General features: G+C 69.2%; 56 protein-coding genes (1 of these 56 cut by a window edge). 20 read left to right on the top strand and 36 right to left on the bottom strand.

Going from position 1 to position 54697, the window contains the following annotated elements; all coding sequences use genetic code 11:
- The 5 genes in view from ACFKCF_RS56510 to pstS are tightly spaced (at most 15 nt apart) and all read right to left on the bottom strand, a layout consistent with a single transcriptional unit that may run on beyond the window.
- On the bottom strand, positions 1 to 425 hold the 5' portion of the coding sequence (locus ACFKCF_RS56510) for a response regulator transcription factor (RefSeq protein WP_394505113.1). The gene continues 301 nt to the left of window position 1, outside the view; 425 of the gene's 726 nt are visible here — the first part of the coding sequence; it begins with the start codon at positions 423 to 425; its stop codon lies off the left edge, out of view.
- A complete protein-coding gene (gene pstB, locus ACFKCF_RS56505) occupies positions 425 to 1201 on the bottom strand; it encodes a phosphate ABC transporter ATP-binding protein PstB (RefSeq protein ID WP_394505111.1) in 777 nt (258 codons plus the stop codon). The genes ACFKCF_RS56510 and pstB overlap by 1 nt, the downstream gene beginning before the upstream one ends.
- Before the next feature lie 15 nt (positions 1202 to 1216).
- Complete coding sequence (gene pstA / locus ACFKCF_RS56500; RefSeq protein ID WP_394505109.1) at positions 1217 to 2092, bottom strand: phosphate ABC transporter permease PstA; 876 nt, start codon at positions 2090 to 2092, stop codon at positions 1217 to 1219.
- A complete protein-coding gene (gene pstC, locus ACFKCF_RS56495; RefSeq protein ID WP_394505108.1) occupies positions 2089 to 3069 on the bottom strand; it encodes a phosphate ABC transporter permease subunit PstC in 981 nt (326 codons plus the stop codon). The genes pstA and pstC overlap by 4 nt, the downstream gene beginning before the upstream one ends.
- Before the next feature lie 6 nt (positions 3070 to 3075).
- Positions 3076 to 4179, bottom strand: a complete 1104-nt coding sequence (gene pstS / locus ACFKCF_RS56490; RefSeq protein WP_394505106.1) for a phosphate ABC transporter substrate-binding protein PstS — start codon at positions 4177 to 4179, stop codon at positions 3076 to 3078.
- Positions 4180 to 4300: 121 nt separating this feature from the next.
- Between pstS and ACFKCF_RS56485 the strand changes: the two genes are divergently transcribed.
- Together ACFKCF_RS56485 and ACFKCF_RS56480 are read left to right on the top strand one after the other, a co-directional pair.
- On the top strand, positions 4301 to 4777 hold the full coding sequence (locus ACFKCF_RS56485; RefSeq protein WP_394505104.1) for a low molecular weight protein-tyrosine-phosphatase: 477 nt from the start codon (positions 4301 to 4303) through the stop codon (positions 4775 to 4777).
- Positions 4774 to 5559 (top strand): fructosamine kinase family protein, encoded by a 786-nt coding sequence (locus tag ACFKCF_RS56480; RefSeq protein WP_394505102.1) that lies wholly within the window; start codon positions 4774 to 4776, stop codon positions 5557 to 5559. The genes ACFKCF_RS56485 and ACFKCF_RS56480 overlap by 4 nt, the downstream gene beginning before the upstream one ends.
- Here the strand turns inward: ACFKCF_RS56480 and ACFKCF_RS56475 are convergent.
- Positions 5556 to 6416: a TetR/AcrR family transcriptional regulator gene (locus tag ACFKCF_RS56475; protein ID WP_394505100.1), complete on the bottom strand. Its 861-nt coding sequence runs from the start codon at positions 6414 to 6416 to the stop codon at positions 5556 to 5558. The two genes, ACFKCF_RS56480 and ACFKCF_RS56475, sit on opposite strands and share 4 nt — an antisense overlap.
- Positions 6417 to 6480: 64 nt before the next feature.
- On the opposite strand from ACFKCF_RS56475, the gene ACFKCF_RS56470 reads away from it, so the two are divergent.
- On the top strand, positions 6481 to 8178 hold the full coding sequence (locus ACFKCF_RS56470; protein ID WP_394505098.1) for a right-handed parallel beta-helix repeat-containing protein: 1698 nt from the start codon (positions 6481 to 6483) through the stop codon (positions 8176 to 8178).
- Here ACFKCF_RS56470 and hisN read toward each other — a convergent pair.
- From hisN to aroA, 3 genes are all read right to left on the bottom strand, one after another.
- Positions 8168 to 9001: a histidinol-phosphatase gene (gene hisN / locus ACFKCF_RS56465; protein ID WP_394505096.1), complete on the bottom strand. Its 834-nt coding sequence runs from the start codon at positions 8999 to 9001 to the stop codon at positions 8168 to 8170. The genes ACFKCF_RS56470 and hisN overlap by 11 nt on opposite strands.
- A 645-nt stretch (positions 9002 to 9646) precedes the next feature.
- Complete coding sequence (gene rsgA / locus ACFKCF_RS56460; protein ID WP_394505126.1) at positions 9647 to 10690, bottom strand: ribosome small subunit-dependent GTPase A; 1044 nt, start codon at positions 10688 to 10690, stop codon at positions 9647 to 9649.
- 247 nt (positions 10691 to 10937) lie between these two features.
- Entirely contained in the window at positions 10938 to 12233 is a 1296-nt protein-coding gene (aroA, locus tag ACFKCF_RS56455) for a 3-phosphoshikimate 1-carboxyvinyltransferase (RefSeq protein ID WP_394505094.1), read from the bottom strand.
- A gap of 182 nt (positions 12234 to 12415) precedes the next feature.
- Between aroA and ACFKCF_RS56450 the strand changes: the two genes are divergently transcribed.
- Positions 12416 to 13162 carry an SOS response-associated peptidase gene (locus tag ACFKCF_RS56450; protein WP_394505092.1) on the top strand — a complete coding sequence of 249 codons (747 nt, stop codon included), beginning with the start codon at positions 12416 to 12418 and terminating at the stop codon, positions 13160 to 13162.
- A gap of 154 nt (positions 13163 to 13316) precedes the next feature.
- Positions 13317 to 13649 (top strand): TraR/DksA C4-type zinc finger protein, encoded by a 333-nt coding sequence (locus ACFKCF_RS56445; RefSeq protein WP_185068375.1) that lies wholly within the window; start codon positions 13317 to 13319, stop codon positions 13647 to 13649.
- A 61-nt stretch (positions 13650 to 13710) separates the two neighbouring features.
- Here ACFKCF_RS56445 and ACFKCF_RS56440 read toward each other — a convergent pair whose 3' ends face one another.
- Complete coding sequence (locus ACFKCF_RS56440; RefSeq protein WP_394505090.1) at positions 13711 to 14451, bottom strand: class I SAM-dependent methyltransferase; 741 nt, start codon at positions 14449 to 14451, stop codon at positions 13711 to 13713.
- Between the two features lie 234 nt (positions 14452 to 14685).
- Between ACFKCF_RS56440 and ACFKCF_RS56435 the strand changes: the two genes are divergently transcribed.
- From ACFKCF_RS56435 to ACFKCF_RS56405, 7 genes are all read left to right on the top strand, one after another.
- Positions 14686 to 15291, top strand: a complete 606-nt coding sequence (locus tag ACFKCF_RS56435; protein WP_173526616.1) for a sigma-70 family RNA polymerase sigma factor — start codon at positions 14686 to 14688, stop codon at positions 15289 to 15291.
- Positions 15292 to 15326: 35 nt separating this feature from the next.
- Complete coding sequence (gene rsrA / locus ACFKCF_RS56430) at positions 15327 to 15554, top strand: mycothiol system anti-sigma-R factor (RefSeq protein WP_387580059.1); 228 nt, start codon at positions 15327 to 15329, stop codon at positions 15552 to 15554.
- Positions 15555 to 15563: 9 nt separating this feature from the next.
- Positions 15564 to 16505, top strand: coding sequence for an NAD-dependent epimerase/dehydratase family protein (locus tag ACFKCF_RS56425; RefSeq protein WP_394505089.1), 942 nt, complete (start codon positions 15564 to 15566; stop codon positions 16503 to 16505).
- Between the two features lie 225 nt (positions 16506 to 16730).
- Complete coding sequence (locus ACFKCF_RS56420; RefSeq protein ID WP_192787832.1) at positions 16731 to 18080, top strand: HD-GYP domain-containing protein; 1350 nt, start codon at positions 16731 to 16733, stop codon at positions 18078 to 18080.
- Positions 18077 to 19369 (top strand): HD-GYP domain-containing protein, encoded by a 1293-nt coding sequence (locus ACFKCF_RS56415; protein WP_394505087.1) that lies wholly within the window; start codon positions 18077 to 18079, stop codon positions 19367 to 19369. Before ACFKCF_RS56420 ends, ACFKCF_RS56415 begins: the two co-directional genes overlap by 4 nt.
- A 96-nt stretch (positions 19370 to 19465) precedes the next feature.
- Positions 19466 to 20821: an acetyl/propionyl/methylcrotonyl-CoA carboxylase subunit alpha gene (locus tag ACFKCF_RS56410; protein WP_394505085.1), complete on the top strand. Its 1356-nt coding sequence runs from the start codon at positions 19466 to 19468 to the stop codon at positions 20819 to 20821.
- A gap of 33 nt (positions 20822 to 20854) precedes the next feature.
- Positions 20855 to 21067 (top strand): biotin/lipoyl-binding carrier protein, encoded by a 213-nt coding sequence (locus ACFKCF_RS56405; protein ID WP_394505083.1) that lies wholly within the window; start codon positions 20855 to 20857, stop codon positions 21065 to 21067.
- Here the strand turns inward: ACFKCF_RS56405 and ACFKCF_RS56400 are convergent.
- Positions 21057 to 21446, bottom strand: a complete 390-nt coding sequence (locus tag ACFKCF_RS56400; RefSeq protein ID WP_394505081.1) for a thioesterase family protein — start codon at positions 21444 to 21446, stop codon at positions 21057 to 21059. The two genes, ACFKCF_RS56405 and ACFKCF_RS56400, sit on opposite strands and share 11 nt — an antisense overlap.
- A gap of 259 nt (positions 21447 to 21705) precedes the next feature.
- Here ACFKCF_RS56400 and ACFKCF_RS56395 point away from each other — a divergent pair, with 259 nt between their 5' ends.
- Positions 21706 to 23286, top strand: a complete 1581-nt coding sequence (locus ACFKCF_RS56395; protein WP_394505079.1) for a protein kinase — start codon at positions 21706 to 21708, stop codon at positions 23284 to 23286.
- A gap of 3 nt (positions 23287 to 23289) precedes the next feature.
- On the opposite strand, the gene ACFKCF_RS56390 is transcribed toward ACFKCF_RS56395, so the two are convergent.
- From ACFKCF_RS56390 to ACFKCF_RS56365, 6 genes are all read right to left on the bottom strand, one after another.
- On the bottom strand, positions 23290 to 24930 hold the full coding sequence (locus ACFKCF_RS56390; RefSeq protein ID WP_394505078.1) for an acetolactate synthase: 1641 nt from the start codon (positions 24928 to 24930) through the stop codon (positions 23290 to 23292).
- Between the two features lie 50 nt (positions 24931 to 24980).
- On the bottom strand, positions 24981 to 25760 hold the full coding sequence (locus ACFKCF_RS56385; protein ID WP_394505076.1) for a hypothetical protein: 780 nt from the start codon (positions 25758 to 25760) through the stop codon (positions 24981 to 24983).
- Entirely contained in the window at positions 25757 to 26413 is a 657-nt protein-coding gene (locus tag ACFKCF_RS56380) for a response regulator (RefSeq protein WP_394505075.1), read from the bottom strand. The genes ACFKCF_RS56385 and ACFKCF_RS56380 overlap by 4 nt, the downstream gene beginning before the upstream one ends.
- A complete protein-coding gene (locus ACFKCF_RS56375) occupies positions 26404 to 27567 on the bottom strand; it encodes a histidine kinase (protein ID WP_394505073.1) in 1164 nt (387 codons plus the stop codon). The genes ACFKCF_RS56380 and ACFKCF_RS56375 overlap by 10 nt, the downstream gene beginning before the upstream one ends.
- A gap of 77 nt (positions 27568 to 27644) precedes the next feature.
- On the bottom strand, positions 27645 to 28355 hold the full coding sequence (gene bioD / locus ACFKCF_RS56370) for a dethiobiotin synthase (protein WP_394505071.1): 711 nt from the start codon (positions 28353 to 28355) through the stop codon (positions 27645 to 27647).
- Positions 28356 to 28395: 40 nt separating this feature from the next.
- Complete coding sequence (locus ACFKCF_RS56365; protein WP_394505069.1) at positions 28396 to 28704, bottom strand: hypothetical protein; 309 nt, start codon at positions 28702 to 28704, stop codon at positions 28396 to 28398.
- A gap of 97 nt (positions 28705 to 28801) precedes the next feature.
- Between ACFKCF_RS56365 and ACFKCF_RS56360 the strand changes: the two genes are divergently transcribed.
- Positions 28802 to 29239, top strand: a complete 438-nt coding sequence (locus tag ACFKCF_RS56360) for a hypothetical protein (RefSeq protein ID WP_394505067.1) — start codon at positions 28802 to 28804, stop codon at positions 29237 to 29239.
- Between the two features lie 14 nt (positions 29240 to 29253).
- Here ACFKCF_RS56360 and ACFKCF_RS56355 read toward each other — a convergent pair whose 3' ends face one another.
- Both ACFKCF_RS56355 and ACFKCF_RS56350 read right to left on the bottom strand, forming a co-directional pair.
- The gene (locus ACFKCF_RS56355) at positions 29254 to 31395 is read right to left on the bottom strand and encodes a hypothetical protein (protein WP_394505066.1); all 2142 of its coding nucleotides are present in this window, start codon (positions 31393 to 31395) and stop codon (positions 29254 to 29256) included.
- 105 nt (positions 31396 to 31500) lie between these two features.
- Positions 31501 to 32220, bottom strand: coding sequence for a GntR family transcriptional regulator (locus tag ACFKCF_RS56350; RefSeq protein WP_394505064.1), 720 nt, complete (start codon positions 32218 to 32220; stop codon positions 31501 to 31503).
- Between the two features lie 481 nt (positions 32221 to 32701).
- On the opposite strand from ACFKCF_RS56350, the gene ACFKCF_RS56345 reads away from it, so the two are divergent.
- Entirely contained in the window at positions 32702 to 34171 is a 1470-nt protein-coding gene (locus ACFKCF_RS56345; RefSeq protein WP_394505062.1) for a histidine kinase N-terminal domain-containing protein, read from the top strand.
- 247 nt (positions 34172 to 34418) lie between these two features.
- Here the strand turns inward: ACFKCF_RS56345 and ACFKCF_RS56340 are convergent, their stop codons facing one another.
- Complete coding sequence (locus ACFKCF_RS56340) at positions 34419 to 34673, bottom strand: WhiB family transcriptional regulator (RefSeq protein ID WP_185068358.1); 255 nt, start codon at positions 34671 to 34673, stop codon at positions 34419 to 34421.
- Positions 34674 to 34943: 270 nt separating this feature from the next.
- Positions 34944 to 35900 carry a diacylglycerol/lipid kinase family protein gene (locus ACFKCF_RS56335; RefSeq protein WP_394505060.1) on the bottom strand — a complete coding sequence of 319 codons (957 nt, stop codon included), beginning with the start codon at positions 35898 to 35900 and terminating at the stop codon, positions 34944 to 34946.
- A gap of 88 nt (positions 35901 to 35988) precedes the next feature.
- On the opposite strand from ACFKCF_RS56335, the gene ACFKCF_RS56330 reads away from it, so the two are divergent.
- Positions 35989 to 36372: a hypothetical protein gene (locus ACFKCF_RS56330; protein WP_364754988.1), complete on the top strand. Its 384-nt coding sequence runs from the start codon at positions 35989 to 35991 to the stop codon at positions 36370 to 36372.
- Here ACFKCF_RS56330 and ACFKCF_RS56325 read toward each other — a convergent pair.
- From ACFKCF_RS56325 to sodN, 3 genes are all read right to left on the bottom strand, one after another.
- Positions 36369 to 37148: an RNA polymerase sigma factor SigF gene (locus tag ACFKCF_RS56325; protein ID WP_176573444.1), complete on the bottom strand. Its 780-nt coding sequence runs from the start codon at positions 37146 to 37148 to the stop codon at positions 36369 to 36371. The genes ACFKCF_RS56330 and ACFKCF_RS56325 overlap by 4 nt on opposite strands.
- A gap of 17 nt (positions 37149 to 37165) precedes the next feature.
- Positions 37166 to 37591 carry an anti-sigma factor gene (locus ACFKCF_RS56320; protein ID WP_127936220.1) on the bottom strand — a complete coding sequence of 142 codons (426 nt, stop codon included), beginning with the start codon at positions 37589 to 37591 and terminating at the stop codon, positions 37166 to 37168.
- A 127-nt stretch (positions 37592 to 37718) separates the two neighbouring features.
- Positions 37719 to 38120 (bottom strand): superoxide dismutase, Ni, encoded by a 402-nt coding sequence (sodN, locus tag ACFKCF_RS56315; protein WP_221519206.1) that lies wholly within the window; start codon positions 38118 to 38120, stop codon positions 37719 to 37721.
- A 257-nt stretch (positions 38121 to 38377) separates the two neighbouring features.
- Here sodN and tnpB point away from each other — a divergent pair, with 257 nt between their 5' ends.
- Both tnpB and ACFKCF_RS56305 read left to right on the top strand, forming a co-directional pair.
- Positions 38378 to 39763: an IS607 family element RNA-guided endonuclease TnpB gene (gene tnpB / locus ACFKCF_RS56310; protein WP_394505058.1), complete on the top strand. Its 1386-nt coding sequence runs from the start codon at positions 38378 to 38380 to the stop codon at positions 39761 to 39763.
- The gene (locus tag ACFKCF_RS56305) at positions 39757 to 40083 is read left to right on the top strand and encodes a S24 family peptidase (RefSeq protein ID WP_394505056.1); all 327 of its coding nucleotides are present in this window, start codon (positions 39757 to 39759) and stop codon (positions 40081 to 40083) included. Before tnpB ends, ACFKCF_RS56305 begins: the two co-directional genes overlap by 7 nt.
- Here ACFKCF_RS56305 and ACFKCF_RS56300 read toward each other — a convergent pair.
- From ACFKCF_RS56300 to ACFKCF_RS56285, 4 genes are all read right to left on the bottom strand, one after another.
- Entirely contained in the window at positions 40080 to 40505 is a 426-nt protein-coding gene (locus ACFKCF_RS56300; RefSeq protein ID WP_394505054.1) for a CGNR zinc finger domain-containing protein, read from the bottom strand. The genes ACFKCF_RS56305 and ACFKCF_RS56300 overlap by 4 nt on opposite strands.
- 185 nt (positions 40506 to 40690) lie before the next feature.
- Positions 40691 to 41434 carry an amino acid ABC transporter ATP-binding protein gene (locus ACFKCF_RS56295; RefSeq protein WP_394505052.1) on the bottom strand — a complete coding sequence of 248 codons (744 nt, stop codon included), beginning with the start codon at positions 41432 to 41434 and terminating at the stop codon, positions 40691 to 40693.
- Positions 41431 to 42258, bottom strand: a complete 828-nt coding sequence (locus ACFKCF_RS56290) for an amino acid ABC transporter permease (protein WP_394505050.1) — start codon at positions 42256 to 42258, stop codon at positions 41431 to 41433. The genes ACFKCF_RS56295 and ACFKCF_RS56290 overlap by 4 nt, the downstream gene beginning before the upstream one ends.
- A 3-nt stretch (positions 42259 to 42261) precedes the next feature.
- A complete protein-coding gene (locus ACFKCF_RS56285; RefSeq protein WP_394505048.1) occupies positions 42262 to 43119 on the bottom strand; it encodes an ABC transporter substrate-binding protein in 858 nt (285 codons plus the stop codon).
- A gap of 260 nt (positions 43120 to 43379) precedes the next feature.
- On the opposite strand from ACFKCF_RS56285, the gene ACFKCF_RS56280 reads away from it, so the two are divergent.
- Together ACFKCF_RS56280 and ACFKCF_RS56275 are read left to right on the top strand one after the other, a co-directional pair.
- The gene (locus ACFKCF_RS56280; RefSeq protein ID WP_394505046.1) at positions 43380 to 44594 is read left to right on the top strand and encodes an NADP-dependent malic enzyme; all 1215 of its coding nucleotides are present in this window, start codon (positions 43380 to 43382) and stop codon (positions 44592 to 44594) included.
- A 154-nt stretch (positions 44595 to 44748) separates the two neighbouring features.
- Entirely contained in the window at positions 44749 to 46107 is a 1359-nt protein-coding gene (locus tag ACFKCF_RS56275) for a hypothetical protein (RefSeq protein ID WP_394505045.1), read from the top strand.
- A gap of 51 nt (positions 46108 to 46158) precedes the next feature.
- Here ACFKCF_RS56275 and ACFKCF_RS56270 read toward each other — a convergent pair whose 3' ends face one another.
- From ACFKCF_RS56270 to ACFKCF_RS56235, 8 genes are all read right to left on the bottom strand, one after another.
- Positions 46159 to 47646 carry a hypothetical protein gene (locus tag ACFKCF_RS56270; RefSeq protein ID WP_394505043.1) on the bottom strand — a complete coding sequence of 496 codons (1488 nt, stop codon included), beginning with the start codon at positions 47644 to 47646 and terminating at the stop codon, positions 46159 to 46161.
- Between the two features lie 173 nt (positions 47647 to 47819).
- On the bottom strand, positions 47820 to 49355 hold the full coding sequence (locus ACFKCF_RS56265; RefSeq protein ID WP_394505041.1) for a hypothetical protein: 1536 nt from the start codon (positions 49353 to 49355) through the stop codon (positions 47820 to 47822).
- A 434-nt stretch (positions 49356 to 49789) separates the two neighbouring features.
- Complete coding sequence (locus ACFKCF_RS56260; protein ID WP_394505039.1) at positions 49790 to 51319, bottom strand: trypsin-like serine peptidase; 1530 nt, start codon at positions 51317 to 51319, stop codon at positions 49790 to 49792.
- A gap of 624 nt (positions 51320 to 51943) precedes the next feature.
- Positions 51944 to 52345: a transposase gene (locus tag ACFKCF_RS56255; RefSeq protein ID WP_394505037.1), complete on the bottom strand. Its 402-nt coding sequence runs from the start codon at positions 52343 to 52345 to the stop codon at positions 51944 to 51946.
- A 291-nt stretch (positions 52346 to 52636) separates the two neighbouring features.
- On the bottom strand, positions 52637 to 52783 hold the full coding sequence (locus ACFKCF_RS56250; protein ID WP_394505125.1) for a transposase: 147 nt from the start codon (positions 52781 to 52783) through the stop codon (positions 52637 to 52639).
- A gap of 286 nt (positions 52784 to 53069) precedes the next feature.
- A complete protein-coding gene (locus tag ACFKCF_RS56245) occupies positions 53070 to 53276 on the bottom strand; it encodes a transposase (protein WP_394505036.1) in 207 nt (68 codons plus the stop codon).
- A gap of 116 nt (positions 53277 to 53392) precedes the next feature.
- Positions 53393 to 53704, bottom strand: a complete 312-nt coding sequence (locus tag ACFKCF_RS56240; RefSeq protein WP_394505123.1) for a helix-turn-helix domain-containing protein — start codon at positions 53702 to 53704, stop codon at positions 53393 to 53395.
- A 452-nt stretch (positions 53705 to 54156) separates the two neighbouring features.
- Positions 54157 to 54697, bottom strand: a 541-nt coding sequence (locus ACFKCF_RS56235) for a transposase (protein ID WP_394505034.1), incomplete at its 5' end; no start/stop codon positions are given.

Genomic DNA, 54697 nt, shown 5'->3' with positions numbered 1-54697 from the left:
CCCACGGCGAGCACCTGGCGGGCTCCGGGGGAGGCCGCCTGGATGAACGGCAGCAGCTCCGCCACCCGGTAGGGCCTGGCCACGCAGGCGGCCGCGCCGGCGGTGAGCGCGCGTACCGCCTGCTCGGCGTGGCCCTCGCCGACGCCGAGCAGGACGGGTACGGCACGCGCCAGCCGTACGGCGCGGACGAACTCCACCGCGTCTATGACCGGCAGCGTGGCCGAGACGAGCACCACGTCAGGCTGCAGGGCTCCCGCCTGGAGCAGGCCCTGAGCCCCGTCGGGCGCGCCCGTGACGGACACGCCCTCCCGTTCGAGCGCCGTGGCGAGGTCTTCCACGACCGCGCCGTCGGGGTCGGCGATGAGCAGTACGGGCTTCGTCCGCGCGTCCCCGATCACCGTGGATGCCGCCTGCTGTTGGGTCATCAGCCGAAGCGCCCCGTGATGTAATCCTCTGTTGCCTTCTGGGACGGGTTGGTGAACATGCGGGACGTCTCGTCCATCTCGATCACCTTGCCGGGCTTGCCCTGCTCAGCGAGGTTGAAGAACGCGGTCCTGTCGCTGACCCGGGCGGCCTGCTGCATGTTGTGGGTGACGATGACGATCGTGTACTCGTCCTTGAGCTTGGCCATCAGGTCCTCGATGGCCAGCGTGGAGATCGGGTCGAGCGCCGAGCACGGCTCGTCCATCAGCAGGACCTGCGGCTTGACCGCGATGGCCCGGGCGATGCAGAGACGCTGCTGCTGACCGCCCGACAGGCCGGCGCCCGGCTTGTTCAGGCGGTCCTTGACCTCGTTCCAGAGGTTGGCGCCCTTGAGCGAATCCTCCACGATCCCGTCGAGCTGCGACTTGCTGACCCGGCCGTTGAGCTTGAGACCGGCGGCCACGTTCTCGTAGATCGACATCGTGGGGAACGGGTTGGGGCGCTGGAAGACCATGCCGATCATCCGGCGCACCGAGACGGGGGCGACGGTGGGGGCGTACAGGTCCTCGCCGTCGAGCAGGACCTTGCCGTCCACGCGGGCGCCCGGGATCACCTCGTGCATGCGGTTGAGCGTGCGCAGGAACGTGGACTTGCCGCACCCGGACGGGCCGATGAACGCGGTGATCGAACGGGGTTCGATGGTCATCGACACGTCCTCGATCGCCTTGTGCGACCCGTAGTACGCGTCGAGACCTGAGACCTGGATCTGCTTGGACATTGCGGCGGTAACCCCCTATCGGCCCCTGGCGGGCGCGCGCCACCAGGCGATCAGGCGCGCCACCAGGTTGAGCAGCATGACGATCAGGATGAGCGTGAGGGCGCCGGTCCACGCCCGGTCGATGGCGGTGTCGTTCGGACGGGCCGCCTGGTCGAACACGAAGAGCGGCAGGCCCATCTGCGGCCCGGTGAACGGATCGTTGTTGATGGAGTTGGTGAAGAACACCGTCATCAGCAGCGGGGCGGTCTCACCGGCGACGCGGGCCACGGCCAGCATGACGCCGGTGACGATGCCGGTGAACGCCGTCGGCAGCACGACCTTCATGATCGTGCGCCACTTGGCCACGCCCAGCGCGTACGAGGCTTCGCGCAGGTCGCCGGGCACCAGCCGGAGCATTTCCTCGGCCGATCTGACCACGGTCGGCATCATCAGGATCGACAGCGCGAGCGCGCCGGCCCAGCCGGAGAACTGGAAGCCCAGGACGAGGATCCAGAACGCGAAGACGAACAGACCGGAGACGACCGAGGGGATGCCGGTCATGACGTCCACGAAGAAGCTGATCGAGCGGCTCAGGCGGCCGCCGTTGCCGTACTCGACCAGGTAGATCGCGGTGAGCAGGCCGATGGGGACCGAGACGGCCGAGGCGAGCAGGACCTGCTCCAGGGTCCCGATGATCGCGTGGTAGGCGCCGCCGCCCGCGTCACGGGCGCCGATGCCGCGCATCGAGTGGGTCAGGAACTCGAGGTCGAAGCGGGCCAGGCCGTTGGAGATGACCAGCCAGAGCACCGAGATGAGCGGCACCACGGCCAGCCCGAACGCCAGGTAGACCAGGCCCTGGACGATCTTGTCCTTGACCCGGCGGCTGGTCGAGATGTGCTGGATTCCCGTCATGTGCCGGCCCTCGCGTACTCCTTACGGCGGTTGATGATCAGGCGCGCTCCCATGTTCACCAGCAGGGTGATGACGAACAGCACCAGACCGGAGGCGATCAGCGCCCCGCGGCCGATCTGGGTCGCCTCGCCGAAGCCGTTGGCGATGTTCGCCGCGATGCTGTTGGCGTGGGGCGTGAGGATCTCGAAAGTGATGTCGAAGGTCGCGGGGAAGATCAGCGCGACTGCGATGGTCTCGCCCATGGCGCGGCCGAGGCCGAGCATGGCGGCGCTGATGACGCCCGGGCGGCCGAACGGCAGCACGGCCATCCTGATCATCTCCCAGCGGGTGGCGCCGAGCGCCAGGGCCGCCTCCTCGTTCATCTTTGGCGCCTGGAGGAACACCTCACGCGAGATCGCCGCGATGATCGGCAGGATCATGATCGCCAGCACGATCGAGCCCGCGAGCATGGTCTTGCCGCCGATGGCGCCCTCGCCGGCGAACAGCGGGAACCAGCCGAAGGTCTCGTTGAGCCACTTGGACGGCTCTCGCATCAGCGGCACGAGGAACGCCAGGCCCCACAGGCCGTAGACCACACTGGGCACGGCGGCGAGCAGGTCGACCAGGTAGCCGAGCCCTGAGGCCAGGCGGCGGGGCGCGTAGTGGGAGATGAACAGCGCGACACCGACCGCGATCGGGGTGGCGATGATGAGCGCGAGAGTCGAGCTGAGCACGGTCCCGAACGCCAGGGCGGCGATGCCGAACACCTTCTGGCCGTTGGGGTCCCAGGTCAGCTCGGTGAAGAAGGACGCCTTGTTCGCCTGCAGGGCGGGGATCGCCTCGCTGATGAGGAACACGGCGATGGCCGCCATGATCGCCAGCAGGAGGACGCCCGCCGCCGTGGACAGGAAGCGGAAGGTGCCTTCACCATGGCTGCGCCGCGAGGCGGACCGGCTCATGGCCGGTCCGCCGTCACGGGTCTTCAGGTCGGTGGCCATCGGTGGCTAGGAGATCGCCTCGACAGCGGAGCGGACCTTGGTGAGCAGGTCGCCGGCCAGCGGGGCGTAGCCCAGCTCCTTCAGGGCCGCCTGACCCTCGTCACTGGCGGTGTAGGTGAGGAAGCCCTTGACCAGCTTCGACTCCTCCGCCGACAGGCCCTTCTCGCAGGTGATCTCGTACGTCACCAGGACGATCGGGTAGGCGCCCGGGGTCTTGGTGGCGTAGTCGATCGACAGGGCGAGGTCGTTGCCGGTGCCCTTGATCGTGGCGGTCTCGATGGTCTTGGCCGCGCTCTCGGGGGTGAGCTCGACGAACTCGTTGGCGCCGTTGGAGACCTTGGCCTTCTGCAGCGAGGAGTTCTCGGCGTAGGAGAGCTCGACGTAGCTGATCGCGCCCTCGGTGTCCTTCACGGAGGAGGCGATGCCGTCGGAGCCCTTCGCGCCCTGGCCCTTGGCCTCGGCGGGCCACGCCTTGGCGGGCTCGTAGGCCCAGCCGGCGGTGGCCTTGAGGAACTTGGTGAAGTTGTCGCTGGTGCCCGACTCGTCCGAGCGGTGGAAGGCCTGGATCGGGGTGGAGGGCAGCTTGGCGCTGGGGTTGTCGGCCTTGATGGCGGCGTCGTCCCACTTGGTGATCTTGCTGTCGAAGATGCCGCCGAGGGTCTTCGGCGACAGCTGCAGGCCCTCGACGCCGGGCAGGTTGTAGACCACCGCGATGGGGCCGGTCACCATCGGGATGTTGATGGCCTTGCCGGTCTTGCAGCGGGCGTCGGCCTGCGCGGGCTGGTCATCCTTCAACGCCGAGTCAGAGCCGGCGAAGGCCACCGTGCCCTGGATGAACGCCTGCACACCCGCGCCGGAGCCGCTGGGCTGGTAGTTGAGGGTGACACCGGGGTTCGTGGCCGTGAAGTTCTTCGTCCACTCGGTGATCGCGTTGGCCTGGGCCGAGGAGCCCGCGGCGTTGATCGTACCGCTCAGACCATTGTCATTGCCTGCGGCGGGCGCACTGGCGGACGTGGTGCTGCCCGCGGGGGCGTTGTTGTCTGTGCCGCACGCAGCGAGGGAGAGCGCGCCGACGACGGCTACGGCGGCGAGCCGGCCTGCATACTTCACGGTTGGGTTTCCTCCCACTTGGTCCTTAGTCGCCATGAAGCTATGCACCGAAAGTGACTTCAGCCCCCTGACAAGGGTGAACGTTCGGTGAACGGGCCCGGTCGCCCCCATGATGGGAGTTATGACTTATCGCGTATGCCTGGTGTGCATGGGCAACATCTGCCGATCCCCCATGGCGGAGGTGGTGCTCCGCCGGACGCTCGCCGAGCGCGGGCTGGGCGACCGCGTCACCGTGGAGAGTGCCGGAACCGGCGGCTGGCACGCCGGGGATCCCATGGACGAGCGGGCGCTGGCCATCCTCGGACAGCACGGCTACGACGGCTCGGCGCACCGGGCCCGGCAGTTCACCAAGGACTGGTTCGACCGCTACGACCTGGTGCTGGCCATGGACCGGGACAACCTTGCCAATCTGCGGCGGATCGCGCCGGTGGGGGTGGAGGTGCGGCTGTTCCGCTCATTCGATCCCGCGGCGGAGGAGGGGGCCGAGGTGCCCGATCCGTACTACGGGGGCCGGGAGGGGTTCGAGGAGGTGCTCGCGCTGGTCGAATCGGCCTCCGAGGGCCTGGCCAAGCACATCGCCGATGAGATCGCCAGATGAATCCGACGGCGGAGCTCGGCTCGTCGCACGGCTGGCGGCTGCTGCGGGGCGTGCTGGACGACGGGCGCGAGGTGTTCGCCAAGGCCGGGGCCGCCTCCGAGGTGTTCGCCTCGGAGGTGGCCGGGCTGCGGTGGCTGGGCGAGGCGACCGTGGTGCCCGAGGTGGTGGAGGTGGGGCCCGATCGGCTGGTGCTGTCCTGGGTACGGGAGGAGGCGCCCAGCGCGGCGGCGGCCGAGCGGTTCGGGCGTTCGCTGGCCCGGCTGCACCGGGCAGGGGCGGCTGACTTCGGCGCGCCGTGGCCGGGGTTCATCGCCGAGCTGCCGATGGACAACTCGCCCTGCTCGGCCTGGCCCGACTTCTACGCCTCCCGGCGGGTGCTGCCCTTCCTGCGGCAGGCGCGGCTGCCGTCTTCGGACGTGGCGCTGGTCGAGCGGGCCGTGGAGCGGTTCGCCGAGGTCGCGGGGCCTGCCGAGCCGCCGGCGCGGATCCACGGGGACCTGTGGAACGGGAACGTGCTGTGGTCGGGCGGTTCGGGCGTGCTGATCGACCCGGCGGCCCACGGCGGGCATCGGGAGACCGATCTGGCCATGCTGGCGCTGTTCGGGCTGCCGTACCTCGATCGGGTGCTGGGGGCGTACCGGGAGGAGTTTCCGCCGGCGGAGGGGTGGCGGGAGCGGGTGCCGCTGCACCAACTGCATCCGCTGCTCGTTCATGTGGTGCTGTTCGGCGGGCCCTATCGTGACGGGTTGATGAACGCGGTCCGGGCCGTGCTCGCGCTCTAGCCGTTTCTCGCCCCTTGGCCGCTCTTGCGCTTGCGGTAGGCGCGCTGCTGGCAGGCGCGGGAGCAGTAGACGCGGGGGCGGCCGGATGGCGCGGGCTCCAGCGGCGTGCCGCACTCCAGACATCCGGAGGTTTCATCACGCGTTTCGTCACGCTCCCGGATGAGGGCCTCGATGCCGTCGAGCTGGCGGCGCAGGCCGAACTCGAACGAGTCCTCCGGGTGGTCCCAGCCGCCCTCCTCCCAGAGGCGGGAGATGGTGGGGAAGCGGTCGAGGCGCTCGTAGAGGGCGTCGCGGCTGCCCCACCAGTCCTGCTCGGACACGCCGCTGCGGCGCTCCTCGCGCCGGGTCTCGACCAGGGCCAGGGCCTCGGCGTCCACGAACCGGCCCAGCATGCCCACGACGGCGATCACCTCGGACGGGGTGAGGCCGGTGCCGGTGAGGGTGCTCAGCATGTGGTCGTAGTGGGCGACGCCGTTGGGGCCGGGGAGGTGGCGGGAGCCGCGTACCTCGGCCAGCCACGGGTGCCGCTCGCGCAGCCGCCAGCCCTGCCTGGCCGCGGCCTCCAGCCGCACCCGCCACCCCTGCCCCGCCCCGGGCTCCTCGGGGGTGCTCGGCGGTTCGCCGTAGACCTCGTCGACCATCAGGTCCACGAGCTGGTCGCGGCCGGGGACGTGGCGGTAGAGGGACATGGTCGTGAAGCCGAGCCGGTCGGCGACCTTGCGCATCGACAGGCCCTCCAGGCCCTCCGCGTCGGCGATCTCGACGGCGGCCCGCACGATCCTGGCCGGGCTCAGGCCGGGTCTCGGCTCGCGATCCTGCTCCCGCCAGAGCAGTTCGACTTCGGGGTCGGTTGTCATGTCGCCTCCTCCTGTTTATGGTGTACTACTACGTGTACGGCATAAACAGCAAAGGCGGTCTTTGATGTTCCACTTCCATGTCGCGCCCTCCGGCGACGACTCGGGTCCCGGCTCGGCCGACCACCCGTTCGCCACCCTCGAACGCGCGCGCTCGGCGGCCCGCGAGGCGGCCGGCGGCGCCCTCGTACACCTCCGGGGCGGGACCCACGTGCTGGCGGAGCCGTTCTCGCTCGGCGAGGCCGACTCCGGGACGGTCTACCAGGCGTACGGCTACGGCACTCCCGAGCAGGAGGAGGCGGTGGTGAGCGGCGGCCGGCCGATCACGGGTTGGCAGGTGCGGGACGGCGTCTGGACGGCGGAGGTCGGCGACCTCGACACCCGCCAGCTCTACGTGGACGGCCGCCGGGCCGAGCGCGCCTGGATCCCCGGCCTGCCCGGCGACGCGCGGGCGACCGCCACCGGTTACGTCACGGACGAGCCGCTCGGGTGGCGGAGCCCGGGGGACGTCGAGTTCGTCCACCGGGGCGTCTACCCGTGGACCGAGGCGCGCTGCGGGGTGGCGTCGGTGTCCGGGGACACGGTGGTCACGATGGCGCAGCCGGCGTTCGGGTGGGCCGCCGAGCTGTACAACTCCGTCTGGGAGGGGCAGACGTCGAGCGGCCCGGGGCTGCCGACCAGGATCGAGAACGACCCGAGCTTCCTGCGCGAGCCCGGGACCTTCGTGCTCGACCGCTCGCGTCCCGGGCGTCACGTGCTGCTCTACCTGCCCCTGCCCGGGGAGGATCCCGCTCGTACGCGGGTGGTGGCGCCGGTCCTGGAGACGCTGGTGAGCGTGGCGGGGGCGCGGGACGTGACGTTCAAGGGACTGGTGTTCGCGGACGCGACGTGGCTGCGGCCGAGCCGTCCGGAGGGGTTCTTGCACTATCACGGGAACGGCTACTACGAGGGCGGCGGTGTCGAGACGGCGGTCCTCGGCGAGGGCGCTTCCGTGACGTATCCGACCGCGTCCGTGATGATTCCCGCGTGCGTGACGTTCGAGGACGCGGTCGGGGCGGAGGTCGAGGGCTGCCGGTTCACCCGGCTCGGGGCCACGGGGCTGGGAGTTTCCGGCGGCGCCGATGTCGTGGTGCGGACCTGCGACTTCGACACCCTGTCGGGTGGCGGCGTCGTGGTGTCCGGGACGCGGAACGCCTCTGTCGAGGACAACCGGGTTCACCACGTCGGGCTCGAATACAGCGGCTCACCGGGGATCGGCGTGACGGGCACGTACGGCTGCGTCGTCGCCAACAACGAGATCTCGGACGTCCCGCACTGCGGCATCACCGTCGGGCCCGGGGAGGGCACGCAGGTCCTGCGCAACCTCACCGTGGACACCATGCGGACGCTCGCCGACGGGGGCGGCATCTACCTGGCGGGGGCGCAGGGCGACTCGCCTGACACCCAGGCCCTGGTGCAGGGGAACGTCATCAAGGACACGCGGACGCCGTACAACTTCGGGCTCTACACCGACTACGGGGCCTCGTGGGTGACGGTCGAGGGGAACGTCGTCATGCGGGCCGACAGCACCGCCATCCTGGAGGTCGGGCCGCCGCTGGAGAACGTGGTCTACCGGGGCAACTTCTGGGACGCCGACCCGATCGGCCACGACAACCCGCCGAGCGGGGTCCGCTACGAGGACAACGTGACGATCAAGGACGGCCCCGCGCTGGACGCCGCCACCGCCGCCATCCAGTCCCGGGCGGGACTGCTGGTCAGGAGATGACAGAGGTGCCGTTGAGGCGGTCGATCACCTCGGTGTGCAGGATGCCGTTCGTGCAGACCAGGCTGCCGCCCTCCAGGCCCTTCACGCCGGAGACGTCGGTCCACTTGCCGCCGGCCTCCTCGACGATCACGGTGAGCGCCGCCATGTCCCACGGCGACAGCTCGGGCTCGGCCGACAGGTCCACCGATCCCTCGGCGACCATCATGTGCGACCAGAAGTCCCCGTACGCCCGGGTGCGCCAGCAGGCTCGGCCGAGGTCGAGGAAGTTGTCGAGCTTGCCCGTCTTCTCCCATCCGCCGAAGCTGGAGTACGAGAACGACGCGTCCTCCAGGGTCGACACGGAGGACACCTGCATCCGGGACGCCTTGGTCAGGCTCTTGCCGGTCCACGCGCCGCCCTCCGTCGCCGCCCACCACCGGCGGCCGAGCGCGGGGGCCGACACGAGGCCGACGACGACCCTGCCGTACTCCATGAGCGCGATCAGGGTCGCCCAGACAGGGACGCCGCGCACGTAGTTCTTCGTGCCGTCGATGGGGTCGATGATCCACGAACGGGCGCCCCAGCCGGTCTTCCCGAACTCCTCGCCCACCACGGCGTCGCGGGGCCTGGCGCGGCGCAGCGTACCCCGGATGGCCTCCTCCACGGCGCGGTCGGCATCGCTGACCGGCGTCAGATCGGGCTTGGTGTCGACCTTGAGGTCGACTGCCTTGAAACGCCGCATGGTCAGGTCATCGGCGGCGTCCGCCATGACGTGCGCCAGACGGAGATCATCGTTGTAACCCTGCACGGTCGCCCACGCTACCGTGTCCGCCATACCGAACATCAGTCACCAACGCCCCTTTTCTGGTAACGGTGTCCATCCCGCGCGTGTCGCCACCACTCCGGCCGGCGGAGCGGCAGCGATGGCGCGGCGCGCCGGGAAGGTGGGGCGGTAGCGACGGCGCGGCGCGCCGGGACGGTGGGGCGGTAGCGACGGCGCGGCGCGCCGGATGGGCGGGGCAGTGGCGCCAGTGCGGTGCGTCGGGCGGTGCGCCGGTGCCGTGCGTCGGGCGGTCAAGCGGTGCGTCGGGCGGTGCGCCGGACGGTCAGGCGGTGCGTCGGACGGGGCGCCGGACGGGGCGTCGGACGGGGGCGGTGGCACGGTGCGGGGTGGCGCGCTCTCGGTGAACGGCGAGGCCGGTGGCGACGGCAGCGCCTCCCTTCGCTCGCCGACCGCACCGCACCGCGTCCCGCCCAGGGCGCCTCACCTGGCGGTCGCGGCGGGCGCGCGAGTAGGCGGCAGGGCGTGCAGCGCGTCCGGGAGCACCGCGGCCGTGTACAGGGGCGTCTGCGGCATCAGGGGCGCCTGCGGCATCGGCGGGCCCGTCCTGGTCGGCGCGCGGGCGTCTGTGTGCCGTCGCCGGGCGCATTCGCCGGCTGGACGCTCGATGGCGCCGGCCGGCGGGGTCCGGGTCACCGGCGTCAGCTGTCAGGAGGTGTCGTCGGGGGTGCCTTCGCGGCTGGAGAGGAGGCGGCGGAGGGATTTGAGGCGGGCGGGCTCGGCGTTGCCGGCCGCGACCCAGGCGTCGAGGGCGCACTCCGGGCCCAGGTGCGTGCAGCCCTTCGGGCAGTCGACCGTGCCCTCCACCAGGTCCGGGAACGCGGCCAGGACCGTTTCCATGGACACGTGGGCCAGCCCGAAGCTGCGCACGCCCGGCGTGTCGATGATCCAGCCGCTCTCCGGCAGCTCCAGCGCCACGGCCGAGGTGGAGGTGTGCCGGCCGCGGCCCGTTACGGCGTTGACCTGGGAGACGGCGCGGTTGGCGTCCGGGACCAGGGCGTTGACCAGGGTGGACTTGCCGACGCCCGAGTGGCCCACCAGGACGCTGAGGCGGCCCTTCAGGTGGTCGCGGAGCTCCTCCAGGGAGCCGCCCTTGTGCACGACGACGTGTGGAACGCCCAGGGGCTCGTACAGGGCCACCAGCTCGTCGGGCGGGGCGAGGTCGGACTTGGTGAGGCAGAGCAGGGTGTCGATCTCGGCGTCGAACGCGGCCACCAGGATGCGGTCGATCATGCGGGGCCGGGGCGGCGGGTCGGCCAGGGCGGTGACGATGACGAGCTGGTCGGCGTTGGCCACGACCGGGCGCTCGATGCCGTCGGTGTCTTCGGTGTCGTCGGCCGAGCGGCGCAGCATGGACGTGCGGGGCTCCACGCGGACGACCCTGGCCAGGGTGTCGGGGCGGCCCGAGACGTCGCCGACCAGGGACACCCGGTCGCCCACCACGATGCCCTTGCGGCCCAGCTCGCGGGCCTTCATGGCCATCACCAGACGCCGCTGCGGCTGCTGCTTGCGTTTCTGCGCGGACCCCTTCGGGCGCTCGGGCTCGATCAGCGTCGTGTAGCGGCCGCGGTCCACGGCCACCACGAAGCCCTGCACGGCGTCCTCGTGCGCAGGACGGATCCGGGTCCGCGGCCTGGAGCCCTTGCCCGGCCTGACCCGTACGTCGTCCTCGTCGTACTCCCGCTTCCTCAGCGGTCTGCTCCCATGTCCTCGCTCGCTTTCCTCGATGACCTGTGCGGTCGTCCCCGGTCAAGCCGGGGACGAGTCGTCGGCCGGTCGGTGGTGATGGGGGATCGGGCGCCGCCGCGGGCAGGCCGGGGTGGCGTCGTGCTGGTGGATCTCTTCCTCGCCGTACGGGCGGCCGACCCTCACGGGCCGCCCTTTTCCGACGTGCCCGGCGCTTTCAGCGCGAAACCCGCGCCCGCGGACAGGCACCGGGTCACCGCGCCTCCAGCATGCCGGCCCACATCTGGACGAACTCGGGCAGGGTCTTGGCGGTCGTCGCGATGTTCTCCACCTCCACGCCGGGCACCCTGAGGCCGATCACGGCTCCGGCCGTGGCCATGCGGTGGTCGTCGTAGCTGTGGAAGGTGCCGCCGTGCAGCGGGCGGGGGCGGATGATCAGGCCGTCGGCGGTCTCCTCCGCGTCGCCGCCCAGCCGGTTGATCTCGGTGGCCAGCGCGGCCAGCCGGTCGGTCTCGTGGCCGCGCAGGTGCGCGATGCCCCGGATGCGGCTCGGGGTGGTCGCGAGCGCGGCGAGGGCGGCGATCGTCGGCGTCAGCTCGCCCACCTCGTGGAGGTCGGCGTCGAGGCCGGTGATCTCGCCCGTGGGCCGCCCCGTGACCACCAGGTCGGCTCCACCGGCGGAGCGGGCCACAGTGGCGCCCATCGCGGTGAGAAGGCCGCGCAGGGCGTCGCCGGGCTGCGTCGTGCGCTCCGGCCAGGTGGGGATCGTCACGGTGCCGCCCGTGACCAGGGCGGCGGCCAGGAAGGGGGCCGCGTTGGACAGGTCGGGCTCCACCGTCATGTCTCTGGCCGCGATCGGGCCGGGCTCGACGCGCCACACGTCGGACTCGCTGTCGTCGACCGTGACGCCCGCCGCCCTGAGCATCTCCACGGTCATCTCGATGTGCGGCTGCGAGGGCACCGGCGGGCCCACGTGGCGGATCGTGATGCCCTTCTCGAACCGCGCCGCCGTCAGCAGCAGCCCCGACACGAACTGCGACGAGCCCGACGCGTCCAGCGTGACCTCGCCGCCCGCCAGCGGCCCGCTGATCGTGAAGGGCAGCGCGTCGTTGTCGATCCTGGCGCCCAGCGAGCGCAGGGCGTCGAGGATGGGGCCCATCGGGCGCTTGCGGGCGTGCGGATCGCCGTCGAAGGAGACCGGGCCGTCGGCCAGGGCGGCCACCGGCGGGACGAACCGCATGACCGTGCCGGCCAGGCCCGCGTCGATGCTCGCGCCGCCCCGGATCGGGCCGGGCGTCACGTGCCAGTCGACCCCCGCGGCGCTCTCCTCGGCGGGCTCCAGGGTGGCGCCCAGGGCCCGCAGGGCCGACGCCATCAGGTCCGCGTCGCGGCTGCGCAGCGCCCGGCGCACGATGCCGGGGCCGTCGGCGAGCGCGGCCAGGACGAGCGCGCGGTTGGTCACCGACTTGGAGCCGGGCAGCGGGACGGTGGCGGTGACCGGAGAGGTCGCCGTGGGGGCGGGCCAGTGCGGCGGGGTCGGAGCGGGCATGGTCAAAGAGTACTGGGAGTGGTAGGGCGAGGGTCACAGCCTGTGGACGGCGTCGAGCGCGCCGTCGCGCCTGTGGACAACGCCTGGTCCGGCGTGCGGGCGGGGGTGGCCCTCCTGGTTCCGTGGACGCCCCGAGGCAAGCGTGCGCGCGAAAGCCGTACCGTACGTGGCAGTGTGGGGTCATGTGCGGTAGATACGCGTCGGCGCGCAAGAAGCACGAGTTGCTCGAGGAGTTCGAGGTCGAGCAGGACGGCGACCCCGACAAGGAGCTCGGGGCCGACTACAACGTCGCGCCGACCAAGAACGTCTACGCCGTGCTGAGCCGGGTGCCCAAGGAGGCCCAGCGGGCGGTGCGGCAGCTCAGGATCGTGAAGTGGGGCCTGGTGCCCGCCTGGGCGAAGGACCCGTCGATCGGGTCCCGGCTGATCAACGCCAGGATCGAGACGGTGGCCGAGAAGCCGTCGTTCCGCCAGGCGTTCGCCAAACGCAGGTGCCTGCTCCCGGCCGACGGCTACTTCGAGTGGATGCCGGTCGAAGGTGAGAAAAAGAAGAAACAGCCGTACTTCATCCATCCCGAGGACGGCGGGGTGCTGGCGATGGCGGGCTTGTACGAGTTCTGGAAAGACCCGTCACGGGCCGACGACGACCCCCTCAAATGGCTGGTCACCTGCACCGTCATCACCACGGACGCCGAGGACGGGCTCGGCCGCATCCACGACAGGATGCCCATGATGATCGAGCGCGAACGCTGGGCCGAGTGGCTCGACCCCAAGGTCACCGACGTCGAGCAGGCCACGCGGCTGCTGGTGCCCGCCGAGCAGGGGCGGCTCACGGCGTATCCGGTCACTACGGACGTCAACAACGTCAGAAACAATGGCCCGGACCTCATCAAACCACTACCGGAAGAGGAGGAAACCGCACTTTTCTAAAGGTGTAAGAAGCACGGTAAGTGGGCATCCGGTGAGGAAAGCGATGCATCCGTTTACTCGGTGTCACCGCCATAAATGCCCCTAATTGCACCGGGCGGGACAACCGGGGAGTCCTAGCCGCGGGTTGCCGTGATTCACCCGGAGGTGCGGATTCGTGGACGTCACGACCGCTCGTGAGCGGCTGGAAGACATGCTCGCGGAACTGGACCGATCGATCGGGGTCCTCCAGGGCGACCCCGTCGCCGTGCGCGAGCACTCGGCGGCCGACGCGGGCTCCGACCTGACCGACGCCGATCGGGCCCAGGCCATGCTGACCGTGGCCACGTCACAGCGGCGCGCCGTGGTCGAGGCCATCAAGCGCCTGGAGCAAGGCGTGTACGGCCGGTGCGTCGACTGCGCCAAGCCGGTGCCGGAAGGGCGGCTGGAGGCCCGTCCGGAGGCCGCGCGGTGCGTGCAGTGCCAGGGCAAGCGAGAGCGACGCCGCTGAGCGAGCCGGGATGCCGCCGGACACGAAGAACGGCGGCACACCTGTTTACAGCCAGGCGGAGTCAGCTTTTGCGGCAGCTGGCGACCAGATGGATGCCGACCGTGTCGTCGTCGTCCGGATGGGCCTCCAGCTCCGTACGCACCAGGTAGTTGAGCGCGCGCGCGTCGGCCCCGAGCACGTGGTCGACCGTGGACGGCGACAGCACCGTGCGCGGCCGCATCCACTCCACCTCGAGCCCGGCGCCCACCAGCAGCTCGCGCAGCTGCCCGCTGCTGAAGCACCGCGTGATGCTGCCGTCCGGCCACGGCACGAGCATGACCTCGCCGGTCTGCCGCAGGTGCTGCCACTGCTCCTGCTCGGCCAGGATCGCCATGCCCAGCACCAGCGAGTCGACGCACACCAGCGCCCGCCCGCCCGGCCGCAGGACCCTGGCCACGTCGCTCATGGCCGACTCGGCCATGAGCTCGATCGACATGACACGCTCTTCGGCGAGCACGGCGTCCACGCTCGCGTCCGGCAGGAACGCCAGATCGTCGGCGCGCACGTGACGGACCCGATCGGCGTCCCGCAGGCCGGACCGCCCGTCGACGGTGCGGCGGAAGTCGAGCACCTCGATCACCTTGTGCCCTGCCCTGGCCACCTGACCGGACCAACGCCCCCGGCCGCCGGAGAGATCGAGGATGACGGAGGGTTCGCCGGGGAGCCAGCGGTTGAGTTGTTCGGCGGCGACGGCGCGGTAGAAGGTCCAGTACGGCCCAAGCGTCCCTGAGCCGTTCAGTTCCTCGGCCGGAATGGGCAGCACACGCGACTCCTGAGTTCCGGGTAAAGGGCTACCAGCCGGTACGTATGGACGTTCCCCGCACCGGGTCCTTCGTACCTTCTATCTTGCGGGAACAGACAAGGGCTCGGGCGTGTTGCGACGAGCATGCTCACTATGGCGAGACCCCTCCCCACTGACCGGCAAGGCACCGGCCAGCGGGTATCCTCCCCTGAGTACGGTGTTCCGCAACAGCCGGCCACCGGTGATCTTAGGGGGGTGGGTCCGGTGCCCGCGACAGGCGCGGAGACGCTGGAGCAGCGAAGCGAGCGATTCGAGCGCGATGTCATGCCGTATCTCGAGCAGCTCTACTCCGCCGCGCTCCGGATGACCCGGAATCCCGCGGACGCGGAGGACCTGCTACAGGAGACCTTCGCCAAGGCGTTCGCATCGTTCCATCAGTTCCAGGAGGGCACCAACCTCAAGGCGTGGCTCTACCGGATCCTGACGAACACCTTCATCAACAGCTACCGCAAGAAGCAGCGTGAGCCGAAGCAGTCCGGCACGGAGGAGATCGAGGACTGGCAGCTCGCGCGGGCGGAGTCGCACACCTCGAGCGGGCTGAAGTCGGCCGAGGTCGAGGCTCTCGAGCATCTGCCCGACGGTGACATCAAGCAGGCGCTGGCGGCCCTGCCGGAGGAGTTCAGGATCGCGGTCTACCTGGCCGACGTCGAGGGCTTCCCCTATAAAGAGATCGCCGACATCATGGGCACTCCGATCGGCACCGTGATGTCGAGGCTGCACAGAGGACGCAGGCAGCTCCGGGGCCTCCTTGAGGACTATGCTCGTGAGCGGGGTCTGGTCCCGGCGGAGGGATCGAAATGAGCTGTGGAAACCCGCATGACACCGACTGTCGTGAGGTGCTCGACAAGGTCTACGCCTATCTCGACGGCGAGCTGACCGAGACCGACGTCGTCGAGATCCGCGTGCATCTCGAGGAGTGCGGCCCGTGCCTCCAGGAATACGACCTGGACAAGGCGATCAAGGCGCTCGTGCACAAGCACTGCGGCTGCGACCCGGTCCCCGGCGATCTGCGCTCCAAGGTGCTCGCCCGCATCGCACAGGTCAGGGCGGAGCTGGCCGACTAGGATTCCCCCATGCGCGTGTTGGTCACCGGGGGTGCCGGGTTCATCGGGTCCAATCTTGTCGATCGCCTGCTCGCCGAGGGGCACGAGGTCGACGTGGTGGACGACCTGTCATCGGGGTCCAGGGAAAACCTGGCCGGAGCCGCCTCCAGCGGCCACTTCCGGCTGCACGTGCTCGACGTGCTCGACCCCGCGCTGACCGGCCTGGTGGCGGAGCTGCAGCCGGAGGTCGTCTGCCATCTGGCCGCGCAGATCAGCGTGCGCAAGAGCGTGGCCGATCCCCGCGGCGACGCCAGGATCAACGTCGAGGGCACCGCGTCCGTGCTCGCCGCGGCCCACGAAGGGCGGGCCCGCAAGGTGCTGTTCGCCTCGTCGGTGGCCGTCTACGGCAGGCCGGGCACGATCCCCGTGCCCGGTGACGCGCCCACCGACCCGCGCTCGCCGTACGCCGCCTCGAAGCTGAGCGGCGAGACCTACCTCGCCGCGTTCCGCGCCCTCCACGGCATCGAATACACCACGCTGGTGCTCTCCAACGTCTACGGCCCGCGCCAGTCGCCCGAGGGCGAGGCGGGCGTGGTGTCGATCTTCACCGACGCGCTGCTCGGCGGCACGCCCACGGTCGTCTACGGCGACGGCACCCAGACCCGCGACTACGTCTACGTCGAGGACGTGGTCGACGGCTTCGTCCAGGCGCTCGGGCAGCGCGGCGACGGCCGCAGGTTCAACCTCGGCACCGGCATCCAGACCACCGACCGCCGGCTCCACTCGCTCATCGCCGACGCCGCCGGCGCTCAGGACAAGCCCGGGTTCGCGCCGCCGCGCGTGGGCGACCTGCCCGCGATGGCCGTCGATCCGGTGCCGGCCCACGAAGGGCTCGGCTGGCAGCCGCGTACGGACCTGCCGACAGGTGTGAAGAAAACCGTCGAATGGGCCCGAAATCGTCGCGTGAAGTAGTGGCTTGATTACGCTTTGCTTGCGATTTCCGACTCCGCCCTTGCGGGGACGTCCTCTTCTGTAGCGTTGAACCCCAGAACTCGACGTGGAGGCATGTGGATGTTCAAGGCTATGGTCGCCCGGCTGCTCACGGCCGTCGTCATGCTCACTCCTGTGGTCATGCTGATCGCTGGGGGAGCGCTTCCCCCAGGGGTGTCCTGGACCTGATGTCCGTAGGGGGCCGCAATGCGTGATCTGCCGTGGCCTGCAAGGGTCTATCTGGTCGCCGTGATCGGCGCGGCGGTCGCTCTCATGGTGCGCAGCGTCATGGTCTCCGGGGCCCCCGTGGCCCCGGAGGACCTCGACGTCCTGCTGGTGCTCGCCCTGCTGTTCCTGGTGTGCGAGTCGATGCCGACGCTGCTCAACGTGGAGCAGTTCGCGGTGTCGGTCAGCTTCTCCGCCTCGCTGGCGGCGGTGGTGCTGATCGGGCCGGAGGGCGCGGCGGTGGTGGGGCTGACCGCGATGGTGAGCGTGCGGCCCGGGCTGCCGCTGATCAAGCGGCTGTTCAACGGCGCGCAGTTCGCCATCTGCGGCTACGTGGCCGGGCGGGTCTACGAGTCGCTCCACGGTCAGGTCGGCGTGCCCCAGGTCAACGCGTTCGACGATCTCATCGGCCCCTACGCCGCCGCGATGGCGGTCTTCGTGCCGCTCAACATCGCGCTCACGCTGACCATGATCGGGCTGGCCACGCGGGTGCGGGCCACGGAGGTGCCGCTGCGCGGCATGGCCCAGTTCCTGCTGTCCTATCTCGGATACGGCACGTTCGGGCTGCTGGTGGCCGGGCTCTGGGCGACCGTGCAGTCGATCTCGGCGGTGCTGGTGCTGCTTCCGCTGTTCGTGGCGCGGTGGGCGTTCGGCCAGTATCACGCGCAGCAGCGCTCCTACGACGCCACGATCGCCGCGCTCTGCCAGGCCGTCGAGACCAAGGACTACTACACCCGCGGCCACTGCACGCGGGTCTCGCTCGCCTCCTCCATGATCGCCCAGGAGATCGGCATGGGCCCCGAGCGCGTGCGGGCCATCCGCTACGCGGGCATGCTGCACGACGTGGGCAAGCTCGGGGTGCCCACCAAGGTGCTGCAGAAGGACGGGCCGCTCACCGAGGAGGAGTTCGCCGCGATCCAGCTCCACCCCATGCGGGGCCTGGAGATCGTACGCGGCATCGGCTTCCTCGACGAGGCGTACGCCGGGATCATGCACCACCACGAGCGCCACGACGGCACCGGCTACCCGATGGGGCTGGCCGGCGACGAGATCCCCGAGTTCGCCAAGGTCATCGCGGTGGCCGACGCGTTCGACTCGATGACCTCCGACCGCTCCTACCGGGGCGCCCGGCCCGTCGCGGAGGCGCTCGACGAGCTGCGCAAGACCTCGGGCACCCACTTCGACCCCGTCATGGTCGCGGCCTTCATCCGCGTGCTCGACCGGGAGCCGTGGCAGCCGCCGCGCAAGGTCGAGGCGCCGCCGCCCGACGAGACCCCGATCAAGGACCACGACGACCCGACCATGCCCATCGAGGTCGTGACCGGGCAATGATCACCACGGAGCGCCCGAGGCGCGCAGAACGCTCTCTCAACACGGTCTTCCGCCGGCTCGACTCCGGCCAGCTGCTGCTCATCTGCGCGGCGGGGCTGGTCGCGATCGCGGGCGTCGCCCACACCGCGGCCGTCGGGCTCGACCGCACGGAGATCGCGGTCGGGTTCGGCGCGTTGATCGCGGTCGGCGAGCTGGCCAGGCTCACCATGCCGGGCAACAGGGAGGTCGCGCCCATCGGCGCCGCCGCCGCGCTGGGCTACACGCTGCTGCTCGACCTCAGCCAAAACCCGCTGCGCCACTCCGCCCTGCAGGTCGTCGCCGTGATCGCGGTCGGCATGGCCGCCGGCGCGCTCCCGCACCTGGCGGTCGGCCGCCCGCCGCGGCTGGACGCGATGGCGCGGCGGCTGCTCACCGGCGCGCTGCTGGCCTTCGCGTTCCGGCCCCTGGCCGACCCGCTCTACCTGCTGACCAAGCCGCCGACCAGCACCTGGTGGCCGGCGCTCGCGGTGATGGTCACGCTCATCGCGATCACCCTGATGATCGACGTGCTGATCGCCGCGCTGCTGCGGGCCGAGCGGCTGCGCACCTCGTTCCGGGTGGCCGTGCGCGACGAGGTCAACATGGCCTTCCCGCTGGGCGCGGCCGTGGCCTCGTCGGGCGTGCTGCTCGCGCTGGCCACGCACAGCATGGACCTGGTCGCGCTGCTGGTGTTCGCGGCGCCGCTGCTGGTCACGCAGGTGGCCTTCAGGAAGTACGCCGGGATCCGCGCCACCTACCTGCAGACCGTACGCGCGCTGTCGCGGGTCACGGAGGTCGGCGGCTACGTCGAGCCCGGCCACTCGCGCCGGGTCAGCCGCCTGGCCGTGGCGATCGGCAGGGAACTGGGCATGTCCGAGCCCGAGCTGCTCGAGCTGGAGTACGCCTCGCTGATGCACGACATCGGCCAGCTCTCGCTGCGCGACCCGATCCCCGGCGGCGCCACCGTCCTCACCGAGCCCGACCAGGCGCGGCGCATCGCCGAGCTGGGCGCCGAGGTGATCAGGCAGACCGGCGTGCTCGACCGGGTCGCCGACGTGGTGCGGCGCCAGTGCGATCCGATCACCGACGACCCGCCCCTGTCGAGCCGCATCATCAAGGTCGCCAACGCCTATGACGACCTGGTCGGGCCCTCGACCGACCGGGACCGCGCCGGGGCCGCGCTGGAGCGCATCCGGCTGTCGTCGGGTAGCGCGTACGATCCCCATGCGATCGAGGCGCTCACCCGGGTGATCGACCGCGGGCGGGTCTAGCCCGTACGAATTGTGGAGTTCCTACAGATCATGATCGCCGGATCGGTGGTTTAGAGGGAAAGGAGCCGCGGCGGTCGCGGCTCTAGTGTGGTCGGCGTGTTAATTGAGACGCTCGGACCCGTTCTGGTCGCCAATCGAGGGGAGATCGCGCGTCGGGTCATCCGTACGGTCCAGCGGCTGGGGCTGCGCGCCATCGCCGTCCACTCGGAGGCCGACGGCGACCTGCCGTTCGTGCGGGAGGCCGACGAGGCCGTGCTGATCGGTCCGGCCGACCCCGCGCAGAGCTACCTCGACGCCGGCAAGGTGCTGGAGGCGGCCCGCGCGACCGGCGCCAAGGCGATTCACCCGGGTTACGGGTTCCTCGCGGAGAACGCCGCGTTCGCCAGGGCTGTGATCGACGCCGGGCTGGTGTGGATCGGCCCCGCGCCCGAGGCCATCGACACGATGGGCGACAAGATCAACGCCAGGAACCTCATGGAGCAGGCCGGCGTGCCGGTCGCCGCGGGCACCCGCCAGCCGGTCACCGACCTGTCACTGGCGCTCAGGGCAGCCGACGCCATCGGCTACCCGGTCATGGTCAAGACCGCGGGCGGCGGCGGTGGCATCGGCATGAGCGTGGCCCACGACGACGAGGGCCTGGCCAAGGCGTTCGAGCAGGCGGCCAGGGCGGCCGCCAGGTTCTCGGGCGACGCGCTCGACGGGCCGGCCGTGCTGCTCGAGCGCTACATCGAGCGGGCCCGCCACGTCGAGGTGCAGATCCTCGGCCTGCCCGACGGCCGGGTCGTGGCGCTGGGCGAGCGCGACTGCTCGGTGCAGCGCCGCCACCAGAAGGTCGTCGAGGAGTCGCCGTCCCCGGGCATCACCCCCGAGCTGCGCGAGCGCATGCTGGCCGCCGCCGTGCGCGCCGGCGAGGCCGTCGGCTACCTCGGCGCGGGCACCGTGGAGTGCCTGGTCGACGCCGACGAGCAGGACTTCGTGTTCCTGGAGATGAACACCCGGCTGCAGGTGGAGCACCCGGTCACGGAGCTGGTCACCGGGCTCGACCTGGTCGAGTTGCAGCTGCGCGTGGCGGCCGGCGAGAGCCCCGAGGTGCGGCCCGCGACCGACGGGCACGCGATCGAGTTCAGGGTCTACGCGGAGGATCCCAAGCGGTTCTTCCCCGGGCCTGGCACGATCACCGCATGGGTGGAGCCGGGCGGAGAAGGCGTACGCGTCGACTCCGGTTACGCGGCGGGCAACACGGTCACCCCGTTCTACGACCCGCTGATGGCCAAGCTCTGCGTCCACGGCGCGACCCGGGCCGACGCGCTGGAGACGGCGCGCAAGGCGGTGGACGCGTTCGTCGTCGAAGGGCCCAAGAACAACCTGCCGTTCTGTGCGGAGCTGCTGGACAACGCGGAGTTTGTTACTGGTGTCTACGACACTGGTCTGGTTGGGCGGATGCGGGCCTAAGGTGAGTACATCTGATTCCAGAGGGGAGTTCCGGTGGCTGAGGTACGCGCGGAGATGGTGGCGAACGTCTGGAAGGTCGTCGTCAAGGAGGGCGACACCGTCTCCGAGGGCGACACGCTGGTCATCCTCGAGTCCATGAAGATGGAGATCCCGGTGCTCGCCGAGGACGAGGGCGTGGTGGCGCAGCTCAAGGTGGCCGAGGGCGACGTGATCCAGGAAGGCGACCTGATCGCGGTCATCCAGTAGAGCGGCGCGACCGGGCCAGGAACTTGGCGCGGTCGACGACGATGCGTTCGATGGTGCCGCGGCCCACGACGGCGTGTTTGTCGTGGGCCTCGAAGGCGAAGACCAGCCGCCGCCCGTCGACCTCGGTGAGCTCGACGCCGATCTGCACGTGCGTGCCCAGCGGGCTGGCGGCCAGGTGGTCGAGCTCGACCCTGGTGCCGACCGACGTCTCGCCCGGCGCGAGGTGCTTCTCCACGGCCTGTACGGTCGCCGCCTCGGCCAGCGCGAGCAGTCGCGGCGTGGCGAGCACCGGCACATCCCCGCTGCCGAACTTCTTCGCGGTGTCCGACATCTCGACCATGATGAGCAACTGGGCTCGGAGGCCCGGAGCGAGCGTCATGGGGTCAGCCTACGGCGGCCCGGAGATCGCACCTGTCCAATGGGTCAGCTGACTTCCCGGAAACGCGGACAAGTGCGGGCATAAGGCCCCAGGATAGGGTGTGTACGGCTTAAGACATTTGAGTGGCATGTGAGACAGGTGAGTCGTACACTCTCTGAGTTCCGTGACCACTGTGTGACCTGTCCGCGACGAAAGTTCGCTTTGTTGGAGAGCCGCGGGGTGCAAGAGGTTACAGGTGTAGGGGGGTAACGGGGGAGTCATGGTGGCCCAAGGAACGACGCTGGCGGGGCGGTATCGGCTGGACACCCGCATCGGCGCCGGCGGCATGGGCGAAGTGTGGCGCGGAGAGGACATCGTCCTGGCCCGCACCGTCGCCGTCAAGGTGCTGCTTCCCGGCCGTACGCAGGACCCCGGGTTCGTCGCTCGCTTTCAGGGGGAAGCGCGGGCGATGGCCACGATCAACCACGCCGGCGTCGTCGACGTGTACGACTACGGCGTCAGCGGCGACACGGTCTACCTGGTGATGAAGTTCGTCGACGGCGAGCCGCTCGACCGGCTGCTGGCCAGGCTGGGCAGGATCCCGCCGCAGGCGGCCATGGAGCTGATCGCGCAGGCCGCGTCGGCGCTGCAGGCCGTGCATGATCGGGGGATCGTGCACCGCGACGTCAAGCCGGGCAACCTGCTCGTGCAGCGCGACGGCACGCTGGTGCTGACCGACTTCGGCATCGCCCGCTCCGACCTGGCCAACCGGCTGACCGACGCCGGCATGGTGCTCGGCACGGCCGCCTACTGCGCCCCCGAGCAGGCCGAGGGCGCCCCTGTCACGCCCGCGGTGGACATTTACGCCCTCGGCGTGGTCGCGTACGAGTGCCTGGTGGGGCAGCGGCCGTTCGACGGCGACAGCGCGGTCACGATCGCGCTCAAGCACATCCGCGAGGCCCCGCCGCCGCTGCCTCCCGACATCCCCCAGGCCGTGCGCACGCTGGTCGAGGTCGCGCTGTCCAAGGACCCGGCCAGGCGCTTCCCGACCGCCAAGGCCATGAGCGAGGCGGCCAAGGCCATCGCGAGCGGGCAGACGCCCGCCCCTGCCCCCGAACAGCCGGTGTTGACCACCGGGGCCACCATGGCGCCGCCGGTGGACGCGTACCAGACGGGTGCCCATCAGGCGCGTCCCGCCGAAGAGACGACGACGATGGCCGACCGGCGCCCGGGCGGCCGCCGCGCGGCCAAGGCGCCGCGCAGGACCGGGCTCATCGCGGGCATAGCCGTCGCCGTGGTGCTCGGCGCCGGCGCCACCGCGGTCGCGCTGACGGGCATGACCACCGGCGACGCCACCCCGACGGCCACCGCCTCGTCGGCAGGGTCGGAGAGCACCCCCAAGGTCTCCAAGAGCAAGTCCCCGAAGCCCCGCGTGGAGCCGACCGCGGACCCCGAGCCGACGACCGAGAAGCCGCGGCCCACGGACACCGAGGAGATCAGGCCGCCGACGAAGACGCCGACGAAGACGCCCTCCAGCACGCCGAGCGTCACCAAGACGCCGACCAAGACCCCCACGAGCACCCCGACGTCGACCACCAAGAAGGCACGCGTGCCCAAGGTGGTCGGGCTGCCGTTCCTGAAGGCGCAGGAGATGGTCGAGGCGGCGGGCTTCGAGGAGATCATCCCCGACGACCGGACCTCCACCTCCAATGGCATGCGCTGTGGCAAGGTCAGCCAGACCGCGCCGGGCGGGGGGACGGTGCAGGACGTGACCAAGCCGGTCACGCTGGTCATCGTCGACGGCGTCTGCCCGGAGGACACCACCGGCAGCCCCTCGCCCAGCGCCACGCCCAAGTCGTAGCTCTCACACTCCCGTGGTGTTGCGGGGGTAGGCGATCTGCGGGTCGGTGGCGATGTTCACCAGGTACGGGAGGCCGGAGTCGAACGCCCTGCGCAGCGCCGGCCCGATCTCCGACGGCTTGGTGACCAGCTCGCCGCCTCCGCCCAGCGCGGTCACGACCTGGTCGTAGCGGCACTGCGGCTGGAGCTCGGCGGCCACGTCGTAGCCGTACAGGAACTGCATGGGGTGCTTCTCCAGGCCCCAGATGCCGTTGTTGCCGCAGATCATGACGACGGGCAGCTTGTGGCGGACGAGGGTGTCGACGTCCATGAGCGAGAACCCGGCGGCGCCGTCGCCCAGCAGCAGGACCACCTGCGAGGACGGCCTGGCCAGGCGGGCGGCGATCGAGTAGCCCAGGCCGGTGCCGAGGCAGCCGTACGGGCCGGGGTCGAGCCAGTTGCCCGGCTGCTTCGGCTCGACGTACTTGCCCGCGTAGGAGACGAAGTCGCCGCCGTCGCCGATCACGACGGCGTCGTCGGCCAGGACCTTGCCCAGCTCGCCGTACACGCGCATGGGGTGGATGGGGTCGGAGCCGGAGGCCAGCAGCTCGGCGTCGCCCGCGACGGCCGCGGCGGCCGTGTCGGCCAGCTCCGACACCCAGGAGGCGTACGCGTCGGGTTTGACAGCGGCGTCGCCGCAGGCGGTGCCGAGGCTCCAGAGCACCACGGACAGGTCGCCCGCGGCGGAGGCGGCGGGCTGCATGTGGGTGGCCAGCTGCGAGGGCGCGTCGGCGATGTGCACGACCCGGGCCAGCGCGTCCTTGGTGCCGAACCAGCCGTAGCCCAGGCGGAAGTCGAGCGGCGTGCCGATGACGATGACCAGGTCGGCCTGCTTGAACGCCAGGCTGCGGGCCCGCGTGACCAGCAGCTCGTGGCCCGAGGGCAGGATGCCGCGGCCCTGGCCGTTGGGGATGACCGGCAGCCGCCACGTCTCGGCGAAGTCGCGGGCGGCCTCCTCAGCCCGGTCCATCCACACGTCGGACCCGTAGACCAGCACGGGCCGCTCGGCCTCGGCCAGCAGCCGGGCGATGGTGGCCAGGTCGTCGGGGTCGGGCTCGAGCGGCGACGGCGTCTGCGTGCGCACCTCGTGCGAGGGCGAGGGCGAGAACAGGTGGTCCATGTAGAAGTCGAGGAAGACCGGGCCACGGTGGGGCGCGACCGCGGTGCGGAAGGCCATCTCGACGTCCTGGCCGATGGACTCGGCGTCGGTCGCGGTGAACGACAGCTTGGTGATCGGCTTGAGCAGCGGAGGGTGGTCCAGCTCCTGGAGGGCGCCGCTGCCCCAGCGCGCCTGGGGCGCCCGGCCGCCCATGACGACGACGGGGGAGCCGTTGAAGTGGGCGGTCGCGACGCCGCTGACGCCGTTGGTGATGCCGGGGCCCGCGGTCAGCACGGCCAGGCCCGGTTTTCTGGTCAGCCGGGCGGTCGCCTCGGCGGCGAAGACCGCGCTCTGCTCGTGGCGTACGTCGAGGATGCGCATGTCCTCGTGTACGGCGCCGTCATAGAGGGGGAAGACGTGCCCTCCCGACAGCGTGAACATGGTCTCGACGCCGTAGGCCTTGGAAACGGCGACGGCGGCGTCACCGGCGTGCTTCGCAGACTCCATGCCGGGGAACTTACCAACCAGTCACCAGAGTAAACAGATCTTAAGGATCTTCAGTCGCAGCAGACGGACACCAGGCCCTTCGGCGCCCGCACGACGATCTTCCGCGGTGACGCGGCGTCCTGATCGACGTCGATCTGCGTCTCGACCCCCTCCGCCGTCACGTGGTAGACCGTCCTCGGGAGGTCCAGGCTGACGTTGCCCGCCGTCCGCACCACCGCCTTGACGGTCGTGGGGGCGCTGGCGAACGACAGGTCGACGTCCCCCGAGCCGATCTCCACGTCGGCCGCCTCGACGTCGAGATCCTTGGCATCGATGCTGCCCGTCCCGCTCCTGGCCCAGATGGTGCCGGAGAGGTTGTTGACCAGGAGGTTGCCGGCGACGGTGGACAGGCGCATCTTGCCGAACAGGTCGTTGACGCTGAGCCGGCCGTTGCCCGTGCCGGCCTCGACGTCGGTCTCCGGCGGCACGTAGATCACGTAGTCGGCCCAGCAGACGGGGCCGTTCGGCTGCTCCTCACCGGGGCAGACGGCGTCGAGCTGCAGGGTGCTGGAACGGACGTCCCAGTCCTCGGTGATGGTCGGCCGTTCCCTCGACCAGCGCAGCGACCTCTCGATGAGCAGCTCGCCCGCCCTGCCGGGCAGGATGGTCAGGTCGACCTGGGTGCCCTTGCCCGTCTTGACGCGTACGTTCTTGTGCTCGAAGGCGATGGACCTCTGCGTGTTCTCCTCCGGCAGCCTGGCGCGCGCGACCCCCTGCCAGAGCCCCAAGGTGGCGAACAGCAGCGCGATCGCGGTCGCCACCGCGCCCGCCGCCAGCCAGGCGGCTCTCACGGCAGGCTCCTGATCTTGAGGAACTGCAGGACGGCGAGCACGCGCCGGTGGTCGCCCTCGGCCGGCGACAGGTCGAGTTTGGTGAAGATGTTGCCGATGTGCTTGCCGACCGCCCCTTCGCTGAGCACCAGGGCCTGGCCGATGCCGGCGTTGGAACGGCCCTCGGCCATGAGCTTGAGCACCTCGTGCTCCCTGGGCGTGAGCCGTTCGAGCGGGTCGCTGTTGCCGCGCAGCAGGAGCTGGGCCACGACCTCGGGGTCGAGCGCGGTGCCGCCGGAGGCCACCCTGCGCAGCGCGTCGATGAACTCCGCCACGTCCGCCACCCGGTCCTTGAGCAGGTAGCCGACCCCGCCCGTTGCCGCCGAGGCGAGAAGCTGGGCGGCGTAGCGCTCCTCGACGTACTGCGAGAGCACCAGGACGGCCAGGCCCGGCTGCTGGCGGCGCAGCACGAGCGCGGCCCGCAGGCCCTCGTCGGTGTGCGTGGGCGGCATCCTGACGTCGGTGATGACCAGCTCGGGCTTGTGCTCCGCGGCTGCCCGCAGCAGCCCCTCGGCCTCGTCCACGGCCGCCACCACCTCCATGCCGGAGGCGTCCAGGAGCCTGATCAGCCCCTCGCGCAGCAGTACGGAATCCTCCGCGAGCACTACTCGCACGGCAGCTCCACCTCGATCGTCGTAGGGCCGCCCAGCGGGCTGGACAGCCGCAGCGACCCGTCCACCGAGTCGATCCGCTGGGCCAGGCCGCGCAGCCCCGTGCCGCCGTCCAGCCGGGCTCCGCCGCAGCCGTCGTCGTACACGAGCAGGTACAGGCGCTCGCGCTCGCGCCGCACGCTCACCTCGGCCCTGGTGGCCGCCGCGTGCTTGGCGATGTTGGTCAGTGCTTCGGACACGATGAAGAAGGCCACCGCCTCGATGGTCGGAGTGGCACGCCGTTCGATGTCGACGTGGAGTTTCACGGGGAACGGCGCGCGGGCGGCGACGCCGGACAGGGCCGCGTCCAGGCCCTGGTCGTTCAGCACGGCCGGATGCAGGCCGCGTACGAAGTCGCGCAGCTCCTTGAGCGCCTGCTTGGCCTCCTCGTGCGCCTGCGCGATGGCGTCGCGGGCCGGTTCGGGCAGGTCGGTCAGGGTGGCCCTGGCCAGGCCGAGGTTCATGGCGAGGGAGACGAGCCGCTGCTGGGCGCCGTCGTGCAGGTCACGCTCGATCCTGCGGCGCTCGGCGTCGGCCGCGTCGATCACCCCGGCCCGGCTCTCCGTCAGCGTCTCGATCCGCTGGCCGAGCTCCGAACGGCTGGGCCCGAGCAGCGTACGCGCCACCGACAGGTCCAGCGCCGCCATGCCGCGCGCCAGCACCGGCGCGAGCACCAGGAGCACGAGCCCGAGCACCATGTAGATCGCCACGACCTTGCCGTCCCTGAGGTCGAACTCCTCGAACTCCATCGGCGGAGGCTGCAACCTCTGCGGCAGGAACGACAGCAGCCCCACGATCGCCCCTCCCCACGCCACCGCCACCAGGAACGCGCCCGCGAACCCCACGAACGGCGACAGCAGGTGGTAGCCGATCTGCCGCCACGTGGCCCGGCTGCGCCAGCTGCTCGGGGAGCGCACGGGCGGGATGTGCGCGTCCTGGAACGCCTCGAACCTGGACCGCTGCACCCTCGTGAACAGCGGCACGCTCCGCATCAGCAGGGGCGGCCACACGACCAGGACGAGCGTCAGCCCGCCGAGCAGCACGGCGACCGGAAGACCGATCATCACGTGAGCCGTGTCGAGCCACGCCCGCACCGACCACGGACGGGGGACTTTCATGGCTCAACGGTATTGAGCAGCGCGTGAGACGCGAAATAGCCCTGGTGTGCTGATGAAGGGTGGGGTTTTCCCCACCCTCAAAGCGCCGCCTTGAACCCGGATGGATCGAAAGAGCCCCCCAACATCGCGCCCAGCCCTCTCCGCGCCACCTCGGCGAACTCCTCCTCGCCCATCCCCCCGGCCCCTTCGGGCAGCACCCCGGCCAGCGGCCGCGCGGCCAGCATCTCCAGGTCGCACACGCAACTCCGCTCGACGATCCCGGGCTCACCGGGCCAGCTCCCGATGACGATCCCCGTCGGCTCGAGCCCCCGGTTCGCCATCGCCTCCAGCGTGAGCGCGGTGTGGTTCACCGCCCCCCGCCCGGGCCGGACCACGACGAGCACCTGCGCGCTCAGGGACCGGGCAAGGTCCCCGATGGTCCCGCCGTCCTCGTCGAACCGCTCCAGCAACCCTCCGGTGCCCTCCACGACCACCATGCGATTGCTCTCGGCCAGCTCCCGTACGAGCTGCCCCACCTCCGCCAGCGACACGGGCGGCACCCCGGCCGCACGGGCGGCGGCGGCAGGCGGCAGCGGCTCGGCGAACCGCCGAACTTCGAAGGTGGTGCTGACCCCGGACATCCGGATCACCTGATCCACGTCGCCGGCCTCGCCGGGCGCGACCCCGGTCTGCGCGACCTTCACCACGGCCACCGAGGCCCCCCGCCGCCTGGCCAACACCGCGAGCGCCGCCGTCACGACGGTCTTGCCGACCCTGGCGTCGGTGCCCGTGACGACGAGGATGCTCATAGCCCCAGCGTAGGCCAGCCCGTCCGGGCGCCCGCGAAGGTCACGTCCATCCGGGGAGGTGCCGGGCCTGCTCCCGCGCCACCGCCGGCGAGACCTTCTCCGGCGTACGGCCGAGCTCCTCCTCCAGCTCCGTGATCACCTTGGCGGCTTGTGTCCTGAGCCGCCGCCGGTGGAGGCTCAGCTCCTCACCGAACTGCCTCGCGACCGGCCCCACCCAGACCGCCGTCCCGGTGAACTGCCTGTACGGCTCGTCCAGCGCCGTTTCGAGCTGCGCCACCAGCTGCCGAACCCTGGCCAGGGTCTGCTGCAACGCTTGGTGGCGCGGGTTCAGCACAGGGGTCTCAGTCATCTTGACCTATCCTTTATCCGCGATAGCCGTACGGTGCGGGCGGGGCGGTTGCACTATGAGAGCGACAAGGGCTCGACGGCTGAGCGGAGGCGACCCCATGACACCTGTGCGCCTCGGCGTGCTCGCCATGGCGACTCTCGCCTTCCTCACGTCCTGCTCCAAGCCGGACACGGGCCCTACGGCCGCTCAGGCAGGTGAAACCCTCAAATCGCACATCACCCAGGTCATGCGGCAGACGGGGTTGCGGGATGTCGAGGTGACGGATCCTGGCGGCAAGGACGTTTCCTGCGGGGAAGGTGGAACCAAGCGCACTTATGGCGCCAGGTCGACGTTCGAGGGCGACGGCGACGGTTTCGTGCTCGAGATGACTGAGCGATTGCGGGCCACGTGGGGTTACAAGGTGGACATGGCCTCCGCTACCGCGTCGCACAAGACCGTTTTCAAACTTGCGTCGTCCCGCACCTCGGTCACGGTCGACATGCCGACCGAGCATGAGATCACCGTGGTGGGCGAGACGGACTGCGTCCCTGGCTGACAGGCACATCTCCTTCAGTCGCTCCCCACCAGGATCGCTCTGAGCTTCTCGTCCTGCGCCGCGAGAATCTTCTCCGTCTGCTCGTGCCCTCCGGAGGACTTCAGGGCCGCTCCTTCCACCATCTTTCCGAAGGTGCGGCGGTCCGCATCGCTGTCGATGCTGCCGTTGTCCTTCAGCCACCTCAGGAACGCCTCGGTCTTCTTCGGGTCCCGGTTGATCTCCGGGAACGGCCGGAGCCTTCCTTCGCCGTCGACGATGAGCGGATCGGTAGGCGGCCGGAACGAGACCGGCGCGCCCTTAATCGTGTACCCCCTCGCGAGAAGCCCCGACGCGATCTGATGGAGCACCATCCGCGACTGTGCCAGCTCCTTCGAATTGACCTTCGGCAACCGAGCCTCTGGCTCCAGGGCGGTCCCGAGCCCGTCCTTGATCGCCCAGCTGAGCGCCATCCAGCCCACCGCCGCGGGAGCGCCGCCGGCGGTGGGGAGGAGGAGCATCGCGCTGTCCATGCCCTTGTCGAGGAGTTGCTCGAAGGCTTCGAAGCCCTCCCTGTCCTCCACATCCGCGGTGCCGCGCACCACCTTCATGGCCGCGAACTGCATCCCCGAGACCATCCCCAGCCGCGAGAAGAGCTGCTCGACCGCGGTCTCCCGCTGGAGGCCGTTCGGGGGTGGATGGGCTATCCGGTCCTTGTCGACGCGCACGCTCTCCGCGAACAGCCGTTGGGTGAGCGCGGCCATGCCGCGGTCGAACGGCTCCATGTGCTCGTTCGTGTCGGCGAAGGTCTGCAGGAAGTGGTAAGCGTCGGTAAGAGACAGGCGGAATGCGGGGTTCGTTCCGGGAAGCTCGTCGTCGAACCTCCCGAACCTGCTCGGCCTGCCGGAGTCGGGATCCAGGGACTCCGCGCTCGCCGCGAACTCGGTGGCGTACGAGCCGCCGATCTCCGCCAGCCGCAGCCTCATGGCGTCGGTCAGCGCGAAGCGGGGCGCCGCGGTGATCACGCCGAAGGCGAACCTGGCGGCGTCCTCGCTGTGTGCCCCGTCCTGCTCGTCGCGGACGCCGGACGCCGAGGCCAGCACCTGGGCGAAGCTCTCGCGGGTCCGCAGGAAGACGGCGGGATTGCCCCGCGGCTCCGCGCGGGCCAGGAACTGGTCCATCCTGGCCAGCACGGTCGCCAACTCGGCTTTGGGCAGCGCGAGCGGCAGGCGTCCCGGCCACGGGGAGCCGGGCGCCCAGTCGCTGGAGAGGGCGCCGATGGCCAGGCGGGCCGCCGCCGGGTCGGCGCTGAGCGCGTCGAGAAAGCGCGCCGTGGTGCCCAGCGCGATGGTCTCGGACGTCAGCGAGCCGTTCAGCATGGGAATCACCGCGTTGTCGCGGCCCACGGCGGCGAGCCACGCGGTCGGGAAGCGGCCCTCGCTGACCAGCCATGACAACGCGTCCCTGGCCGCGGCGTCGCCGCCGCGCTCGAGTTCGTCCATGACCTCGGCCATGCCGGGAACCCGGGCGGAGGCGCTCGTGGCCGCGGCGAACATCCTGCTCAGCTCGCCGAGCGCCGCCTCTCTGGAGTCCGCCTCATCGCTGACGGACATGGACCGGCCGTGCTCGAAGAACTCCCTGATCTGCCGGGGCAGCGCCAAGGTGCCCGCCGTGCCGAGCCCGGCGAAGAAGGCGGCGGCGACGTCGGCGTCGTCCCGGTGTTCCAGCAACCGCGCGAGCAGGTCCCGGTGGCGTTCCTTCAGCTCGTCGGTGACGACCTTGCCCGTCGTCTCCTTGACGTACCGCTTGTAGAGCTCGCTCAGCGCGGCTCCCGCGCGGCGGGCCTCCTCCGGCGAGGTGAACGGCACCGCGGCCTCGTCATAGGGCACGAGCCCGGCGGTCCAGCCGGGCAGCCAGTCGGGGACCCGCTTGCGGATCAGCTCGTTGCGTACGCGCAGGCGCGGCACCTGGGAGCCGGCCCAGTCCTCGATCTCCTTGAGTGGAGTCAGCGCGGCGGCGCCGACGCCCACGCGTCTCAACTCCGTGCGGATCGCCTCGGCCTGCCCGCCGATCGACGCGTGCGCGCGGCTCAGGGCGGTGATGAAGGCGTCCATCTGGTTGGGATCGATCCCGGACAGGTTGGGGTTCAGCGGCCCCGTCCCGGGAGGCGTCGGCGACATGGTGTCGGTCCCCACTGTCTCTTCGGCACGTGACCCCAACTGTCCCATGAGGCGGCACGGCTGGTCAGGAGTACCGCCACTCATGCGCAGCCGGACTGGCTCGGGTCAGGGGCGTCGCAGGCGGGTGACGAACTTGTAGCGGTCGCCGCGGTAGAGGGACTGAGCCCACTCGACGGGGTTGCCGTCGGCGTCGAAGGCGTGGCGGGTGAGAAGGAGCATGGGGAGCCCGACGTCGACGCCGAGGGCCTTGGCGTCGTACGGGGTGGCCAGGACGGTCTCGATGATCTCCTCGGCGTCCGTGAGCCGGACGTTGTAGGCGTTGTGCAGCGTTTCGTACAGGGACGCGTGCACCTCGAGCTCCCGTCGCAGCCGGGGGAAGCGGCGCGCGGACAGGTGGGTGGTGTCGATGGAGACCGGCTCGCCGTTGGCCAGCCGGAGGCGGTGGATGCGCAGCACGCGGCCGCCCGGGTTGATGGCCAGGCGCCTGGCCAGGGCCTCGTCGGCGGTGATGTAGCCGATCTCGAGTATCTTGGTGTCCGGCTCCAGGCCCGCCGTGCGCAGGTCGCCGATGTACGAGGTGAGCTGCAGCACCTGCGCCACCTTCGGCTGGGCCACGAAGGTGCCCTTGCCCTGGATGCGCAGCAGCCGGCCCTCCACCACGAGCTCGGTCAGCGCCTGCCTGACCGTGGTGCGGGAGGTCTCGAACCGGACGGCGAGCGTGCGCTCGGGCGGCAGCGCCGTGCCCGGGGGCAGGGTCTTCGTGAGCTCGAGCAGGCTGCGTTTGACGTCGTAGTACTTCGGTACGCGGGGGCCGTCGTCGGTCACGCTCTCACCTTCACTTCTGCCACGGCGGTGAGGGCGTGTCTGATCACCGCGAGATCATCGGAACTCACATCGGCCCGAGCGGTCAACCGCGGGCTGTGGCGGCCGACCGGCACCGGGCGGGCACGGTTGCCGGCGCGCACGGATCCGGGCAGCTCAGGCTGATTGTGAAGGATATCCACAGCGGCGTACGCGATCGCAACCGAGGCCGGTCCGTGATCCGTGTCGCGGCGGAGCCACCTGCCCGTGCCGATCACCTCCGACTCGTCCCGTCTGCGGTTCGAGCAGCTCTTCTGGTGTGACGGTTCTCACAATATGAGATTCCCGATATGTCGAGTTGGGTGCACGATGCCGTATCTGCCGTCACTGTGCGAATGAGCGGGTGTGCGGCCGTGCCGTGCGGAGTCCTGCCCGCGTATCCGGGCGCGCATTCAACCAGGGAGCCGGTTTGGTTGTTGCGGGGAAAAGCACGCATGATGCACCTGTGCCGACTCTCAGCGACCTCGTAGCCCGCCACACCGCCCTCGACGGGGCGGATCTCGACTGGCTGCACTCGCTGGTCTCCGACTGGCAGCTGCTGGCCGACCTGTCGTTCGCCGATCTCATCCTGTGGGCGCCGCTGCTGGGCGAGAGCGGCTGGATCGCGATCGCGCAGATGCGCCCGACCACCGGTCCCACGGTCTACCACGACGACATCGTCGGCAGCGTCGCCGCCAAGGGCGAGCGCCACCTCATCGACACCGCCTGGAACGAGCGGCGCATCTGCCGCGAGGGCGATCCCGACTGGTCCACGGGGGTTCCGGTCCGAGAGGAGACCATCCCCGTGCGGCGGACCGTCGAGGGCGGCGAGGGCCGGTTCCTGGCGGTCATCCAGCGCTCCACGAACCTCTCCTCCGCCCGCACCCCGTCGCGCCTGGAGCTGACCTACCTCCAGAGCGCCTCCGACCTGGCGCAGATGGTGGCCGAGGGCCGTTTCCCGTTCTCGGGCGAGGAGCCGATCCTGGTGCGCTCGCCGCGCGTCGGCGACGGCCTGCTGCGGCTCGACCGGGCCGGGCGCGTCACGTACGCCTCGCCCAACGCCCTGTCCGCCTACCGGCGGCTCGGCCTGCACGCCGACCTGGTCGGGGCCGAGCTGGGCCGGGTCACCGCGACGCTCTGCTACTCCGACGAGCCCATCAACGAAGATCTCATGATCGTGGCCAGCGGGCGCGCGGCCAAGGAGACCGAGGTCGAGTCGGGCGGCACGATCGTGCAGCTCAGGGCCATCCCGCTGATCGTCGGCGGCGGCCGCATCGGCGCGCTCGTGCTCATCAGGGACGTGACCGAGCTGCGGCGCCGCGAGCGCGAGCTGATGACCAAGGACGCCACCATCCGCGAGATCCACCACCGGGTGAAGAACAACCTGCAGACCGTGGCCGCGCTGCTGCGCCTGCAGGCCAGGCGGCTGCAGGTGCCCGAGGGCAGGGAGGCATTGGAGGAGGCGGTGCGCCGGGTCGGGTCGATCGCGATCGTGCACGAGACGCTGTCTCATGCGCCGGAGGAGTTCGTGGACTTCGACGAGATCGCCGACCGGGTGTTCGCGATGGCGGGGGAGGTGTCGGCCGCGGAGGTGGCCGTCACGCCGCGCCGCGTCGGGGGCTTCGGCGTGCTGCCTTCGCTCATCGCCACGCCGCTGGCCATGGCGCTGACCGAGCTGCTGCAGAACGCGATGCAGCACGGGCGGCCCAAGCGGCTCGAGGTGGTGGTCGAGCCCGCGCTCGACCGGCTGAACGTCACGGTGTGGGACGACGGCCGCGGGCTTCCGGCCGGCTTCGACCTGGACAGCTCCACCAGCCTGGGGCTGCAGATCGTCCGCACGCTGGTCGAGGGTGAGCTTTCCGGCCGGCTCTCGATCGAGCCGCGGCTCGAAGGGGGCACGGAGGTCACGCTGTCGATCCCGCTCCCGGCGGCCTGATCCCGGTTCGTACGCGTCCGTCGGGATTCGACGGGAGTACGGGGGCTCGGCGCGTCGGGTGCGGGCATGTCGAACGGCGGCGGTGCGTCGGCCGGGGTGACGGCTTGGGCGCTGGCGCGTCCGGGCGGGTGGCGCGGCGGCCGGCGGCGACGCATCGGGGCGAGGAGGGGTGCGGCGGCGCGCGAGCCGATCGGGGCTCGGGCGACGCGGGGTCAGATAGTGGTGGAGATCAGATGACGGTGGCGGGTCAGGCGGTGAGGCGCGCGCGGTGGCGAGCGGTGCGGCGCTTGAGAGCGCGGCGCTCGTCCTCGCTGAGGCCGCCCCAGACGCCGGCGTCCTGCCCGGACTCCAGCGCCCACTTCAGGCAGGCTTCGACGGCCGAGCAGGAACGGCAGACCTGCTTGGCTTCTTCGATCTGCATGAGTGCCGGGCCGGTGTTGCCGATCGGAAAGAACAGCTCGGGGTCCACGTCACGGCAGGCAGCTCGGTGGCGCCAGTCCATGCGTCCACTCCTTAGTAGATGGAGCCTCTGGTCGGCTCCGTGCGGCTACTACTTTGTGAAGAGTTTCACTAACTCGCGCGAACATGACCCGGACCTGTGAGGACCGGGATCGCCCGCTGACACTCGGAGAACCTTGGGGTGGTTAAAGGTCCTACGTTCCGATGTCAGTCTTGAGACTGTCAGCCACGCTGAGTGCACGCAAGAGGGTTGACGGGAAGTTTTGGGTGTTATGGCTGTCGGATGCGTCACACAATGACCGAATGTAACCACCTAGACCAAAACTTGTAATGCGTTCGGTGTAGACCGGAATGTTACGGTTTCGTATTCGCCCAGGTAGTCCCCGTCCAGCTGGAAGGCCACCGGGCGCTCCGCGGTGAGCGTGAACTCGGCCTCGTCGTGCAGCTGTACGAGGTGCCGGCCGGCCGGAAGGGCGTCACTCTCCGTGAGAATCTGTCGGATCAATGGCACGAGTGACATCGGTCCCATCCGGCGCAGCCCGAGAAGGTCGAGCCCGGTCTCGAAGCTCGCCCACGGGGTCGGGTGGACGGGCCTGCTGCCGACATATGTCCATGGTGAGGTGTTGGAGATGATCGCCATGAACAGCCCGCGGGCCCTCGGTATCCCCGGACCGGTCAGGGTCATCGCCGGATGCCGTTTGTCCGTGGCCAGATAGTGCCGTAGGGCGGTGTTCACGTACCGTGCGGGCGTGGCCTTACGGCCGCTTCCCCTGAGGCCTTCCACGGCCCGTACAACCTCTGCGTCGTAGCCCATGCCCGAGCAGAAGGTGAAGTAGCGGCTCTGGCCCTCCCATAGGGCCTGCCCCAAACCCACGGTCCTGCGCCGGTCCTCCCTGAGCGCCTCCAGCACCGCCCCCGTGGACTCCACCGGGTCGTTGGGCAGCCCCAGCGCGCGGGCGAACACGTTCGCGCTGCCTCCGGGGATGACGACGAGCGCGGGCCGGCCCTCGATGCCGGGTGGGACGTGGTCACCGTTCACCGGGTTGAGCAGGCCGTTCACGGTCTCGTTGATCGTCCCGTCGCCGCCGAGCACCGCCACGACGTCGTACCCCTTGGCCCGCGCGGTGGCGGCCAGCGCCGCGGCGTGCCCGCGGTAGCGGGTCTCCTCCACCGTCAGCTCCACGGCCGCGCCGAGCGCGCGGATCAGCACGTTACGCGTACGGGCGTTCGTGGTGGTGGCCTTGGGGTTCACCAATAGCATGGCGCGCATAGCGCCAGCGTATCCGCTGGACTTGTGGGCGTTATCGGCCGAACGTCCTATTTCTCGGACCGCCTGACCCGGGGGGTAGGGTACGGGCGTGAATCGTCGTCCGGTCACCCTCGTCATCGCCGCCGCCATCGTCGCCCTGGAGGGCCTGGTGGCGCTCGGGCTCGGCATCTACGTGGCCGTGGAGACCCTGGTCAGCACCCCGGCCAACCTGACCACCGCCATCGCCGAGTCGGCGTTCGGCGTGCTGGTCGGAGCGGGGCTGCTCTGGGTGGCGTGGGGCGGGCTGTTCAAGATGGAGCGGTGGGGGCGGTCGCCCGGTGTGCTGACGCAGATCTTCATGGTGCCGATCTCCGTCACGCTCATCCAGTCAGGCCAGCCCCAGCTCGGGATCCCGCTGATCGTGATCGCGGTGGCGGGGTTGGCGACGCTGCTGGCGCCGCCCACCACGCATGCCCTCTACGGAGACGGCTAGTCTTCGGCGGTCAGGCCCTCACGCAGCTGCGCGAGGGTGCGGGCCAGCAGGCGCGAGACGTGCATCTGCGAGATGCCCAGCTCGGTGGCGATCTGCGACTGCGTCATGTTGCCGAAGAAGCGCAACAGCAGGATGCGCTTCTCCCGCGGCGGCAGCCGTTCGAGCAGCGGTTTCAGCGACTCGCGGTATTCGACGCCCTCGAGCGACTCGTCCACGATGCCGAGCGAGTCGGACACCGCGGGGGCGTCATCGTCGCCGGAGTCGGGCGCGTCGAGCGACACGGTCGAGTAGGCGTTGGCCGACTCGAGGCCCTCGAGCACCTCCTCCTCGGTCATCTTCAGGTAGGAGGCCAGCTCGGCGACCGTCGGCGCGCGGCCCTCGCGCTGCGAGAGATCGCTTATCGCCTTGGTCAGCGAGAGCTTCAGCTCCTGCAGCCGGCGCGGGACGCGGACCGCCCAGCCCTTGTCGCGGAAGTGGCGTTTGATCTCGCCGACGATCGTGGGCGTGGCGTACGTGGAGAACTCCACGCCGCGGTTGAGGTCGAACCGGTCGATGGACTTGATCAGGCCGATGGTGGCGACCTGGGTCAGGTCGTCGAGCCACTCGCCCCTGTTCCGAAAGCGGCGGGCCAGGTATTCGACCAGGGGAAGGTGAAGCTCGACCAGCTCGTCTCTGATGCGCTGGCGGCGCGGCTCCTCGGGGCCCAGCTCGGCCAGCTCGGCGAAGAGCATGCGGGCACGCACCCGGTCGGGCACGGCGTGTTCGCTGGTGGCCATGGCTCCAGTCCTTTCCGTCACGCCGGCCTCGCTGCGCCTCGGCGCTTACGCAGGACGATAGCCATGCGATCTGGGGAGTCGGTCACCGCGTCGACGTCGTCGGCCAAGGCGGTCAGCACCATCCAGGCGAAGTCATCGCGTTTGGGCGCGGAGCTGCCGACCGTGGCCACTTCGACCCTGACCTGCATCTCATGCCCGGTCAGCTCGAACTCGGCGGTGAGGTCGGTGCCGGGCACCGCCTCGCTCAGCAGCATGGCGCACGCCTCGTCGACCGCGATCCGCAGATCCTCGATCTCGTCGAGCGTGAAGTCCAGCCGCGCCGCCAGCCCGGCGGTAGCCGTACGCAGCACAGACAGGTAGGCACTGGCGGCGGGGAGCCTGATGCTCACCACGTCGCGGATGCCGGCCACGCCCTCCGCGCGCGTCTCGGTTTCCTCGGTCACGTTCCTCCTCGCGATTCCGACGCCAACTGCAACTTACCGCCCCTGGGAGGTGCTTGGACGATTCAGACTCGCCATCAACGGAAAAGGCTCTGCACGGCCGCTGCCGCGCAGAGCCTTATGTGCCGTTTTAGGCGGCCTTGGTCTCCCAGAAGATCTTCGAGATCTCGTCGATCTTGCCCAGCAGGTCCTCGGCCTTGGAGACGTCGACCGTGCCCTTGGCGCCGGCGGCGCCCGCGAGCTTGGTGGCGTCCCAGAAGAGCTGGTGAAGCTGAGGGTACTGCTCCAGGTGCGGCGGCTTGAAGTAGTCGGTCCAGAGCACCCACAGGTGGTGCTTGACCAGCTCGGCCCGCTCCTCCTTGATGGTCAGCGCGCGGGCGCGGAAGACCGCGTCCTCGTTGGCCGCGTACTTTTCCATGATCGCCTTGACCGACTCGGCCTCGATGCGGGCCTGAGCGGGGTCGTAGACCCCGCAGGGCAGGTCGCAGTGTGCGGAAGCGACATGCTTGGGTCGTAGCAGTCGTGCGAGCATCAGAAAGTCCTTCCTTGATGCTGAATCAGCTTGGTCCACAACCGACCTTACTCGGGTCCTGAACGCCCGCGGGTAGGGGGGATTCATCGACGCTCGTCGGTTCTTGCGCGTGTCGGCTCTGACCCGGGATGGCCGGTGGATGGACTTGATCGGCAACGTCGTCGGTACCCGCGGGCCAGCGTCCCGATATCGCTCAGGTGTTCTATTTGATCATTGCATGATAGTAGTCTCACGCTCGCAGAGCGTGGTAGTCGGAGGTGGGTGAGGTGCAGGTCATACAGGCGTACCGGTTCGCCCTCGATCCGACGCCTAGACAGGTGGGCGGGCTGGCGGCCCATTGTGGGGCGGCCAGGGTGGCGTTCAACTGGGGCCTGGCGATGGTGAAGGCGAACCTGGCACAACGAGCTGCCGAACGCTCTTATGGCCTCGACGGAGATCAGTTGACGCCGCCGGTGTCGTGGTCGATGTACGCGCTGCGTAAACGCTGGAACGCGGTCAAGTCCGAGGTCGCCCCGTGGTGGGCGGAGTGCTCCAAGGAGGCGTATGCCTGTGGTCTGGAGCGGTTGTCGTCAGCGCTGAGCAACTGGAGCAAGTCCCGCACCGAAGACCGTAAGGGACGAAGGGTGGGCTTCCCTCGCTTCGCGTCCAAGCGCAACGGCACACGTTCGGTGCGGTTCACCACAGGGGCGATCCGGCTTGAGGGGCGCACGCATGTGGTGTTGCCGCGGGTGGGCCGGATCAAGACACACGAGTCGACCCGCAAGCTGGCCCGGCGTATCGAACAGGGCACCGCAGTGATCCGCTCAGCCACCGTCCGATGGGAGAGTGGGCGGTGGTTCGTGTCGTTCTCTGTTCTGGTCGAACGTGCCGACCGCCGCCCTGCGCGGCCGGACGCGGTGATCGGTGTCGATCTCGGCGTAAAGACCCTGGCGGTGTTCTCCGACGGTCGGTCCACCGCCGAGAATCCGAAACATTTGATGGTTGCGCTCCGTCGGTTGCGTCGCCTCTCGCGGACAGTCGCGCGCCGCCAAGGTCCCGATGGGCGGACTGGCCGGGCTCCGTCCAAGCGGTGGAAGCGGGCCGATGTCCGACGCAATCAGGTCCACCACCGGGTGGCCCGCCTGCGCCGCGACGCCATCCACAAGCTCACCACCGATCTGGCGGGTGAGTACGGCACGATCGTGGTAGAAGATCTCAATGTGACCGGGATGCTGCGAAACCGTCGGCTGGCCCGGGCCGTTGCTGATGCCGGTTTCGGCGAGATCCGCCGCCAGCTCGGCTACAAGACCCGGTGGAGCGGCGGCACCCTGATCGTGGCCGGTCGCTGGTATCCGTCGTCGAAGAAGTGTTCGGGCTGCGGGGCAGTGAAAGCCAAACTCCCTCTGCACGTACGCATGTACGTTTGTGAGTCCTGCGAGCTGAGCATTGATCGTGACCGCAACGCCGCGATCAATCTCGCCTCGCTGGTCAAGGAATCCGTCGCCGGGAGTGGCCCGGAGACGCGAAACGGACGTGGAGCCGACCGTAACACCTCGCTTGACGGGGCTGGTGGCTGCGAAGCGTCTACCCCGCAACGGGCATCTTCTGTCCGGATCAGACGGGGACCTTCGCCCAGCAATGAGCGAATCATTGAGGAGTGCTGACACTCAGTGAACGGTCACAGCCCATGAGAGTGCGTGTCGAGGGCGATTCGATGCGCCCGGCGCTGGTTCCCGGCGACTGGCTCCTCGTACGCCGGGGCGCCACCGTCCACCCGGGTGATCTCGTGGTGGCGCGACTTCCCGGTGATCCCGACCAGCTCATCGTGAAACGGGCGCAGTGGCACGGGCAGGACGGGTGGTGGCTGGAGAGCGACAACCAGCGGGCCGGCGGGCGGCGTGACAGCTGGGACTTCGGGCCGGTCCACGACATCGTGGGCCGGGTCGTGCTGCGTTACTGGCCCCTGCTGCGGAGGCGGCGTTAGGAGCCGTTGCGCCGGCGGGCGCGGAAGGCGGCGACGTTCGCGCGGCTGGCGCAGCGGGAGGAGCAGTAGCGGCGGGAACGGTTGGACGAGGTGTCCAGGAACGCCTTGCCGCAGCGCTGCTCCTGGCACCGGCCGAGCCGGTCCGCGCCCAGCTCCGCCACGACCGCGGCCAGGCCCATCACGGCGCAGGCGGCGGTGTCCTCGGCCAGGTGGAGGTGCCAGCCCGCGCCGTCGTGGTCGGTGAGCTGGGGGCGTACGGGATAGCGCACCAGCAGGGCGTTGAGCCGCGCCGCCACGGCCCGCTCGTCCTCGGCCTCGTCGAAGGCGGCGGCCAGCTCCTCGCGCAGCGGCCTCAGCTCCGGCGGCGGGTCCGGATCGTTGACCAGCCGGACGGCCCACTCGGCGTAAGAGGTGAGGTCCATGCGGGTGTATTACATCACGGGTCCCGCCCGACGGGGCCGGGCCTTCCGTCCGGGAGTGCGGTCAGGCGCGGCTGAGAAGGCGCTTCAGGGGCCCGCGGGCCGGGGTGCGGGCCGTCGGGGCGGGGCGCTCCGTACCGGGCCTCGAAAGGCGGTACGGGCGGATGCGCCCCGCCGTGCTGCCGGACCTAATCCTCGGGGTGCAGCACCCGGTGGAGGAAGGTGCGCGTGCGTTCCTGCTGCGGGTCGCCGATCACCTGCGCCGGCTCGCCGTCCTCGACGATCACGCCCCCGTCCATGAACACCACCCGGTCGGCCACCTGCCGCGCGAACCCCATCTCATGGGTGACCACGAGCATGGTCATGCCCTCCTCCGCCAGCTTCCGCATGACGGTGAGGACGTCCCCCACCAGCTCGGGGTCGAGCGCCGAGGTGGGCTCGTCGAACAGCATCAGATCCGGGTTCATGGCCAGCGCCCTGGCGATCGCCACCCGCTGCTGCTGACCGCCCGACAACTGCCCCGGGTAGGCGTCGCACTTCGCGCCGACACCCACCTTGTCCAGGTTTTCCCTGGCGACGACCTCGGCTTCCTTCTTGCCCCGCTTCAGCACCCGCTGCTGGGCGATCATCACGTTCTGCAGCGCGGTCATGTGCGGGAACAGGTTGAACTGCTGGAAGACCATGCCGATGCGGCGGCGTACGGCGTCGATGTCCACATCGGGGTCGGTGAGCTCGACGCCCTCCACGAACACCTTGCCCTTGGTGGGCACCTCCAGCAGGTTCACGCAGCGCAGCAGGGTGGACTTGCCGGAGCCCGACGGGCCGATGACGCAGACCACCTGGCCGGGATCGATGGTGAAGTCGATGCCCTTGAGCACCTCGTTGGCGCCGAAGTACTTGTGCAGGTCCCTGATCTCGACGGCGTGCGTCATCGCGCCCTCCCCGCTCGTGCCTCCAGCCGCCGCACCAGGTAGCCCAGCGGGATCGTGACGATGAGGTACGTCACGCCGGCGACCATGATGGGCGTGGCGTTGGACTGCTCGGAGGACAGGTCGTTGCCGAACTTGGCCAGCTCCACGTACTCGCCGGAGACCCCCAGGAAGAGGATCAGCGACGAGTCCTTGAGCAGCGCGATGAACTGGTTGGTGGTCGGCGGGATCACGATGCGGACCGCCTGCGGGATCACCACGGTGAACAGCGCCCTGCCCGCGGACATGCCGAGCGACCTGGCCGCCTCGGTCTGCCCCTTGGGCACGGCCTGCAGACCGGCGCGGAAGACCTCCGCCTGGTAGGCCGAGCCGACCAGGGTGAGCCCGAGGATGCCCTCGCCGTACTTGCCTCCGGGCACCTCGAAGCCCGGGAGCGCGATGGGGAGGAAGAGGATCAGCAGGAAGATCAGCAGCGCGGGGAGCCCGCGGAAGATCTCGATGTACACGCCGGCGATCCAGCGGTACGGGCGGACCTGTGACAGCCGCATGAGCGCGAGAACGAGGCCGAACACGAAGGAGAAGAAGAAACCGCCCACCGAGTAGATGATCGTGTTCTTCAACGCGATCGTGAACAGCTCGGGGAAGGCCTTCTCCGCGATGTCGGGCCTGGCGAAGTTCTCCGCCAGGCTCGTCCAGTCCGCGTACAGGACGAGCGCGACGAGCGCGACGACCAGGACGGCGTACTGGACGCCGCGGACGATGCGCTGTCTCTTCCGGGGGCTGAGCCTGGCGCGCGCAGGCTCAGCCGTCTTCGGCTGGTCGGCCATGGATCAGCCCAGCTCGCCGGGCTTCTTGCCGAACCACTTCACGTAGATCTTCTCGTAGGTGCCGTCTTGCTTGGCCTTGGCGATCTCTTCATTGATCGTCTTGAGCAGCACCGGGTCGGCGTTCTTCTTCAGGCCGAATCCGTACTGCTCGCCGGTGTCCAGGCTGCCGATCAGCTCGAACTTCGCGGCGATCTCCGGCTTCTTCAGCCAGGTGAGCACCACGGGCAGGTCCTGGACGATCACGTCGGCCTGTCCGGCCTGCAGGGCCAGCAGCTCCTTGGCGGAGTCGGCGTACTCGGTCGGGTCGAAGCCCTGCTTCTTGACGTAGTCGAGGCCCGTGGTGCTGGCCTGGGCGCCCAGCTTGAGGTTCTTGGCCTTGACGTCCGCCAGCGACGTCGCCCCGGTGCCCTTCTTGGCGAGCAGCGCCTGGGTGGCGTCGAAGTACGGGTCGGAGAAGTCGATGTTCGCCTTGCGCTCCGGCGTGATCGTCATGCCGGCGGCGGCCAGGTCGCACTTCTTCGCCGCCATGGCGGCGCCGCTCTTGATCACGGCGAAGTCGATGTCCACGATCTCCTGGGTCACGCCCAGCTTCTTCGCGACAAGGTCGACCATGTCCACGTCGAACCCGACGATCTTGCCGCTCGCGTCCTTGAACTGGAACGGCTCATACGGGATGTTCGTGCAGACCGTGAGCTTGCCAGGCGTGACCAGCTGGACGCCGCCGGCCGCGGAGGCGCTCGCGCTGGTCGTGGCGGAGCTCGAGCTGTTGCCGCCGCTCCCGCACGCGGTCAGCGCCAGGGCGGCGGTCAACGCGAGCACGCCGGCGGCATAGCCACGGCGGCCCTTGGGGCTGAGGGCCATGTACGGCCTCCTCGTTGTGAAAAGCCAGGAAACTTGCGTTTTGTGCAGTTTAAATGGGGTTTTGCACCGGTCCGTCATCAGACATTTAACGATGCGTCAACGGAACGGCGTCGGCACTGACACCGACTCCATCTCACCATGTGGCACGATAGGGAGACGGGTGACCCCCGTACCCCTCTGAGACGACCGACGAGGGGATCCTGGCAGCTACCGAGGCCAGCCCGCTCGCGCTCGCCCGCCGAAGGTTTCTTCCGCTCCCGATGACTACTGGGGTCGCTGTGGCTGTCACGCCCGCTTCTGCTTCCGTTCCCGTCGAGAAACTCGATCTCGATCCGGCCTTCGCGCTGCACCGCGGAGGCAAGCTCGAGGTCCGTTCCACCGTTCCCGTCCGCGACGCGGACGACCTCTCCCTGGCCTACACGCCCGGCGTCGCCCGGGTCTGCACCGCCATCGCCGAGACGCCCGCGCTGGTCAACGACTACACCTGGGTCTCCAACGTGGTCGCCGTCGTCTCCGACGGCACCGCCGTGCTCGGCCTGGGCGACATCGGCCCCTCGGCCGCCATGCCGGTCATGGAGGGCAAGGCTCTGCTGTTCAAGCAGTTCGCGAACGTCGACGCCGTCCCCATCTGCCTCGACTGCACCGACGTCGACGCCCTCGTCGAGACCGTCGTGCGCCTCGCGCCCTCGTTCGGCGGCATCAACCTCGAGGACATCAGCGCCCCGCGCTGCTTCGAGGTCGAGGACCGGCTCCGCGAGCTGCTCGACATCCCCGTCTTCCACGACGACCAGCACGGCACCGCCATCGTGGTGCTCGCCGCGCTCCAGAACGCCGCCCGCCTGAGCGGGCGCTCGCTCGGCGACCTGCGCGCCGTCGTGGCCGGCGCGGGCGCCTCCGGCGTCGCGGTCTCCCGCATCCTTCTGGAGGCGGGCGTCGGCGACATCGCGGTGGCCGACTCCAAGGGCATGATCTACGCGGGCCGCGAGGGGCTCAACCCCGTCAAGGAGGCTCTGGCCCGCGACACCAACCGCGCCGGCCACACCGGCTCGACGGAGGACGCGCTGGCCGGCGCCGACGTGTTCGTCGGGCTGTCCGGATCCACCGTGTCCGAGGCGGCCATCGCCTCCATGGCGCCCGACGCCATCGTCTTCGCCCTGTCCAACCCCACCCCCGAGGTCCACCCCGAGGTGGCCGCCCGGCACGCCAAGGTCGTGGCCACCGGCCGCTCCGACTTCCCCAACCAGATCAACAACGTGCTGGCCTTCCCCGGCGTCTTCAGGGGCGCCCTCGACGTGCGCGCCTCCGCCATCACCGAGAACATGAAGGTGGCCGCCGCCAACGCGCTGGCCGGCGTCGTCGGCGACGACCTGTCGCCGACGTACGTCATCCCGAGCCCGTTCGACGAGCGGGTCGCGCCCGCCGTGACCGCCGCGGTCGCGGCCCAGGCCCGCGCGGACGGCGTCGCCCGCGCCTGACGTCCTCGTACGGGGGCCTCCACGGATCAGGGAGGCCCCCGTTTGCCATGGAGTTGAAGGTCTCTTTGAGAACTGCCCTAAAACCTTTACGCAAGGTGCTATAACAGTAGCTCTCTGTAAGGTGTGGGCGCCCAACTCCTTGACGAGGAGAGCGATGGAACGCGAGCCGAACCGACTGCTGCGGCAGCTCATCGCGGAAGCGGGCTTCTCCCACAAGGGACTGGCCAGGTGCCTGAACGATTGGGGAGCCGCCCGTGGCACTCCGGGCCTCAAATACGACCACAGCTCCGTGTTGCGCTGGATCGGTGGTCAGAGGCCACGTGACCCGGTTCCCGGACTGCTCGCGGAGATCTTCGCGATGCGGCTGGGACGCCCGGTTACCTCGGAGGATCTGGGCATGCCGGCGGTCCTCACACCCCTCGATCTCGGGCAGCAGTTCACGCACACGTGGCAGGAGGGGGTCGCGACCGTGACGGCACTATGGCGGGCCGACGTGGAGAGACGGAGGTTCCTGATCGACTCGACCTTCGCGATAGGAGCGGGCTCCGTGGGAGCCATCCGCTGGCTGACGTCCCCATCCGGGGGACACCTGAGCGGCACGGGCGCGCGGCGGGTGGGCCGCGCCGACATCGCCGCCATCCATGAGGTCACCCGATCGTTCGGTGAGCTCGACAACCGTTTCGGCAGCGGCCGCGTCCGCTCGTCGGTGGTCAAATACCTCGACACCGCCGTCTCGCCGCTGCTCAAGGACGGCCTGTACGGCGAGTCCACCGGCCGCCGGCTGGCCGCCGCGGCCGCCGAGCTGACCCGCCTGGCCGGCTGGATGGCGTACGACATGGAGCAGCACGGTCTCGCCCAGCGCTACCTGATCCAGGCGCTGCGCCTGGCCAGGAGCGCCGACGACCACACCCTGGGCGGCGAGATCCTGGCCGGCATGGCCCACCAGGCCATCTACATGGGCCAGCCCTCCCACGCCCTCGACCTGGCCAGGTCCGCCCAGCTGGCGGCGCGCCGCGCCGGCGTGCACACGCTTGTGGCCTCCGCGCACGTCCTGGAGGCTCACGCCCACGCCGGCCTGGGCGATGCCCGCTCCTGCGGCGTCTCCCTGCACGAGGCGGAGTGCGCCTTCGACGCCCGTAAGCCCGCCGACGAGCCCGTGTGGCTCAGCTACTTCGACGAGGCCTACCTGTCGGCGAAGTTCGCCCACTGCTTCCGTGACCTGGGGGAGGGGGAGCGGGCCGTGCGGCAGGCCCGGCGTTCGCTCGACATGGACTCCCGCTACGTTCGCGGGCGGATGTTCAACCTGTCGCTGCTGGCCGCCGGGCTGCTGCAGTGCGGTGAGCTGGAGGAGGCGTGTTCGACCGCGGGCACCGCCTTCGCGCTGGCGGGGGAGCTGCAGTCGTCCCGGTCGCGGTCGTACGCGGCCGACCTGCGGCGGCGGCTGGAGCCGTACAAGAACGAGCGGGCCGTGCTGGCGCTGCGCGAACGGACGAGGGAGCTCACGCCGGTATGACGCGAAACGGCCCGGGCGCTTGACCCGGGCCGTTCTTGTTCGTGTCGTCGTCTACTGGAGAAGCTCGCCGTTCGGACCGACGATCTTCTTGGTCTCCGCGTAGTTGGCCTTGTTGTACACGTCGGCCACCTCACCGTCGAAGATCGCCGCGCTGATGTAGTCGACGCGGCCGTTGCCGTCGTTGTCGTGGAACAGGCTGGTCACGCCGTTGACGTAGCCGGTGCGCTTGTTGTTGTCGTACTTCATGAGCCAGGGGCCGCCGTCGGCGCCGCCGGTCATGGAGCACTTGAGCAGCTGGTGCGTCTCGACCTTGAACGTGTTGACCTGGTAGCTCTTGGTGGCGGTCTTGCCGGAGCACCACTTCGGAGTCACGCCGGTGAACGGGCGGTCGCCGTCGGGGTGCGGGGCGGACGGGTAGCCGAACGCGGTCACCTGCTGGCCGAGGGGCTGGTTCCAGGCCACGCCCTGCCCGCCGACCACGTCACCGAGCCGGCCCATGTCCTTGGCGATCCCGATGATGTAGTGGGCCTCGAAGTACTTACGCGAGGTGCCGGGCTTGACCCACTTCTGCGTGTAGTAGTGGGTGATGGTGTAGTTGCCCAGCTTGTCGGTGCCCTTGGTGCCGGGGCCCCGGTAGGCGTCCTGCTGAGGCTTGGTGACCTGCTCCACGATGGGCTCGCCGAACTTGAAGCCCTGGCCCTTGCCCACCTTCGCGTCCTTGTACGCGGACTCGCCGACTTCGACCTTCTCCAGGACGGCGCCGGGGTAGTCGGGGCCCACGAGGTCGGCCGGCTTGTCCTCACCCTCCGACCAGCAGTCGCCGAGCGTGAGCTGGCACTTGAGGAACTCCGCGGAGCTGATCTCGCGCGGCTTGACCCACTTGTCGCCGGCCCACGCCTTGAAGTCGTTGCGGGAGACTTCCTTCTCGCCCGCCAGCGCGAAGCCGTTGTGCACCGCCACGAAGGCGAAGTCGCCGTCGTAGTCGTCGTAGGTGTCGAGGTCGTACGCTGTGAAGGCGTAGGCGCCCACGTAGACGCCGAAGGGAGCCTTGCCCTGGTAGTAGCCGGGCACGAAGATCCACTTGTCGTAGACGTCGTCCTTGCCGTTCGCGAAGACGCAGTGGCCCGCGGTGGCGACCAGGTTGCGGTTCCTGGACTGGATGGACGTCGCCGAGCACCAGCGGTAGTTGCCCGACTTGTCGAGGAAGAACACCTTGCCGATGGTCTTGGGCAGGTTGATGTTCTTGGACACCGCCGGCTTGGTGGTGCCGGTGGGGCCGGTCATGCCCGGCTTGCCGTCAGGGGCGCCGTTGCTGCCCGTCGACACCAGCTTGGAGACTTTCTTGGCATCCAGGTTGTACTGGGTGGCTTTGCGCAGGGCGGCTCCGTTGGAGTCAAGCCAGAAGTAAGCGTCACCGTACGCGTCGGCCGGCTTGGGCTGGAGATTGTCGCTGGCCCAGCTCGGTGCGGCGGTGGCTGGGACGGCTAGGGCGGCGGCGCTCAGGCAGGCGGCGGCCAGGGGGATGAGCAGGCGCTTCACGGGAGGCTCCACAGTTGTCAAAAAGGGTGTAAAGACCCTATCGACCCTTTGGTCACTCTGGTAAGGGCAATTGCCAGATTTCTCAGCAAAAAGGCCGAAGGGCCCGGCAGAAGCCGAGCCCTTCGGTATTGCTAAAGAACGACGAACAAGTCTTCGTTCCGATCCGCAGCGAACTACGGGATGAGCTTGCCGCTCCACGAGGCCGCAGCGGCCTTGTAGACGACGTTGGTCTCACCGTCGAAGTACGGCGACGTGATCGTGTCGTAGCGGTTGTTGCCGTCGGTGTCAGCGATGAGGCTGGTGACACCGTTGACGTAGCCGAGACGCTTGGCGTTGCTGTACTTGTACAGCCACGGGCCGCCGTCGTAGCCACCGGTCACGGTGCACTTCAGACCGACCTGCTCCTCGACCTTGTACTTCGGCACCACGACGTAGTTGGTCGCGGTCTTGCCGTAGCACCACTTCGGCGTGACACCGGTGAAGGGCTTGTTGCCGTCGGGGTGAGCGCCCTGCGGGTAACCGAAGGTGCGGACGTACTTGCCACGCGGCTGGTTCCACGCGAAGCCCTGGCCACCGACGTTGTCGCCGAGGCGACCAACGCTCTTGACCTCGTGCACCACGATGTACGGCTCGAGACGGACGTAGCGGGCGACGCTACCCTGCTTGTACCACCGCTGCACGTAGTAGTGCGTGAGGGTGGAGTTGCCCTTCTCGTCCAGCTTCACGTCGGCCGGGTACTTGCCGGGGTTGTTCTTCTTGGCCTGGAAGTACTTCCAAGCCTCCTGGTAGGTCACGTTCTCGACGATGGGCTCGCCGAACTTGTAACCCTGACCCTGGCCGACCTTGGCAGCGTCGTAGACAGCCTTGGAAACCTCGAAGCGGTCAACCACGGCGCCGGGGTAGTCCGGGCCAGAGGCCTCGTCGGCCTTGCCCGGGTCCACGTCGTAGTAGTCCGTGGTCTTCGGGTCGAGCTTGCCCTTCTTGTACTCTTCCTCGGTGACCGTGACGTCCTTGACGAACTTCTCGCCCTGGTACGCCTTGTAGGCGTTCCAGTCAACCAGCTTGGGCTTGTTGAGCGTGCCGCCGATGCCGTCGTAGACGGTGACGAAGGCGTAGTCGCGGTCGAGGTCCTCGTAGACGTCGAAGTCGTAGTGGGTGAAGGCCTGCTTACCCACGTACACGCCCCAAGGAGCCTTGCCCTGGTAGTAACCGGGGACGAAGACCCAGCGGGACACGACCTCGTCGTTCGCAGCCAGGTCGTACACGCAGTGACCGGCCGTGGCGACCAGGTTGCGGTACTGCGACTGGATCGAGGTACCGGAGCACCAGTACAGCTTGCCGTCGCGGCCCTCGAAGAAAACCTTACCGATGGTCTTCGGCAGGTTCACGTTCTGAACCTTGACGGTGGTCTTCTTCTCCTCGCCGATGGGGGCGGTCGACCCAGGCTTGGTGTCGTTCGTATACCCACCCTTGGAGGAGATCTTCGAGACCTCGAGAGCGTCGGGCGTGAACGCCACGGCGCCCTTCAGGGCCGCGTTGTTGGACTTGGTCCAGAAGTCCAGGGTCTCGGCCGCCTGGGCCGCCGTCTTGGCGAGCGGGTCGCTAGCGACGGTGTTGTCGGCCTGAGCCTGGGCGGTGCCGGCCAGACCAGCAGCCAGCAGACCAGTGGCCAGAATGGCGCCACTGGCGGGGAGGAGGATGCGCTTCAAGGTAACTCCTTGCGCTGTCGTGGAACGCCTCTTGCGTCCCATGCGTCAGTAAAGGGATAGCCAGGAACATACAGTGTGGATCTTGCTCGCGGGTAGCCGCTTTGACAGGAAAAGATGCGACAAGCCGGGCGTGACCGTTCTGTGATGTTTAAACGGCTGATGCGCAGGAGTCGAGGAAAGCTGGCTTCGGGACCGTTTGCCCTGATCAACATAAGGAAGTTGTCAGTGGGGTTCGGGAGGCCCGTGCGCCGGTTCGATCATGGTCGAAGTGGCTATGTGATGCAGATCACATTGGATTGATGGCACCGTCTGGGCGTGCCATGCGTCCAAACGCCCATCATTTTTGACGGGAACGCAGAAGGGCCCGGCGGATGCCGGGCCCTTCGCTGGTGACGGTTATACGAACGGTCTACGCCCGGTCGCTATCCGTTACCTCAGACAATCTTGCCGGACCACGCGGCCGCGGCGGCCTTGTAGACCACGTTGGTCTCACCGTCGAAGTACGGCGAGGAGATGTAGTCCACGCGGCCGTTGCCGTCCTGGTCGTTGAAGGTGCTCACGACACCGTTCAGGTAACCGAGACGCTTGGAGTTGCTGTACTTGTACAGCCACGGACCACCGTCGGCGCCCTCGGTGAAGGCGCACTTGAGGGCCACGTGCTCCTCGATCTTCTTGGCAGCCGAACCGACCAGCTTCTTCGTGGTGGGGCCGTAGCACCACTTCGGAGTCACGCCGGTGTAGTTCTTGTTGCCGTCGGGGTGCGGAGCGGCCGGGTAGCCGAACACGCGGACGGGCTTGCCGGTGGGCTGGTTCCAGGCGAAGCCCTGACCGCCGACGTTGTCACCGAGACGGCCCGCGTCCTTGGCGAAGCCCTCGACGATGAAGAAGACGGTCTTGTAGAACTTCGTCTCGGAGCCGGCCTTGTACCACTGCTGGACGTAGTAGTGCGTGATCGTCCAGTTGCCGCGGGCGTCCTTGACGACCTTGGCCGGGTACTTCGCCGCGTCCTTCTTCTGGTTCTCCAGGTAGGCGGCGGCCTCGCTGTCCGTCACGATCTCCGTGACGGGCTCACCGAACTTGAAGCCGTTGCCCTTGCCGACCTTGGCAGCCTTGTAGGCGGCCTCGGCGACCTCGACCTTGCCGACCACGGCGCCCGGGTAGTCAGGGCCGGTCGCCTCAGGCGCCGTGCCCCTCTTCACCCAGTACGCCTCGGTCGAGGTGGGGTCGAGCTTGCCCTTACGGAACTCCTCGCGGCTGATCTCGACGTCCTTGGCGTCCTTGATGCCGGTGTACTTGTCCCAGTCGGCCTTGGAGACCTGCTTGGGAGTGCCGCCACCGAGCTGGACACCGTTGTACACGGTCACGAACGCGTAGTCGCGGTCGTAGTCCTCGTACACGTCGAAGTCGTAGTGGGTGAAGGCCTGCTTACCCACGTAGATGCCCCAAGGCGACTTGCCCTGGTAGTAACCGGGGACGAAGACCCACTTGGACAGGACGTCCGAGTTGGTCGCCGTGTCGTACACGCAGTGACCGGCCGTGGCGACCAGGTTGCGGTACTGGGACTGGATCGAAGTGGCGGAGCACCACTTCTTCTCGCCCTTGCTGTTGACGAAGAACACCTTGCCGATGGTCTTCGGCATGTTGACGTTCTGGACCTTGACGGTCGTCTTCTTTTCCTGGCCGATCGGAGCCGTCGAGCCGGGCTTGGTGTCGGCGCTGTAGCCGCCCTTGCTCTGCAGCTTCGCGACGTCGCTCTTGTCCCAGTTGTTGGACTCCTTGGCGGCCCGGAGGGCGGCACCGTTGTTGTCGGCCCAGAACTCGGCAATGGCCTTGGCGTTCGCCGCACTCGTCGCCATCGGGTCAGATGCGACGTCGCTGTCGGCCTGGGCGGTGCCGGCCAGGCCGGCGGCCAGAAGGCCGGTAGCCACGATGGCACCACCGGCGGGGATGAGGATGCGCTTCAAGGGAACTGCTCCTTGCTCTGTCGTGGGTCGCAACATGCGTCCCATGCGTCAGTAAAGGGATAGCAAGGAACATAGCGTGGTGATCTCCGCAGGTGGAACCCGCTTTGGGTGATCCGGAAGGAACCCCTACCGCCGTTACCGTGCTGTTATCTGTCAGAGATCTTTGCGCGCGGTGATTGGATAGTTACGTTTTCGCTGGGTATGGCAGGGTTATTGCTGATGGGACCCGAGTGCCGTTAGAGCCTGGCCACGGAACGTAGTCGCTGAAACGTGACTTAGATCACAGGAACCGGATTGACGCCTTATCCGTCTAACTCGATCCAATCCTCACAGGAGATCTTCAGGTTCGGGTTGTAGCGGGCCCGAGGCGCCCCTGTCTACGGCGGATCGGGCCCGAAAAAGAGGCCGTCCTCGCCGGGAGGAGGGTCGGCGAGGACGGCTGTCGGGCGCCAGGCGTGGGGTCGTAGGGGAGACACCCCCGCGCCTGGCCTATTTGGACTGGGGTGCTCTTAAGCGCCTCAGCGTGCTGTGAAGGCGGGCGAGGAGCTGGAGGGGTGCGCCTCGGCCGCCGGAAGAAGGGCGGGCTGGTCGGATGGGCCGACTCCGGGTGCTCGCCGGGTAGGTCTAGATGTCCCTTTCCCGGACGACTGTCGCCAGATGGGTGCGCAGGCTCAGCAGCACCGGATCGTGGGCGAGGGCTTCGTGTCGCGGGCGGTGGGCGAAGGCGGGCCGTTGTGGCTGTGCTGGGCTGTCATCGGCCGTCGTGCCGGCCTGAGCGGTTTCGATCGCTCTCAGCAGTCGTCGCCAGGTGCCGTCGGCCGTCCAGTGGCGGTGGTGCCGGTAGACGGTCACCCAGCAGCCGAATCGCCCGGGCAGATGACGCCACCGCAGTCCGGTCCTGGCTTGGTAGAGCACCCCGTTGATCATCATCCGGTGCTCGTCCCACCGGTCTCCAAGCGTGTCGCCGGGGGGTAGCAGCGATGCCAGCCGTTCCCATTCGGCGTTCGTCAGATCGCCACGATGCATGTGCCCATCGTGACAAGGCAAACACTCTGTGTCAGCGAATCCAATAAAAATCTTACTTGGCCAGCCGAGCGGACCATGTTCGAGGTCCGGGCGAGGGGTGTGACTTGTAGTGATTCGAACATCAGTGGTCTGATAGGAGTCAATCCGAGCTGGCAAACGAGCCGCGTATTCAGCTGACCGGTCCGGCATCCATGTCATCGTCTCGGAGTCGATCAATTCGGGATGACCGGCTACTCGTTGTAGATGACTGGACGGCATCTCGGCCATCTCCGGCATGAGGGCTCTTTGAAGTTAAGTGGGGTTGAGGTATCCGCGGCCTCTTCGGGTGGTGGCGCATCGGGTGCGTAGACGCTGATTCTCCGGATTACGAAAGCCGTAGGCGTTGTGGGCGGTGGTCTTGATGACGCGGTTGGTGCCCTCGGAGCCGGCGTTGGTGATGCCGCTCTGGATGAAGGTCAGGATCTCGGACCACCAAGTCTGGATGGTGGTGACCTAGTGGTGGAGTTTGGGCGGGTCAGAAGCGGCGCAGCGGTCGCAGAAGCGAAACAACCGCTCGGCGATGACGGTCCGGTCAGGACGGGTGCGGCCAGGGCGAGCAGGTCCAGCAGATCTTCCTTGGCATTCCACGCCGCCAGGATCGGCCGGCTCAGCCGTGCGGGCAAGGCTTGCAGGTCCTCGACCATTGGATCCAACTGGTGGCTGTGCATCCGGGTGGCGGAGCGGGTCAGCTGGTTGCGCTGTTCCCACTCACGGTTACTTTGCGCCCGCGCCGTCCCCTGGCCTGGACGGTGACGCGGCGGCGGACCTCGGTGAGCGCAGCGTTGGCAAGTTGTACGACGAGGAAGTGGTCGACCACCAGCGTGGCGTGCGGCAACCCGCCTCGGACGGCAGATTTGAAGATGGTGCACATGTCGGTCGCGACGAAGGCCACCTGCTCACGCCAGTTCGCGTCACGATGGTGGAGCCGCCGGTCACGGCGGTGATGGTACGGCCCTCGACCTGACCGAGCAGACCCTGATCGCCGGACAGGTCCACGAAGCCGGCATGTCAGCGATCCACCGGCGTCGTCCACGTGCCGGTGGCCTCATCCAGCAACCCAGCGAGCACGGCCACGACGGACCTCATCGATGCCCAGTCTGACGACCGGCAGGGTTGCGCAGGCAGGACCCGATGAGCGTGCTCGGTGAAGGCCGCAGACACGATCGGCCATGACACCCTGTGATCTCGCGCCGATTGAATCACCGTGCGCCCGCCATCTCCCATGGCGGCACCGGCGGCCTGGCGTAATCGCACGGTCAGCCGGAACCGGGCGGTGATCTGAGGCACCTGCTCGTTGAACGTCTGACGCGGGCAGGACATCTGGTCACAACACCAGCTGCACTTGCGCCAGCGCAACGTACACTGCCGTCCGCTACTGGCAGGTCACGCGGGCGGGTAGTCACCCACTCCTTCACCCGGACCGCGCTGACCCCGCACTGTCGGCACGCTCTGGCTCGTTCATCGGTGGTGGCCAGGTGCACCAGTGGCCCGTCCTGCAGTCCATCACCTGCGGCGACGACCTTCGTGACGGCCAAGCCGACCAGGCCGAGCAGCAGCGTCGTATCGTTGACCATGCTCGTGGCTTCTCTGTTGTGATCCTCCTTGCTTCGACAACAAGAAGAACCACCGAGAGTCACGAGCTCTCAAGTCTCCTGCGCACCGCAGAACCTCGAACCCCGATCAAGTTCGAAGAGCCCCTATGACCCGTACGTCAAGTCCCGGGTGTGTCCAGTCAGTGGCTCTGGCTCACTTTCGGTGGTGACGGACCGTGGTTAGCCGAGCAGGATGCGATGGCGGAGGAGCGCGAAGCCGGCTCGCCCGTACATCTGCCTCTTGATCATTTTCGTTTTGGTGTTGACGCCTTCGGTGCCGCCGTTATGGAACGGGAGGGTGAGGGCGGCGTTGACGGCGGCCCGGTCGTAGTCCAGCCCGCGAGCGAAGGCGTGCAGGTGGGGCAGATCGGCCTGACGCGCTTGTTCGATCCAGGCGGTCAGTAGCTCGTCGTTGCCCTGCTTGGGGTCGAGGAGAGCGGCGAAGTCCCGTACGAGTCCGGCGAGCATGGTCATCTCGTGGCAGGCGGCGATGGCGGCATCCAGCCGCTCGGCGTGGTGGCCGGTGAGCTTGCTCGGTTCGGTGAGGAGAAGGCTGGCCAGACGCTTGGGCGAGATCGCGGGCCGGTCGCATTCGACCCGGCCTTGGGTGATGTAGCGGTAGAGCAGGTTCTGGCTGCCGGTGTAGCCGAGGTTCTTGATCTCGACGAGGAGTTGCTGGACCGGGACGGCGGGATCTTCGGCCCGGCGTTGGCGCAGATGA

It is taken from the genome of Nonomuraea sp. JJY05, assembly GCF_043496855.1.
Lineage (GTDB): Bacteria > Actinomycetota > Actinomycetes > Streptosporangiales > Streptosporangiaceae > Nonomuraea.
This window is presented reverse-complemented; position numbering and strand designations above follow the sequence as displayed.

What these genes read in the sequence shown, in the direction of transcription:
- pstB (WP_394505111.1), bottom strand. Translation starts at nt 1,201, where the DNA reads ATGTCCAAGCAGATCCAGGTCTCAGGTCTCGACGCGTACTACGGGTCG.
- pstA (WP_394505109.1), bottom strand. Translation starts at nt 2,092, where the DNA reads ATGACGGGAATCCAGCACATCTCGACCAGCCGCCGGGTCAAGGACAAG.
- pstC (WP_394505108.1), bottom strand. Translation starts at nt 3,069, where the DNA reads ATGGCCACCGACCTGAAGACCCGTGACGGCGGACCGGCCATGAGCCGG.
- ACFKCF_RS56485 (WP_394505104.1), top strand. Translation starts at nt 4,301, where the DNA reads ATGACTTATCGCGTATGCCTGGTGTGCATGGGCAACATCTGCCGATCC.
- ACFKCF_RS56480 (WP_394505102.1), top strand. Translation starts at nt 4,774, where the DNA reads ATGAATCCGACGGCGGAGCTCGGCTCGTCGCACGGCTGGCGGCTGCTG.
- ACFKCF_RS56475 (WP_394505100.1), bottom strand. Translation starts at nt 6,416, where the DNA reads ATGACAACCGACCCCGAAGTCGAACTGCTCTGGCGGGAGCAGGATCGC.
- ACFKCF_RS56470 (WP_394505098.1), top strand. Translation starts at nt 6,481, where the DNA reads ATGTTCCACTTCCATGTCGCGCCCTCCGGCGACGACTCGGGTCCCGGC.
- hisN (WP_394505096.1), bottom strand. Translation starts at nt 9,001, where the DNA reads ATGTTCGGTATGGCGGACACGGTAGCGTGGGCGACCGTGCAGGGTTAC.
- aroA (WP_394505094.1), bottom strand. Translation starts at nt 12,233, where the DNA reads ATGCCCGCTCCGACCCCGCCGCACTGGCCCGCCCCCACGGCGACCTCT.
- ACFKCF_RS56450 (WP_394505092.1), top strand. Translation starts at nt 12,416, where the DNA reads ATGTGCGGTAGATACGCGTCGGCGCGCAAGAAGCACGAGTTGCTCGAG.
- ACFKCF_RS56425 (WP_394505089.1), top strand. Translation starts at nt 15,564, where the DNA reads ATGCGCGTGTTGGTCACCGGGGGTGCCGGGTTCATCGGGTCCAATCTT.
- ACFKCF_RS56420 (WP_192787832.1), top strand. Translation starts at nt 16,731, where the DNA reads ATGCGTGATCTGCCGTGGCCTGCAAGGGTCTATCTGGTCGCCGTGATC.
- ACFKCF_RS56415 (WP_394505087.1), top strand. Translation starts at nt 18,077, where the DNA reads ATGATCACCACGGAGCGCCCGAGGCGCGCAGAACGCTCTCTCAACACG.
- ACFKCF_RS56400 (WP_394505081.1), bottom strand. Translation starts at nt 21,446, where the DNA reads ATGACGCTCGCTCCGGGCCTCCGAGCCCAGTTGCTCATCATGGTCGAG.
- ACFKCF_RS56395 (WP_394505079.1), top strand. Translation starts at nt 21,706, where the DNA reads ATGGTGGCCCAAGGAACGACGCTGGCGGGGCGGTATCGGCTGGACACC.
- ACFKCF_RS56390 (WP_394505078.1), bottom strand. Translation starts at nt 24,930, where the DNA reads ATGGAGTCTGCGAAGCACGCCGGTGACGCCGCCGTCGCCGTTTCCAAG.
- ACFKCF_RS56375 (WP_394505073.1), bottom strand. Translation starts at nt 27,567, where the DNA reads ATGAAAGTCCCCCGTCCGTGGTCGGTGCGGGCGTGGCTCGACACGGCT.
- bioD (WP_394505071.1), bottom strand. Translation starts at nt 28,355, where the DNA reads ATGAGCATCCTCGTCGTCACGGGCACCGACGCCAGGGTCGGCAAGACC.
- ACFKCF_RS56365 (WP_394505069.1), bottom strand. Translation starts at nt 28,704, where the DNA reads ATGACTGAGACCCCTGTGCTGAACCCGCGCCACCAAGCGTTGCAGCAG.
- ACFKCF_RS56360 (WP_394505067.1), top strand. Translation starts at nt 28,802, where the DNA reads ATGACACCTGTGCGCCTCGGCGTGCTCGCCATGGCGACTCTCGCCTTC.
- ACFKCF_RS56355 (WP_394505066.1), bottom strand. Translation starts at nt 31,395, where the DNA reads ATGTCGCCGACGCCTCCCGGGACGGGGCCGCTGAACCCCAACCTGTCC.
- ACFKCF_RS56340 (WP_185068358.1), bottom strand. Translation starts at nt 34,673, where the DNA reads ATGGACTGGCGCCACCGAGCTGCCTGCCGTGACGTGGACCCCGAGCTG.
- ACFKCF_RS56335 (WP_394505060.1), bottom strand. Translation starts at nt 35,900, where the DNA reads ATGCGCGCCATGCTATTGGTGAACCCCAAGGCCACCACCACGAACGCC.
- ACFKCF_RS56325 (WP_176573444.1), bottom strand. Translation starts at nt 37,148, where the DNA reads ATGGCCACCAGCGAACACGCCGTGCCCGACCGGGTGCGTGCCCGCATG.
- sodN (WP_221519206.1), bottom strand. Translation starts at nt 38,120, where the DNA reads ATGCTCGCACGACTGCTACGACCCAAGCATGTCGCTTCCGCACACTGC.
- ACFKCF_RS56300 (WP_394505054.1), bottom strand. Translation starts at nt 40,505, where the DNA reads ATGGACCTCACCTCTTACGCCGAGTGGGCCGTCCGGCTGGTCAACGAT.
- ACFKCF_RS56295 (WP_394505052.1), bottom strand. Translation starts at nt 41,434, where the DNA reads ATGACGCACGCCGTCGAGATCAGGGACCTGCACAAGTACTTCGGCGCC.
- ACFKCF_RS56290 (WP_394505050.1), bottom strand. Translation starts at nt 42,258, where the DNA reads ATGGCCGACCAGCCGAAGACGGCTGAGCCTGCGCGCGCCAGGCTCAGC.
- ACFKCF_RS56285 (WP_394505048.1), bottom strand. Translation starts at nt 43,119, where the DNA reads ATGGCCCTCAGCCCCAAGGGCCGCCGTGGCTATGCCGCCGGCGTGCTC.
- ACFKCF_RS56280 (WP_394505046.1), top strand. Translation starts at nt 43,380, where the DNA reads ATGACTACTGGGGTCGCTGTGGCTGTCACGCCCGCTTCTGCTTCCGTT.
- ACFKCF_RS56275 (WP_394505045.1), top strand. Translation starts at nt 44,749, where the DNA reads ATGGAACGCGAGCCGAACCGACTGCTGCGGCAGCTCATCGCGGAAGCG.
- ACFKCF_RS56255 (WP_394505037.1), bottom strand. Translation starts at nt 52,345, where the DNA reads ATGCATCGTGGCGATCTGACGAACGCCGAATGGGAACGGCTGGCATCG.
- ACFKCF_RS56240 (WP_394505123.1), bottom strand. Translation starts at nt 53,704, where the DNA reads ATGTCCTGCCCGCGTCAGACGTTCAACGAGCAGGTGCCTCAGATCACC.